We start from the raw sequence: 57,671 nt of genomic DNA on the forward strand, positions 1-57,671 counted from the left end.
TTACCGCTCGACTTGCATGTGTTAGGCCTGCCGCCAGCGTTCAATCTGAGCCATGATCAAACTCTTCAATTAAAAGTTTTTTGAAACCGAAGTTTCGTGCTCATTGAATTCTGATTTTGATTTCCCATCTATAAAAGATGAGATATCGAATTGACTGTGCTGAAACAAGTAAACTTGTTTCTGTTGGTCACTCAGTTCAATTGAGACTCTAAATTTTTGTGCGTCATTCAGTAAACTGAAATCCGCTGTTAGAACTCAACCTGTACGAGTACCCACACAGATGATTGCTTCATATTTTTAAAGAACGGTGCGACTTAATGCCGCCGCGCTGTTAGCGCTGAGGGTTGTGCATTCTAATCACTTCCCATTTTATGTCAACACTTAATTTTGAAAAGTTTCAGAATCAAGTTTTATTTGACTCCCAACTCGTTGGCTCGTTGCTTTTCAGCGTTGTGCCCCGTGTCGGTGGATGCGCATTATAGGGAAATCGAAACTCAGCGCAACCCCTTTTTTGAAGAAAAGTGAGAAAAACAGCGCGTTCGGACATTAATTACACTAAATGCGCATTTTTTGACATTAAACACACAAAATCAGCTCACTTTCAGGTACACATTACGCAAAAAGGCCAGTCAGAGTATTCTGACTGGCCTTTTTTGTATGTTCTATTAGATGCGATATGCTTAGAACTTATATTCGATACCGGCACCCAGGTAATCTTCTTCTACACCATTGTCTTCGTCAACACTTGAGTAGAATGCGTAAAGTTTTGCTGCTTTGCTTAGCTTGTGGTCAATACCAACAGAGATACCATCTACTTTATCGCCTTTATCAAAGTCGATAACCTGATATTGTAGCTTTAGGGTATTCGCACCGAAACCATATGCCGCGTTTACCATGTAACCGTCAGCTTCATCAGACCCATCAACTTTCTCTTGCATCTGATACATTGCGCCCAGTTTGAAATCTGCTACTTTACCTTGTACTGAAAAACGTACTGCGTCGTAGCCTTTTACTTCACTATCTGTTGCAACTGCAGCGTAGAAGTTAGTCTTTTTCAGTTTAGCATCACCATAAGTCAGGGCTGCTGAGAAACCGTTTTCACCCTCAGTGCTATCTTCTGCAATAAAGGTACCTAGCACTTTGAAGCCATTGAAGCTGGCCGACTTATAAGAAATAGAGTCGCCCAGACGGTTTTCACCTTTAAACAGATTCTTAATATCTGCCTCAAGGTCGTTGAACAGGTCCAGCTTGCCTTGTGACTGTTTGAATGCCGTGTCATTGCGACCAATAACAACTTCACCGAAACCGCCTTTCAGGCCCACATACTGGTTACGCGCTGTAATGTTGTCATCATCGCCTTTAGAGTCCGCATCAGATACATCAACCTGAAACTCCAATTTGTAGATAACTTCCAGACCAGAGTCCAGCTTTTCTGACCCCTTGAAACCAAAGCGTGATGCATTGCTCTTCACTTCTGTGAATGAACCTTCACCTTCATCTGAACTTTGCACAGACAAATTCGCTTTACCATATACATCAACATCAGCGTAAGCGCTCGCAGACAAAGCACCGAAAATAGAAACAAACAATGCTGATTTGGATAATTTCATGTGTATTTCCTCAAGTATCGCAACACGTAATTTTTTAGACAGGCGCAGTCTGCCAGCGATACGTGACAGAAATATTACACTTAAAATAAAAGTGACATTTAACTGTCAGTCAATCATCATAAATAATTCAACAATCTGTAACCTAATCAGGTAAAGACGCCAAAAGACTGGCAATTGTCTCAATTTGTTCTATCTGTTCATTATCCTTGTGATAAGCAACATAGATTTCCCGTGCATTTTGCTCCACTGATTCTATATGAAATAGCTGCTTCTTCTCTATCGGCTCAACGGCCAGTGCACGGGGTATAAATGCTGAGCCACCACACTGCATGATCAAATCCAGTGCGATACGACCCGTACTGGTTCTGAAATAAGGCGGTGTACTGCCGTTAAACTGTTTCGCATGCCACAATGAAAAAGCCGTTCCCCAGTCTACGTAAACATATTGCTTATCAAAAAAGTCTTCACTGGTGGTTTGCACCATTGTACTGACCGGGATGATAGCCAGATGCTTAATTTGCTTAACGACCAGTTCATCCACTTTAGGTGGGTCAAATAGCACCGCAATATCGAGCGTTCGCTCCAATAATAAACGAGTACTCTCCTGCTGCGCTTTGACCTCAGCCACCAGCGATACTCCAGGCATCGCCGCCACAATGTGGTTAATCCCAAACTGTAAAAAGGCGTCCCAAATATTTGGCGTGCCGGCCAGTGACACTTGTTTATGCATATTATTGGCAAGTGCGACATCAACCTTGGCACGCTGCATCCCGGTGAGGATCATATTGGCATGAGGTAACAAACGTTCGCCCGGCGCAGTCAGTTGAATATTATTACGCTGACGTATGAACAAATTAACGCCAAGGCTTTGTTCTAACTGGCGGATCCGAAAGCTGACAGCAGATTGAGTAATATATAAATTTTCCGCTGCGCGACCAAAATGACGCGTCTTAACAACTTCGACAAATGTTTTTAATAGATCTAGGTCCACATACCCCCCTTACGATAAAAAAAACTCGTTTAAATATTTGTTCTCTATGGTCCATACTCCTGCCAAACAATGCTGAGGATTTCACCATGAATCAAAATTTAGCGACCTTGAAAGAAGCTTTTGTTACATCTAAACATTTCTATGATGATCTTAACTTTCCTCGAGGGTTTTCTCGCAGCGGACACTTCACTTTGCAGGAGTCTGATGTACTGGAAAACCATGGTGCACTACTAAAGAGCTTATACACCAAAGCTAGCCAGCCACAAAATGAATTTCAACGACAATTTGTCGACGTCATGGAGGGACGACAAACACCAGGCAATGTGATGGAAAAAACCTGGACGAAATACCTGAAACTCACAACCTGCAAAACCAAGTTTCATACTTTGTTTGGCCGCTCTAAGGTAGAGACAAATAAAGAAGAAGTCGAAGCTGTTGCCGTGGAGGCAGACGACGAAATGTAATACATTACAGGGGGACTGACAGGTTCAGTCCCCCCAACATAATTACGCAGCCGCGAGACGGCGCTGCGCTTTACCCGAACGGTAAGAATCAAAACTGAACAGTGCCAGGGCAGACCAGATAAAGGCGAACGTTAACACCCGCTCAGCACTAAATACTTCACCATAGAACACCACAGCCAGAACGAACATCAAACTTGGTCCAATATATTGAAAGAAACCCAAAGTCGAATAGGGAATACGTTTTGCGGCAGCGGTGAAACACAGTAAAGGTAATGTCGTTACAACCCCTGCGCTAATCAATAACACATTAGTGACCCAGTCATTCACCATCATATTGCTGGTTTCACTGGGTGTTAACCACCACCAGTAACCCAGTGCAATGGGCAGCAGAATAACGGCTTCAATCAACAGGCCAGGCAAAGACTCTACCGCCATAGTCTTACGCAATAACCCATAAATCGCAAATGACCCGGCTAAAGAGAAGGCAATCACCGGAAACGAGCCAAAGCTGACCAATTGCAGCACCACCCCGACAACGGCCAGCGCAACCGCAAACTGCTGGCGAGGCCGCAAGCGCTCTTGTAAAAACAACATACCCAACAACACATTAAGTAAAGGGTTAATATAGTAGCCCAAACTTGCATCCAACATATGCCCATTATTCACTGACCAGATGAATAAGCCCCAGTTAAATCCCAGCAATAAGGCCGTAACCGTCAACATGAGCATGAGTTTTGGCTGACGCAGCACGGCAACTACTTTGTCCCAGTTGAGTTTTATGGCGATGATCAAGGCAATAAAGAGTACCGACCAGACCACACGATGGATAAGAATTTCAAGCGCATCCACTTGATCCAGCGATTTAAAATAGATGGGAGCCAATCCCCACATCAAAAATGCTAAAACGGCAAAGATATACCCCTGCTTCGTTTCACTACTCGTTCCCATTCATTTCTCCCAAGCACAACATAATTGGTCTTCTGATTGTTCCCACAGATGCCAAGCGCGCAGTATACCGTAATCTGTACCTGCCCGTATGATTTTCCTGTGATCAAAAACAAAAGACTTCTGCTGCAAAACCCACTAAAATGCGCTCGATGGAAAATCTTGCAACTCACTCAATCGACACACCGCACGGCGTACTGAAAGAAGTTTTTGGCTACAGTGACTTTCGTGACGGGCAACTCGACGTCATTCAGGCCTGCCTGGACGGGCGCGACAGCTTAGTACTGCTACCAACCGGTGGCGGCAAATCTTTATGCTATCAGGTACCCGCGTTACTTTTGCCAGGCACCTGCGTCGTGGTCTCTCCGCTGATCTCTTTGATGCAAGACCAGGTTGCACAGTTACAAGCTCTGGGTATCTCAGCAGAGTTTATCAATAACAGCCTCGACCGGGCTCAGCAGCAAGCCATCTACCAGCGCCTGCATCAGGGTGAAATAAAACTCTTGTATGTGGCGCCGGAAAAAATACTGCAAAGCGAATTTATTGAGCGCCTGAGCCACCTCCAACTAGGCTTATTCGCCATCGATGAAGCGCACTGCGTATCACACTGGGGGCATGATTTCAGACCGCACTACTGTCGACTGCATGAATTAAAGCATCGCTTTGCCTCAATCCCTATGATGGCGCTTACCGCGACAGCCGATTTGGCAACCCGCAGTGACATTGTCACCCAACTCGGTTTACAGGCGCCTTTTATTCATACGGGCAGCTTCGACAGACCGAATATTCGTTACACCATCGAAGAGAAGTTCAAACCATTATCTCAGTTGATGCGCTATCTGCGCACGCAAAAAGGGCAAAGCGGCATTGTTTATTGCTCCAGCCGTAAACGTGTTGATGACATCGCCGAAAAACTGGTTGAAGCCGGCTTTAATGCAGCTGCTTACCATGCGGGGATGAGCAATGAGCAACGCCAGTTTGTACAAAATGCCTTTGCTCGTGATGACATTCAGATTGTGGTTGCAACGGTGGCTTTCGGCATGGGGATCAATAAGTCGAACGTGCGGTATGTACTGCACTATGACATTCCCAAGAGTATCGAAGCGTATTACCAGGAAACAGGCCGTGCCGGCCGCGATGGCCTGGCAGCAGAAGCCATCATGTACTTCGACCCCGCAGACATTGGTCGGGTCAAACGGTTTTTTGAAGACATTGAGGATGAGCACAGGCGCAGAGTCGAAGAGCAACGATTTAGCTCAATGGCCAGTTTTGCCTCGGCACAAACCTGCCGACGCCAGATCCTGCTCAATTATTTCAGCGAATATCAACGCGAACCATGCGGCAACTGTGACATCTGCCTGAACCCGCCAAAACGATTTGACGGCACTTTGGTTGCCCAACAAGCCTTGTCCTGTATCTATCGGGCAGAGCAGCGCTTTGGGCTTGGCTATATTGTGGACGTGTTACGCGGCGCCAATACCGCACGGATCCGGGACAACCAACACCACACCCTGAGCACCTATGGCATTGGCAAAGAGCACAGCAACGAGTACTGGCTGAGTATTCTGCGACAACTCATACATCATGGCCTGGTTGCCCAAGACATTACCCAGGGTGCCGCATTGCGCCTGACCGAAGGGGCTCGCTCAGTACTGCGAGGAGAATATGCCCTACAACTGGCCCAGCCACGGCTTGAAGCGAAGCATGTTTATCAGGATAAACTGGCGCAGTTCAATTATGATAAAAAGCTCTTTGCTAAATTGCGTAGCCTGCGCAAAGAGCTCGCCGATCAGGATGACGTACCACCTTATGTGGTATTCAGTGATAAAACCCTGGCGGAAATGGCACAACTAACGCCGACCAATGATAGCGAATTCTTGAAAGTCTCTGGGGTTGGCTTCACCAAGCTCAGCAAATACGGCGCACCTTTTATGCAGCTGATCCGCAATTACCTCGACACAGATTAACCTAACCGTTTAAGTGGAGTCACAGTGACAACGCGTATCGATCATTTACCAGATCAAAACCACATTCTTGTCATCCCCAGCTCGCTGCCTGATGCAGATGAGTTTGAGCTTTGGGGACACATTTTCTTGCACCTGGATGGCCTTGCCTTGCTGGAATTTCATCAGGGTGCTGACCGCCACCAGTGGCGCTTCAATTATGCAGGGCACCCATACAACCTCAATTTTGAGCACTATAGTGAGAGTATCTGGATCGCGCCGGAAGGCCTTGGTGCTACTGAACATTTGCCGAACCTAGTAACATTATTACGGTTAAATTTACAACAATAATATAGACTTAGTTGAGCAGCTATGGCTAACATAGGCCATAATTAAAAGTACGTTAATTAACGACAGGCTGTTCTATGGGTTGGGTTGTTCGCACGTCAATACTAGCAGTACTCACATCAGTGGTAACCACGTCAGTGCAAGTTGCTGCCAGTACGTCATCAAGTGCTTCTGCGCATTGCAGTAACAACCGCCCTACTACGCCTGAGGATGATAACCTCCACCGCCAGTTAGATAGCACCGACACCTTACCAGCTTTACTCAATGCCTCTGTGGTTAGCATTGAGCTCAAACAACTGAATGTCTTTGACACCTCTTTGCCGGAGGAAGATAACGCCGTGTTTCGTTTTGCAAATCGGGCGCACGTCAAAACGAAACCTGAGGTGATCCGCAATTTATTGCTGTTTAGCCAAGGGGGCAAATATGACCCCAAACTGCTTCGGGAGTCAGAACGACTTTTACGCCAGCAGCCCTATATCTATGATGCCAGGATCTTTGCCGAACAAACCTGTGAGGGTGAAGTGGCTGTTACAGTCATTACACGTGACCTCTGGACCTTGCTACCCGATATCAGTTTCAGCCGCAGTGGCGGCGATAATTCAAGTCGTCTCGGCTTTCGTGAGTCCAACTTGCTGGGCTACGGTAAACGCCTGTCACTGACACATATTTCCGACCCGGATCGCAGTGGCTATTTATTTGTTTACGATGATCCCCAAATTTTGTCGAGCCGTTACCGGGGACGCCTTGAATACGCAGACAACGATGATGGAAAAGTGCATTATGTCGGCGTTGAATACCCATTTTTTTCAATCTCCACGCCTTATAGTTACGGTATCAGTAACTTAAGTAACCGTCGGGTTGAGTCATTCTACAATCTGGGTGAAGAAATCTCGGAGTATCAACAGCTCAGTGAGATATCCAACTTCTACATTGGCCGCGCCTTTGCACTCGACAACGACTGGACGCGTCGGCTGTTACTTGGATATCAGGATGAAAAGCAAGAATTTGCTCGCCTACGCGGTACCACTTTACCCATTGCTGAAAACCGGACACTACGCTACCCCTATATTCAGGCACAGTGGTTCGAAGATGCCTATATTAAAGTCCGTAACTTTGACTCAATCTATCGCACTGAGGATTTAAATTTAGGCTGGAATATCAATGCCCAGCTTGGCTATTCAGACAGTGGGCTCAGTGATGATGACAGCCGTTGGGTGATGGCCTTCAATGCCAATAAAGCTCATTTCACCTCTGCAGATAGCTTGCTCCGCTTCGCCTTAAATTTACATGGTTACTGGAACAAACGTCAGGATCAGGCTGAAAACCTGCTGATCAGCTCACGAGTGCAGTATTACCTTAACACTAGCATACGTCAGTCCTGGTATGCCCAGCTTGAAATTCAGTATGGTAAACACCTCAGTGCCGATAAGCAGATCACGCTTGGCGGAGAAACTGGTTTGCGGGGGTATCCCAGCAATTACCTGCAAGGCAATCGGCGCATCCTGCTTAACCTTGAGAAGCGTTATTACTGGGAATATGATTTGCTGCACCTGTTTAAAGTAGGTGGTGCTGCCTACTTTGATATTGGCCGCGTTGATGGCCGCCCGATACCACCGCCATTGCCAGGCAGCCTCGACGAGCCGAACACGTTAACGGACCTACAACAGCACGCGTTAACACATCAAATTCAGGGCCAGTTTCTAAAAAACATCGGTGTTGGACTGCGGCTTGCTCCCAGTCGGGCCAACTCGGGACTGGTGCTGCATCTGGACGTCGCGGCGCCCCTTGATGGCCCGGACAACATCGACTCAGTACAGTGGTTGTTTACCGTTAAAAACCGCTTTTAAACAGCTAAATTTCCCTGATATCATCGCGCTTTATTGATATTTAAATAGGTCTGCCACGTGCCTGAAGCAATTACGTCATTCCTGCTCACTGAGTACAAACTGATTGTCACACTGCTGTTCGTTTTCCTGTTTCCTTTGTTGCTCAAACTGGCTATCAAAATACTCCATCGTATCACCCGGGGTAAAATCGACCTGCACAGACAACAAAGAGCTGAGTTACTGCTCAAAGGGCTGGTTGGAACGGTGTTGTTATGCCTGTTGCTGGTGTTCTGGGGGATCGAGTTGCGTGGTTTATTAGTGCTGGGCTCCTCCTTATTTGCCATGCTCGGTGTTGCCTTGTTTGCCGCCTGGTCTTTGCTCAGCAACCTGACTGCTTTTTTAATCATGTTTGTGCAAAATGACTTTCGCCTTGGCAACTGGGTCAGGGTTATAGATGGTGCCAACGCCATCGAAGGCTGTATTGTCGAAATGGGGCTGATGAATGTGGTGTTACGTCATGTCGATGGGCATAAAGTGGTCTACCCCAACAACCTGTTCGTTACTCGTCCGGTCTGGGTATTAACCGAAGCGCCGGCCAAACCGAAAAACATCACTGAGCGAAGGGTACTAGGCCCTAAAAAATAACCAAACCTGTCGAGTGTCATACAAAAGTGACATGACACATGATATACGAAGATATCTTAAAGTGAACAAGGAAGGACCGATGAAAACACCCAAATTGTGTGCCGTTATGATTGCGGGCATGCTGCTACTGTCAGGCTGTAAAAGCCTGGTTGAAAAAGGAGATAAATTGTATGAGGCCGGCATGTATGATCAATCTGCCGAGTTCTACGAACAAGCCCTCGCCGAGGATCCTCAGGATGTAGAGGCACGTCAGCGGCTTACTCTGGCGCGCAATAAAATCATCGACCGTGGACTCATTGACGTGCGCATGTTACGCCTGTCTGGCAATCATACCGGCGCGGCACTCAAGCTAGAAGCCTTACTACGTAACCAGGTAAGCTGGCACATAGAGCCTATCGGGCCCATGGCAGAAACCCAAAATGAAGAGCTGCGATATGCCACCAGCTGGCTCAAGCAAGAGGCTTTGTCACTGTCCCGCTCAGCCTTCCCGGATCCATTTCGATACTTCGAAATGCGTTATGCCTTTTTAATTGCCAATGCCAGACTGGGCAACGCCTTTGCTCAGTATCAGGAGCAATTAAAGATCAATGCCAAGCGTCAGTGTGAAAAACTCAGTACATCGCAGAGCAAAGATCGTCTGTTCTTACAGCGCTTTTATCGCAAATATTGTCAAGCCTGGAGTATCGCCAGCCGCCCCACACAACGAGTGACTGCCCGGGCTTTATATTCCGAGATCCGCATCGTGCCAAAACTCACTGTGCAACTGCACGACACGAGCACACAAAAACAACGCCTTCAGACTGTCTTATCTCAGCTAAATGACGCTTTTAGGGACAGTCTATGGTACCACCCGCAAGGTGAGGGGACCTTCACGCTTAACGTCCATGCCACTTTCAAACACAGCCGCAATACCAAGCTGGTGAACAGACAGAAGCACTACACGCTGGAACAAGCACAGCCCAACCCGAGTGAGCCAGGTTCTTTTATTGATGTTGAAGTAGCAAAAACCTACCAGTACCCTGTCACTGAATTCACGGAGCATTATAGTCTGGATATGATGTATCTGGGTCGTCTGGGTAGGCAACAAATTGAGCATAAAGTGGACGATAGCCAGGTGCATCACACGCAAAGCCATTATGCGGACTTCCCCGATTTGGATCTGGAACCACAACAAGCGCAATTTCTGGATGTTAGCACGCATTTAAACAAACAGCTCACGGAGCTACACACTCAGTTTGTCGCAGACCTGGATCGCGTGTGGCTGCAAACCTACTGCGAAGATCAACTCGGTTCAGCCGATGGCGAATATGTACTGCGCTGTGCCAAACTGGCGCCACAACATGATTACGTCAATAACTGGTTTAATCAGCACTTTGGATTAAGTTACCAGGCGATGTCGAGTCTCTACTCGCTTTAGCCTTTATCTGCAGAACACGAATAAAGCTGCTGTGGCGGTGCCAGCGGTGCGCCATTGACAAAAAATACCGAGGGTGAGTTTTTGCCACACAGCTTCCAGGCCAGCAACTTAGTGATCAAACGCAGCACCATCACCTTTTGTGAGCGTGCGCCTTTGAGTTCATCTGGTAAACGGCCCAGCGCGCCACGGCAATAGACACTCCCCGAAGTCGGACCCACTAAAGTCTCGAGCGGCTCGCGCACAAAGCTATGTATGATCCCCACCATGGGCCAGAAGGGGCTAAAACAGTTGCCAACCGGGGTATGACAGCATTGGGTGTACCAACGATAGACGCCTCCCCTGGTCAGCTGTAAGCAGGCCAGCTGATCATGTCCTGTTAAAATACTGACGTGCGCCGGTGGCACCTGATAAATATCCGTTCCGCCAAAGTCGTTGAGAGAGTCGGTCTGTGCCAGGTGATGCAGATACGCGCGACAATCCTGACAATAGCAGGTCAGACGATTCCCTTGCCAATGCGGGTGCGCAGCGATGCGCCCGGTAACCTGACCACAGTGGCAACCCAGTTTAAACCCTTCAACCATCATACCTGCTCTCACCTTTCTCTCCTCATCTAGTTTCCCTGTTCAAGCCAGCTTCACCTGTCGGGCCTGTATTGTAGAATAAACCGATTGGGAACACAGCACTTGGCGAGATCCCGACTTCATGCTAACTTCTCGCTCAGTTTAGACTAACAGGAAGCCTTTTATGCCTAAAGCCAGTGAAATAAAGAAACACGCCGCGATTGATTATAATGGTCGCGTAATGATCGTCCGAGATATTGAGCGCTCTGTACCGCAAGGTCGTGCTGGCGGCAGTTTATACCGTATGCGTATGTACGATGTCGTCAATGGCGGTAAAGTCGATGAAACCTTTAAAGCCGAAGAAATGCTACAACTGGCCGATTTAACGCGTCGCCCGGCAATGCTTTCTTACATTGATGGTGACGAATATGTATTCATGGATGACGAGGACTATACTCCTTATCACATCCACAAAGACTCGATTGCTGAACAGGTCCTGTTCATCAATGAAGAAACCAAAGGCCTGCTGATCGTTGTTGTAGAAGGCACCCCGGTATCATTAGATCTGCCTTCAAGCGTTGAGCTGGTAATCGAAGAAACCGCCCCCTCTATCAAAGGCGCATCGGCCAGTGCCCGTACTAAGCCAGCCACATTAACAACAGGCTTAGTAGTTCAGGTACCTGAGCATATTTCCAGCGGTGATAAAATTAAAATCAACACTGCAGAATCAAAGTTTATGAGCCGCGCAGACAGTTAAGTCTGCGGTGCCCGCCATACCCAGGTGGGCACTCTATTAGCGTGTTCAAAGTTCAACCAATTTATGAGATACCATAGCCGTTTTGCGCAAAAATCGGTAATATAACCCACAATAACACTCTTAATCGGACACGTTTGTGGTCATACTGGGGTGCATCAGCACCAAGTTGATAGATGGAATTATACACGGATGAAAACAAGTAAGCTGAGTATCAGGCTATTATGGTATATCACTCCTTTGGTGATATTGCCGCTGCTACTGCTCGGCGGCTTTACGCTGACCAACGTCACCAGCTCTACCCAAAAGCAGGCAAAACTCATTGTCAGTCGCTTTGTTGAACAACAACAACAAAAAATGTTCAACTACATGGAAATCTATCAATCCACCACTAAATTGTTGTCGACCTCTCCGGTGCTCAGTGATTTTTTAAGCCTGCCAGAAAAAGAAGCTCAGGAAAAAACACAACGTCTGGGTGCACTCATGGATGTGTTCGCCAGTTACAGCGAAGCCTATCCCGATATAATTAGCATCAATCTGGTCAATGAGCACGGCCAGAGTCATGCCTTTTATGCCAGTAACCTGAATCGGGCACCTCAGTCCTATCCCTTTTTTGCCCAGGTCCGGCAAAGTAACTTACGTCAGCAACAATTTATGCAAGCATCGCATAATGGCGGTACACAACTGTATTTTGTGCAGCAGATTTACGGGGTAGATTTCAATCTAAACCGGCCTCAACGCGAAGGCTACATTATTGTTCAGGTCGCGCCGTCAATCATCAGCAGTAGTATTCTGGAAGCCCCCTATGACAATACACTGAACCTGTTGGTGTCAGCTTCAGGCGAAGTCTTATTTAGCTCCGACAGTCATTTTAATCAAAGCTTTCTGAGCGCCGAGGAAATGGCACAGATCAATGGTCTGGCAGATAAAGGTAAACTGGACTCTCTGGTGCTACCATCCATTGATAACCTAAGACGCATGACCTATAGCGCGCAGCTCAGTGGCGGTTACTATTATATCTCAACCATTCCTAAAACAATTTTATATCAGTCAGGCAAAGCGATCAGCCTGACCACCGCCCTGATTGTTATCCTGTCGGTCATTACACTTCCCATTTTGATCTTTATTGTGGTGAGAAACTTGCTCCTGACTCCCATTGAGCTGCTCGGGGAAGCCAGCCATCGCGTCGGGGATGGCGATTTATCGGTTGCGCTACCCGCCCATGACGATGACGAAGTTGGCATTTTGTTTGATGACTTTAACCATATGATCAAACAGATCCGCGATTTCCAGGGGGAGCTGGAAGACTACAAACTGCACCTGGAAGAAAAAGTAGAAAACCGTACCCGGGCACTGGAAGAAATGAACCGACAGTTAGAGGTCGCGATTGCCGAAGCCGAACAGGCCAGCCAGCTAAAAAGCCGTTTCCTGGCCAATATGAGTCACGAGATCCGCACACCGCTGACTGCCATTATGGGCTTTACCGAACAGATACTCCATTATCCAAATGCCACTAACTCAGCGCTACACCTGGATACCATTTTGCGCAATTCCAGGCATTTACTGGAATTAATCAATAACATTCTGGACTTGTCTAAGATTGAGGCCGAGAAATTAGCTGTTGAACAAGACCCCATTGAATTGCTTCATTTACTGAAGGATGTGGAGTCTATTATTGCTCCTATGGCAGAGCAAAAGCAGCTGGAATTCACCGTACACTATGCCTTACCCCTGCCTCAGCAGCTCTTCAGTGATGAAACCCGCCTCAAACAGATCCTGCTTAACATCGCAACGAATGCGGTTAAGTTTACTGAAACAGGCAGTATCCAGATCAGTGCCCGTTATCGTTCAGACACAGCCCGATTTGAATTTGAAGTCAAAGACAGTGGCATCGGGATGTCACAAGGCGAGATGTCCCGTGTATTTAAACCCTTTGAGCAAGCTGATTCCACCACCACCCGACGATTCGGTGGCACAGGCCTGGGGTTGTGTATCTCAAAAAATCTGGCGCAGCTGTTAGGCGGAGATGTCAGTGTAGAAAGTGCTCAGGGGGTCGGCAGTTGCTTTATTATTAGCGTTGCGGCCAATCACCCGACGCAAGATTTTGCCTGGATTGAGGAAGAAGACCAGCTGGCACACGATCATGTGGTATCAGCCCAACAACTGGACCAGACTCAGCTGGAAGCCGAAATTCTGCTTGCCGAGGATAACCCGGATAACCAGGAGCTGCTGACCTTACTCCTCGGTGCCTGGGGGCTTAAACCAGATATTGCCAGCAATGGCGCACAAGCCGTGGAGATGGCACTGGTTAACGATTACGATTTGATCCTGATGGACATGCAGATGCCAGTCATGGGCGGTCTGGAAGCCACTGAAATGCTACGCCATGCCGCGTATGATGGCCCTATCATTGCACTGACAGCCAATGTTATGAAACATGACATTGATACCTACCTGGCAGCCGGGTGTGATGCAACACTCGCCAAACCCATTGACCGTGAAAAGCTCGGTGCTGTCCTGCTTAACTACTTACAGCTGGAAGAGGATAAAAACTCCCAGTGGAATTCACTTTTAAAAAGTGAAAAGTACTTACAGATCAGTCGCAACTACGTCGAAAAACTGCCCGACCAACTCATTCAACTGGAACAGCTATTTGGGGATCAGGAATGGGAATCACTCAGAGCCTTGGCGCACAGTCTCAAAGGCAGCGCCGGGTGCTTTGGCTTTACCAACATCCACAGTGCCGCCGGCGATTTGGAAACCAGCCTGCGCGAAGACAACCCAACCAAGTGGGAATATGCCATGCTGACGCTTACACAGGCTATCAGGTATACGTTGGAACAGGAACACGCCTGACTCTGACGAGTCAGTTTTGCACCCATAGGGTTAATGAACTCAGTGGCCCATGAGCTCAGGATCAAACAGCACTTTCCCCATCAACAACGCATCCTCTTTACCATCCGCGCTAGGATAGTAGTTTTTACGCACGCCCATCTCGGTAAAACCAGCCTTGTGATATAGGCCAATGGCTGCTTCATTGCCGACGCGCACTTCCAAAAAGATATTCTCGGCGCGGTCTTGCTCACAGCGTGCCATGAAATGTGCCAACAACTGACTGGCGAGGCCCTGCCCCTGACAAGCAGGCGTGATACAGATGTCCATCAAGGTGAAGTCCGGACCAGCCCGCTCACCCACATAAAAGCCAACCAGTTGCTCACCCTGATACAAGGCGGCATTGAAGTAACGACCGTTCAAACACGACTGCATGGTCTTGCTGGTCCAAGGGTGTGTATGACAGGCCTGCTCAATATCCATAACCTGTTGCAATGGCAGGGCAGCGAGATGATCAGGCCTGATAGAAATGGTCATGATTGCCCACTCCAGATCTGCTGCCACAATGCCCGCTTTTGCGTCGCACTCAGCTGCATCTCCGGTATAACCAAGTGAGCCTGCTGTGCGTGACACGTCCAGCTGATGGCATCGCCTGCAACGACAGTGAGTTCGCTGGCATTGGCCGCTGCACAGATATCCTGTTGCAACTGCGCACTTAGCGTCACGGCAACATCAGCTTGTTCCGCTGGCTGAGACACAGGCGCACCAGGCTGTGGGTTAGGATCAAAAGCAGATTTGAGTTGAAGTGGCATAACACCAAGTAACTGAGCCTGAGTTGCATGCATGCAAAAACACCGGAAAAATTAAATGCTGAGGATTCTAGAATATGCGTGCAACGACTGCAATCTGAATTGTGTTAAATAAGGGAATTACTAAGAAATAAAGAAGGAAGTGGCAGGGGCGGCAGGACTCGAACCCGCAACCATCGGTTTTGGAGACCGCTGTTCTACCAATTGGAACTACGCCCCTGCAATGTCGACGCATTATAATGAGCTAATTGAAAAGGTAAAGAAAAAAAATCAACTTTCTGATTGTTTGCTGTTTTTATCAGCAAAAAGGGCAGATGGTTACCCGATCCGCCCTTTTATTAACCTAATTCAGCTGATATAACTGATGCTTATTCCCACTCAATCGTCGCAGGTGGTTTACCTGAGATGTCATATACTACGCGAGAAATACCATCGATCTCGTTGATGATACGGTTTGACACCTGGCCCAGGAACTCATACGGCAGGTGTGACCAACGCGCTGTCATAAAGTCGATGGTTTCTACACAACGCAGTGAGACAACCCAGTCGTACTTACGCGCATCACCCATTACGCCCACTGAGCGCACCGGAAGGAACACAGTGAAAGCCTGAGATACTTTGTGGTACAGGTCAGCTTTATGCAACTCTTCAATGAAGATAGCATCAGCACGACGTAGCAGGTCGCAGTACTCTTTCTTGATCTCACCCAGTACACGTACACCCAGACCTGGACCCGGGAACGGGTGGCGATATAGCATGTCATACGGTAAGCCTAGCTCCAGGCCAATCTTACGTACTTCATCTTTAAACAGCTCACGTAGCGGCTCCACCAGACCCAGCTCCATGTCTTCCGGCAAGCCACCTACATTGTGGTGAGACTTAATCACATGTGCTTTACCCGTGGCTGATGCCGCAGATTCGATCACGTCCGGGTAGATGGTGCCCTGTGCCAGCCATTTTGCGTTAACACGTTTGCCCGCTTCTTCATCAAATACTTCAATGAAGGTGTGACCAATCGCTTTGCGCTTAGCTTCCGGGTCATCAATGCCTTTCAGTGCATCCAGGAAACGATCTTCAGCATCCACCTTAACGATGTTCAGACCAAATTTATCACCGAACATGTCCATGACCTGCTGGCCTTCATTCAAACGAAGCAGACCATTGTCAACGAATACACACGTCAGCTTATCGCCAATCGCACGGTTGATCAGCATCGCCACCACAGATGAATCAACACCACCAGACAGACCCAGGATCACTTCATCGTCACCCACTTGCTCTTTAATACGAGCAACCGCGTCTTCAATAATCTGGCTCGGCGTCCAGAGCTTTTCACAGCCACAGATATCCGTCGCAAAACGCTCAAGCAGGCGCAGACCCTGTTGCGTGTGTGTTACTTCCGGGTGGAACTGCACACCGTAGAAACGCTTTTCTTCCCAAGACATAGCAGCGTGCGGGCATGTATCTGTTTTTGCAGAAGTAATGAACTGCTCAGGGATCTCGATGACTTTGTCACCATGGCTCATCCATACGTCCAGTTTACCAATACCGTCTTCGATGTGGTCTTCAATCGCTTCGAACAAGGCACAGTTACCGACTTTTTCAACTTCGCGTAACCAAACTCTTTCTTATCTGAGCTGTGTACTTTACCACCCAGCTGTGACGCCATAGTTTGCATGCCGTAACAGATCCCAAGCACAGGCACACCTGCGTTGAACACATATTCTGGAGCGCGTGGGCTACCTTCTAAAGTCGTTGACTCCGGACCACCTGACAGAATAATCCCCTGCGGATTAAATTCGCGGATCTGCTCCTCGGTTACATCCCAGGCCCATAGCTCACAGTAAACGCCGATCTCACGGATGCGGCGGGCGATCAATTGAGTGTATTGAGAACCAAAATCTAAGATCAAAATACGGGAATCATGGATGTCTTTGCTCATTGATAATCTCGTTTGTTAGGAAGCGATAAAACTAGTAAAGCATAAGAAAAATACTTTACCTAAATGGCCGGGCAAGTTTGCCTGCCCAACGCATTGTATTTGATTATTTGTATCCGCCAGATAAAGGTAGACACTAAAATTAAGAAGGGCCGGCAACCGCCAGCCCACTTTTAGTCCGCCGGGATTAGCCCATGCGGTAGTTTGGAGCCTCTTTGGTGATCTGTACGTCGTGGACGTGCGACTCACCCATACCCGCCGAAGTCACGCGGACAAACTGCGGTTTAGTGTTCAGTTCCAAAATAGTGGCACATCCTGTCAGGCCCATGGCACTGCGGATCCCGCCCACTTGCTGATGAATAATGGTGGCGATTGGGCCTTTGTAAGCCACACGGCCTTCAATGCCTTCTGGCACCAGTTTTTCAGCTGAGTTGCTCTTCTGGAAGTAACGGTCTGATGAGCCTTCTTTTTGGTTCATCGCGCCCAGTGACCCCATACCACGGTATGACTTGTAGTAACGGCCCTGATACAGTTCAACTTCACCCGGTGCTTCTTCAGTACCGGCCAGCATTGATCCCACCATGACACACGATGCACCAGCAACCAGTGCTTTAACAATGTCACCTGAGAAGCGAATACCACCATCAGCGATAACCGGAATGTCACGCCCTTTCAGACCATCAACAGCATCTGAAATTGCTGTGATTTGAGGAACACCACACCCAGTTACAATACGTGTAGTACAGATTGAACCTGGACCAATGCCCACTTTAACGGCATCTACACCAGCGTCAGCCAATGCGATTGCGCCGTCAGCTGTTGCTACGTTACCCGCTACAATTTGCAGATCCGGATACGCTTCACGGGTTGCCTTAACACGATCGATAACCCCCTGAGAATGGCCATGTGAAGTATCGATAAGTAGTACATCCACACCCGCAGCAACCAAAGCTTCAATACGCTCGTCGGTACCTGCGCCTACGCCCACAGCAGCACCTACGCGAAGGCGGCCTTGCTCGTCTTTACAGGCATTTGGCTTTTCTTGCGCTTTTTGGTAATCCTTAACCGTGATCATGCCTTTCAGTTTGAAAGCATCATCAACGACTAAGATTTTTTCGATGCGGTGCTCGTGCATCAGGCCCAGGATCTCTTCACGTGAGGCGCCTTCTTTTACCGTTACCAGATCCGCTTTTTGTGTCATCACAGATGAAACAGGTTGATCTAATTTGGTCTCAAAACGCATGTCACGGCTGGTGATAATGCCTTCCAGCAGGTTGTTCTCACCTACCACAGGGAAACCTGAAAAACCGTTTTCTTCAGCCAGTGCCAGTGTATCAGCAATGGTTTTGTCTGCGGTCACAGTCACAGGGAAAGAAACAATCCCCGCTTCGTACGCTTTTACTTTACGTACATTGCGCGCTTGTTCTTCAATGGTCATGTTCTTATGGATGAATCCGATACCACCTTCCTGTGCAAGAGCAATTGCAAGGCGTGCTTCAGTTACTGTGTCCATAGAGGCAGAAACTAATGGCAAATTAAGTTCAATACCACGAGTCAGGCGTGTTTTTAAGTTCGCAGTGTGTGGTAGAACAGTCGAATGAGCTGGTACTAAAAGTACGTCGTCAAAGGTAAGGGCTTCTTTTGCAATTCTTAGCATGTGTGCGGCATCTCTCAAGTGAAACTGAGTATAAGGAATTGCGTGCGCATTTTATCAGCGTTCCTTATGCGAGTAAATAAAATTTAGCAAAAATATGTTAGAGTGTGCGTGAATTTTTTATGGAGCTGAGTATGTCATTGCCACAACAAGAAAAAGTTTATTCGGTCTCACGCCTGAATCGTGAGATCCGCAGTTTGCTGGAGCAGGGGTTCGCTTCTTTACAGCTGACTGGCGAGATCTCTAACTTTGTTGCGCCAGCATCCGGGCACTGGTATTTCTCTTTAAAAGATGACAAAGCGCAGGTAAAAGCCGCCATGTGGCGCGGCAACAACCGCTACTGCCGCTACCGACCACAAAACGGTGAGCAGGTATTGGTTCAGGCTCGCGTCTCCGTGTATGAACCCCGCGGTGACTATCAGCTCATCGTTGAACACATGGCACCTGCAGGCGAAGGCTTGTTAAAGCAACAGTTCGATGCCCTCAAACTACGCCTGGCGGGTGAAGGCTTGTTCAGCAGCCAGCATAAGCAACCATTGCCTGCACGCATAAACCGGGTGGGCGTTGTGACCTCTCCAACCGGGGCCGCAGTCAGAGACATTTTGTCAGTTCTGAAACGTCGTGCCCCTCAGCTGGAAGTGGTGCTCTATCCGACTCAAGTGCAGGGTCAGGAGGCCCACCTGCAAATTGCCGCACAAATCGCCCTCGCCAATCGCCGCAATGAAGTGGATGTATTGATCGTCGGCCGTGGTGGTGGTTCGCTCGAAGATCTCTGGTGCTTTAATGAAGAAACGGTTGCCAGAGCAGTATTTACCAGCGAGCTGCCGGTGATCAGTGCCGTCGGTCATGAAATCGACACCACCATCAGTGATTATGTGGCCGATCTGCGTGCCCCCACCCCTTCCGCTGCCGCAGAACTGGTCAGCCCTGATGGGGCAGAAATTCTGGCTCAAGTACGTCAACAAAAACAGCGCCTTGAAGGTGCGATGCAGCGTTACCTGGCTCAGCAAGCGCAGCAATTGCACAATACACATCAGCGCCTGTTGCTACAACACCCGCAAACTCAGCTGATGCAACAGGCACAAAAAGTAGATGAATTGAGTGGTCGTCTGCACCGAGCAATTAGCCACCAGCAGCACCGTGCTCAAAGCCGGGTTTCACTGGCACAACACCGCTTACAACAATTCCACCCACAACAAAAGCTGCGTTATGCCAGCCAACACCTTGATGGATTGAAAGACAAGCTCACACGTGCGATGCAAACATCGCAACAGCAACATCAGCAGCAACTCGCTTTGCTGGCAGCCAGACTCGACAGCGTCAGCCCATTGGCTGTATTGTCACGTGGTTACAGCATTACCAAATCAGGTGAGCAAGTCGTCAAGTCAACCCAGGATGTGGCCGTTGGTGACGTGCTGATGACGGAGTTGCATGATGGTCGCGTACAAACACAAGTGCTAAAGCTTCATCCCCACAATGACAACAAAGAAAACGATTAATACTCTGTGTTCAATTGACGGATGCTCTTTGTGCTCAAATGCACTTGCATCCCTTGCGCCGTTTGCTGCGCCGAACTGACCTTAAAGTGTGTTATCCACGGACTGTTAAAGAGGCTGTCGTTAAGGCGCTGCCATTGCATGGCATCTACGTCCTGGCTGCGCGGTACAAAACTCAATTGACACACATGGCGCTTACAACCATAGCTGGCGTATGCGAAGTACGTACTTAAGTCACTGGTATAGAGAAAATCACCGAGCTGTAACTCAAGCTCATCGGCCCACACCGGGTCACGTAATTCCGTGCGAAAAATATCCGCCAGTTGACGATTGATGTTGCCAGACGACGCGGCTTGCTGATGCTGTGTCGATGACTCAGACGCCGAGTCGACGTGTGCCTTAACCTGTGCCAGCTCCCCTTGTAACTGCTGAACCTGTTGCTTCAATGCGGTGAGTTCAGCCTTTTCTTGGGCAGTGTCGGGGAGTTCTCTAGAAGACAGCGTATCAGGCAAAGAGGAGGATATCTGTTGAGCCCGGGATGAGTCGGGCTCTGCGTATTCTGTCAGTGAAGCAGAGATAGGGGTTGCAGCCCACCAGGTCAGTGGTGCAGCAATCGCTGCACCGAGTAGCATCCAGCACATTTTTTGGCCCAGGTTGTCCATCTGCCACGCCCTGAAGTCAATCAGATGCTAGAGCATCGCGCTGGTGTGAGATTCGTTACGGGCAATCAAATCCTCATCAAGAAAGTTCTGATCCATGGATTCGGCCGGACACGCACAAGGCGGATTACCCACAACCTTAGCAGGCACACCCACCACTGTTGTATGTGGATCGACAGCCTTTAGGACCACGGAACCTGCCCCTATGCGTGCGCCCTCGCCCACTTCGATGTTGCCCAGCACTTTTGCCCCTGCGCCGATCAATACGCCTGCGCGTATTTTAGGGTGACGATCTCCTTGCTCGTTACCGGTTCCCCCTAAGGTGACCGACTGCAAGATTGAGACGTTGTTTTCTATGACGGCTGTTTCACCTATGACTATACCAGTCGCATGGTCAAACATAATGCCATGGCCGACTTTACAAGCAGGATGGATATCAACACCAAATACTTCGGATGAACGACTTTGGACAAAACGGGCGAGCTCTTTTCTGTCTTGTCGCCATAAGCAATGTGCGAGTCGGTGTGCTTGTATTGCATGGAAGCCCTTAAGGTTTGAAATAACGTTAAGGTAACTATCGGCAGCCGGGTCACGATCTTTAACGGCTTTTATATCATGCGCCACATGAGTCAACATACGGTCACAATCCACAAAGGCCTGATCAAACAATTCACGAATAGTAAATGCCGATACCACGGCGTCTGCCAGCTTGTTAGCAACAATAAAGCTCAATGCCGCGCCCAGACAATCATGATTTAAAATACTTGAGTAAACATGGCTGGCGAGCAGCGGCTCGCGGTCTACTAATTCGGTTGCTTCCTGACGAAGCTTTTGCCAGATCTCGTGTCTCATAAACTGCACTATTTCAATTATTCCAAGGCCTTTTTCTATCTTACCCTGCAAATGCGTAAATTAGCAGTGATAGTCAAATGCTTCTTGCATCAATTTGTTATTAATTATAACCCGAAACAGCGAATTGGGGATGGATGAAAGACAGGCGGATCGCAGATCCGCCTGAGCAAGCGAGGAGTCCCGATGGGACTCCACTCTGGTGTTACTTAAATACCGCTTCTGCGTTCATCACGTCGATGTTCGCAGCTGGGATAGCCAGCTTGTAGTTGGCGATGTGTTTATCTTCATCGATAAGCGTTTGCGGTTTTTCTGCGTTATAGTGCATTGGCGACTCTGTCTGGTTAGCCAAACGCGCTTTCATATCAGCCGCATCGCCTGTGACAAACACATAGTGAATATTGTCACTTTGCAGGTTTTCACGGATCACCCGATTCACATCTTCAACTGTCAAAGATGCCAGCTGGCCGCGAACATAACTGACAAACTCATCAGTGTTATAGAACTGGCTGTCCAGCGCATAACCCAGCTGACGGTCCTGACTGGCGACCATCTGAGGCACAAAGTTGCTCAGGAAGTTGCGCGTTGCCTGGAAGTCACCCTCAGTCATACCGTCATTGATCAGTTTATCCAGCTCATATTGCGCAACACGCGTGGCAAAGTGTGCATCGTTATTTGAGCGCAACGGTCGCAGCCATACCTGGAAAATTTGCTCAGAGCGACCCAAGTTCGCATCCGGCTTAGTCTGGAACATGCCACGCGGGAAATACTCAATGTAGGCATAATCACCATAGTTCATACCTCGCACCTGTCGAATACGCTGGAACAGGTAGGCATTCGAGTTACGGTGCTCACCAAAATAAGAGCGTACTAACCACAGTGCAGTCCAGTCTTTGCTGCTGCGGATGGTATCAATCGGGAAGCCAAAGGAGACCGCTGTTGATTTAGCGCTCTTTTCAATGATGGTCGCGTGACGGCCAGTCAGTGCCGGTGCATCCGGAATAGTCAGGCGAGCTTCCTCACCTTTAGGCAGTTGAGCCAGGTCACTCAGCATACGTGCTTTAAGCTTGTCATCGAGCGCACCTGTGATGCCGACATTCAGTTTGGCCTGTGTAAACTCGCTGCGATAGAAAGCTTTTACATCATCCAGTGTCAGTGCTTCCAGATCCGATAAATCGCCCAGGTTGTAGCTCTCATACGGGTGACCCTGATATAGCTTGTGGTAAAGCACTTCTTTGCCCAGTTCTTCATCGTTAGATGCCTTGAGGCCCGCCTTGATGTTGTCAATCATCTCTTTTTTCAGACGTTTGAAATCATCTTCACGGAAACCCGGATTGAGTAACTGCTCACTGACTAACGCATACCACTGTGCCGCATTGTCTTTGTGCACCCGACCACGTAAAGAAAGCATTTCTTTGTCGATCTGATAGTCGAAACTTCCCGCAATCGGATAGAGTGCTTTTTGAATTTCTTTATACGACTTGCTCTGCGAACCGCCATTAGCAATCATGGCTGCGGTCAGTGCTGCGACGCCTTTTTTCCCTTTCGGATCAGCCGCTGCACCGGTGTAGAACAACAAGTTTACATCCACAAGCGGTGACGCATTGGTGTTGTCCAGTACAGAGAAGTGCTGCTGTTTTGGCTGGCTGAGTTGGGCAACCAGGTTATCAAGCTCAACTTCTTTATCGAATCCTGTCACTTCAGTCAGATCAGACATGGTCACTGTGGTACGACCGCTGTCGACAAAATAACGGTTGGCCACATCGCGAATATCTTCGGCGCTCACTGAATCACTGGTCGCATACAGCGTGTTGATCACTTCCGGATCGCGCTCAAAATGCATGTACTCGGCCAGCATACTGGCAATCGCCTGTGATGAGTCCAGCCCGTTCGCAAAGTTGTATTTAAGGTTAGATTTAAGTGCTGCCAGTTTGTCGCTGTCGACCAGCTCAGTGCGAGCAGTCGCATAAGTACGGTTGATGGCATCACGCACCACGGCCAGGTCACTTTCTTCATTTACCTTCACAAAGACATGCAGCAGACCCGGATCTTTGGTCTCAGCATTGTAAGTAAACATCTGACTGGCAATTTGCTTGTCGACTACCAGCTCTTGATACAGCTCGGAGTTTTCAGAGAAATACAGTTGCGAGATCAGATCCAGTGCCGCGCGATCTTTTTTCTGAGGCTCCCACGCTGTGCCTTTGTATGAGACCAATAGCCAATGGCCCGGCAAACCTTCATAGTGCTCATGCACGTATCTGGCTTGCTGCTGTTTTGGCTCAACCGGAATATCAGCAACGTAATTACCGCGCTGCCAGCCACCCCAGTGTTTTTTAACCATTTTCATGGTTTCCTGCGGATCCACGTCGCCGACAATCACAATCGAGACATATTCCGGCTTATAAAATCGCTCAAAGAAAACTTGTCCGTACGCCATTTGATCGGGCATCGCTTCAATATCTTCGAAGAAGCCCATCGTGGTGTGTTTATAGGTATGCTTATCAAAGGCCTCTTTACGCACAGCACTTAACAGCTTACGAATTGGGCTGGCGTTGTTCTTCAGGTATTCGCCCTTTACCGTTAAGGCTTCGGTGCGGAACTGAGACTCGCTGTAGCTCAGGTTCTGGAAGATATCTGCTTTAATCTCTAAAACCTTATCCAGGTGCTCTTTAGAGAAATTCAGATGGTAGTTAGTATAATCATTGGTAGTGTAAGCGCGGTTATCTACGCCTGAGTTTTTCAGAATGTCAGCGTAAACATCTTGAGGGAACTTCTCCGAGCCCTTAAACATCATATGCTCAAAAAAGTGTGCAAATCCGGTACGGCCCGGTTCAACTTCGTTGCGCGAACCAACAGATACCGGGATCTGTAACGAGACAACATCTGGATAATCAGTTTTCACCACCATGACGCGCAGGCCATTATCCAGCTCTTCCAGAACATAATCCTGCGCAAACACCTTGTTACTTGCCTGGGCCTGAACTTGGCCTGACGTCTGCTCAGTCGATTGCTGAGAGGTTACGCACCCGGTCAGTGCCAGTGACACCGCGAGGCTGGTCGCCAGTAGTTTAAATTTCATATGCTTCCCTTAAATCTGTAGTGATTATTATTTTTGGCCTCGCTCGAGTGAGGCACATCGTTCCCAATTATGCCGCAATCCCGTTTGAATTCATCTTTACGTGCTCATTTTATGTAAAAAAATATGAACTGCATTGGCCCATTCAAAGCTATCGGCAAAACAATGGCTTGCTCCAAAGTCGCAAAATCATATGAAAGAAATTCATGGGCATTGAATTTGTTTCAAGAAAAAAATCTATCTAGACGTCTAAATGGCTGCTATATTAGATCCCAGAAACTGAATTTTTGCCGGAGCCAAAATCATGGCGTTATCACTACAAGAGAAAATCTTAGACCCGAACCAAGGGGTATATTTGATTGGTACGACTCCGCCCAAATCCGGTACGGAGCAAGACAAAGTTGAACGTATTGCCACTAAGCTGCTCGACCGTCTGCACGAAATTGAATACGACGGCGTCATCATTTACGACATTCAGGACGAAAGCAGTCGCACCAATGTGCCCCGCCCTTTTCCGTTTAAAGAAACGGTTGATCCCTGTGAATACAGCCGCCTGGTCAAGTCTTTGTCAAAACTGGACGTGATCACCTATAAAAGTGTCGCACAACGTGACAGCGCTGAATTTAACCAGTGGCTCAGCACCACCAAACAAGAGTTTGGCCTGAATAATTTAGTGCTGGTTGGCTCTCCGTCTTCGCAAGGTAAAATCAATCTACCACTGCCAGAGGCGTATCAGGCGCTGGCCCAGCACGAAGAAAACTTTTTCCTCGGTGGCGTAACTATTGCGGAGCGCCATGCATCAAAACGCAATGAGCACGAGCGACTGATTGAAAAAACCACCCAGGGCTGCGAGTTCTTTATTTCTCAGGCCGTCTATGATGCACAAGCCACCATAGACTTGATCACCAGCTATGCCCGCACCTGTAAACAGCAAGGCATTGCGCCTAAGCGGCTGATCCTGACTTTCACCCCGTGCGGCGGTGAGAAAACCTTGCAATTTATGGAATGGCTGGGCATTTCAGTGCCTGAAGCAACCAAATGGCGCATGCTGGATGCAGACAACACCCTGAGTGAGTCGATCCGCATTTGTCGTGAGAATTTGGATTCAATTCTGCGTAGTTGTGCTCATCTGGATGTTCCGCTGGGACTGAACATAGAAAGCCTGACTAACCGCAAAGAAGAGATCGATGCGTCTATCAACCTCTATCGTCTGCTCAAGGCCACCATGGAGCTGACACTGGCGGAAAAGCAGATCGCTTAATAATACCAATTTCACTTAATATCTGTTCTATTTGAAGGAGCAAATAAGACGCTAACGGCGTTAAAAATTTCTCATTTAGAACAACTAAACAACGAAATTTTTGCCTAGTTATCGACCCTATTTTCTCGCCTCAAAATAGAACACTTAATTAAGCAAATTGGTATAATTTGGAACCAATAAAAAACCGAGCACACTGGCTCGGTTTTTTTATTTTCAGACATCAGGTTATTCGGACTTTTGCTCTCTGCCAAGCAATGCCATGGCCGCTTCTTTGACGTCTTTTTGTTGATACAGCACCTGATAGATTTGCTCCGTGATAGGCATTTCAATGCCAGTACGCTTTGCCAGCAAGTACACTTCTTTGGTGTTACGATACCCTTCAACCACCTGGCCAATACTCTGCATGGCCTCTTCAACGTTTTTACCCTGGCCCAGCGCCAGACCAAAACGTCGGTTACGGGATTGGTTGTCAGTACAAGTCAGGATCAAATCGCCCAGTCCCGCCATCCCCATAAAGGTTTCAGAACGTGCCCCCAGCGACAACCCTAGCCGGCAGAGCTCTGCCAGACCACGGGTGATCAAGGCTGTTCTGGCATTGGCACCAAAGCCAAAACCATCTGACATACCCGCACCAATGGCGATGACGTTTTTCACTGCGCCACCTAACTGGATACCGATAAAGTCGTCATTGCTGTACACCCGGAACGAACGACCACAATGCAGCAGCTTAGCCAGTTCACCTCTGAATGCTTCGCAACGAGATGACACTGAAATTGCGGTAGGTAAGCCGGCGGCCATTTCTTTTGCAAAGGTCGGCCCGGACAAAACCGCCAGCGGAACCTGCTCACCGAGGACGTCCAGTGCTACATCCTGCAGCAACCGGCCAGTATCTGGCTCCAGCCCTTTGGTTGCCCAGGCAACTTTGGTTCCAGGTAACAAGTGTGGCTTAATTGCCTCCAGGGTTTGCGCGAACGCATGGCTGGGCACCACCACCAGGACCAACTGACTAGCCTGGACGGCCTTAGTCAGTGAGGCTTCCAGCTGCAATGAAGCCGGAAAATCAATGTCTGGCAGATAACGGGCATTCTGACGCGAGCTGGCTAACTGCGCGATGGCAGTGCTGTCACGTCCCCAAAGAGTAACCTGGTGACCGTTGCGGGCAAAACAAATAGCAAGGGCGGTGCCATACGACCCCGCCCCTAATACGGTCACAGCTGAATGTGCTGTATTCATCACTTATGCGTCAGCAGCTTGCTCTTGCGCGGCACGTTGCTGCATGTACTGAGCAAATAGCGCGTCAAAGTTAACTGGTGCCAGGTTCAATTGTGGGAAAGTACCACGGTTAACTAGGCCAGATACCGCTTCACGTGCATATGGGAACAGGATGTTCGGGCAGAATGCGCCAAGCATGTGTGCCATTTGTAGCTCTTCCAGTTCACCGATAGAGAAAATACCCGCTTGCTGGATTTCACATAGGAATGCGGTTTCTTCGCCCAATGACGCAGTCACAGTCAGTGCCAGAACAACTTCATATACACCTTCGTCCAGCTTGGCAGAACGCGTGTCCATGTCCAGTTTTACCTCAGGTGTCCACTCTTTCTGGAAGATAGCCGGAGAGTTAGGTGTTTCGAAAGACACGTCTTTGGTATAGATGCGCTGAATGTTAAATTGTGGACCTTGTTGTTCTTCTGCAGCAGCTGCGTTGTTTTGCTCTGTCATTGTTCTTCCTAATTATTCGTCTTTATTTAATGTGGGGCAGCACCACGGGTCGTACCCGGGATGCCAAAAATTACTTCAGTAATGCGTCCAGCTTACCTTGTGCTTCGAGTGCCATCATGTCGTCACAACCACCAATGTGCTGCGCTTTGATGAAAATCTGTGGCACAGTATGACCGCCATTTGCTTTACTGATCATCTCTTCACGCAGCTCGGGTTGCGCGCCGATATCGTACTCGGTATATGTGACACCTTTACTATCCAGCAACGCCTTAGCGCGATGACAGTAAGGACAGTAATCCTTTGTATAAATAACAACTTGGCTCATATTTACTCCTATTTACCCGAGGCGGTTGGCAGGCCGGCTGTTTGCCAGGCACCAAAACCACCCGACAAAACGTATACTTGCTCAAAGCCCGCTTTGTACATATTGCTGGCAATGCCAGAGGCGGTCATGCCGGTGTTACACACCAGTATAATGGGCTTAGTTTTGAACTTTTCAAGTCCTGCGAAATCATTTTGTTTGGCTTTTTCCACATTCATGTGCTCACTGCCCGCGATACGCGAACCGTTAAACTCCTTCACTGCACGCATGTCAAACACCTGACCTTCCTGACGGTTCACCAGGATAGTGAGCTGTTGTGGATTGATCTGACGGATTTTAGAAAACATGCCTTTCAACCAGCTAGAGACCAACATAGCTGCTAAAACCAGCCAGATGATGCTGAGAATGGGGTTTCTGCCTAAAAACTCGATGTATTGTTCCATATTGTTCTTACCAACCGGGGAAAATGAAATTGCTCGCGAGTATACTTTCTTACGGGCGCTGGTACAAACATCTGTGACGTAATCGATAAGCACACTGGCACAGCCCAACCCCCCACAGCACTTGGCAAAGCGGAGTGCCCCCATAGGTAATGGCTCATGTGAATTTTAAAGTGGTTGAGGATAAATCACGCCCAGAGGGCTGAAAATTCATATAAAACAGGGTATCCTATGGCCAGATTTCGTGCACGTTTCAGGAGCCCAAATGACTGTGAAGAAAAAACCTCTGGTATTAATGATCCTAGATGGCTGGGGATACCGCGAAGATGCTGAGAGCAATGCTATTTTGGCAGCTAACACGCCGGTATTAGATGAACTATGGCAAACACGTCCGCGTACGCTGATCTCTGGTTCAGGCCTGGATGTGGGGTTACCAGACGGTCAGATGGGCAACTCAGAAGTCGGCCACGTTAACCTCGGTGCCGGTCGTATCGTCTATCAGGACTTTACCCGCATTACCAAAGCCATTGATGATGGTGAGTTTGAGCATAACCCCGCACTGGTCGACAACATCGACAAAGCCGTTGCAGCCGGCAAAGCGGTTCACCTGATGGGACTACTGAGCCCGGGCGGTGTACACAGTCACGAAGATCACATTGTTGCTGCCATCGAGCTGGCAGCCAAGCGCGGTGCCAAAGCGGTTTACTTCCACGCCTTTTTAGACGGCCGTGATACCCCTCCTCGCAGTGCACAGGCTTCAATTGAACGTATTGAAACACTCTTCACCAAGCTGGGCTGTGGTCGTCTGGCCTCAATTGTCGGTCGTTACTATGCCATGGACCGCGATAACCGCTGGGAGCGTGTTGAAGCCGCTTATAACCTGATGGTCTGTGGCCAGGCTGAACACCGTTTTGCCGATGGTGTCAGTGCTCTGAACGCCGCTTATGAGCGCGATGAAAACGACGAATTCGTTAACGCCACTGTGATTGCCGCTGAAGACCAGGAAGCAGCCACCATCAACGATGGCGATACGCTGATCTTCCTCAACTTCCGTGCTGACCGTGCCCGTCAAATGAGCCGTGCTTTTGTGGATGCCGACTTTGATGGCTTCAACAAACAAAAAGCACCGGTACTGAGTGGTTTTGTGATGATGACAGAGTACGCTGCCGACATTCATGCCCCTATCGCCTTTGCGCCGGAGAAGCTTACCAATGTATTGGGCGAATGGTTAGCAAAACACAATAAGACCCAGCTACGCATTTCTGAAACTGAAAAATATGCCCACGTGACTTTCTTCTTCAGTGGCGGTCGTGAAGACCTCTTTGAAGGCGAAAAGCGCGAGCTGATCCCATCACCACAAGTTGCTACGTATGACTTACAACCTGAGATGAACTCGGCCTTACTGACCGACACACTCATTAACGCCATTCACAGTGGCGAGCACGACGTGATCATCTGTAACTACCCGAATGGCGACATGGTCGGTCACTCCGGCGTATTCGACGCTGCCGTGAAAGCTTGTGAAGCCGTCGATGCCTGTATTGGCCGCGTTGTTGCTGCACTGGAAGAAGTTGGTGGTGAAGCACTGATCACAGCCGATCACGGGAATGCCGAGCAAATGGTCAACAGCAAAACGGGCCAGGCCCACACGGCGCACACCAGCGAGCCTGTTCCATTCATCTATATTGGCCGTGACGCACAACCACAAACCGGCAAAACCCTCAGCGATGTGGCACCGACCATGTTACATCTGCTGGGTATGGCGCAACCAGAGGAAATGACAGGGTCTCCCGTCATGCTGCTGAAGTAATTTATGCGCCATACGCTTGCTGTACTCTCGGTCTGTTTGCTGCCCATACTCGGGCAGGCAAATGAAACCCGCACCAAAGCCGATCTGGCTGCGGTGCAGGCTGAGCTCAAAAAGAGTCAGGCCGCCTATCAACAGCAACAAGCCAGCTTTAGTGCACTCAAAAGCACCCTGCAATCCTTTGAACTGGAGATCGCCAAAAGTGCCAAAGCACTGGCATTCACCGAGCAGGGGATCAGCGAAAACAAACAACAGCAATACACGCTACAACGCGAAGCTGAGCAGCTTGAGCTGCAAAAAAAGCGCTTACAACGGCTGCTCGCCGCACAGCTCAAAAGTGCCTATGTCACAGGCAGTCACGATTACTCAAAAATGCTGCTAAACCAGCAACATGCCGCGGCGTTAGAACGCACCATCAGCTACTACGATTACTTTAACCAGGCGCGTATCGCGCAGCTCGAAGCCCTCAAATCGGTGTTTGCCAAACTGGCAGAAAACCGTGCCCAACTAGAGCGTAAAAAGAAACAGCTGCTTGCATTACAGGATCAGCAAACCGCCCGTCGGGACGAATTAATGTTGGCGCAAAACGCCCGCAAAACCCACCTGAATAAACTTAACGACAAGCTTAGTCAGGCAAAAGCGGCTATTGCCTACCTTGAAGAAAACGAGCAAACCTTAATTTCCACCCTCGAAACCTTAGCCTCAGAGCAGGCCAGTAGCCCCGAACAATATGTGGCGCAACTGCAAGGGTTACAAAGGTTAAAGGGCAAACTTGCCTGGCCTCTCGATGGCCGTCTGAAACACAGGTTTGGTCAGCGTAAACATGTGGGTATGAACTGGAAAGGCGTCGTGATCCGAGGCAGCAATGGCACACCGGTTAATAGTGTTGCACCGGGTCAGGTGGTCTATGCCGATTGGTTGAACGGTTTTGGCTGGGTCATCGTATTGGATCATGGGGAAGGCTTTATGAGCCTGTACGGTCATGCCCAAACCCTGCTTAAAGACGTTGGCGATCAGGTCATGCCAGGCGAGCCCATCGCCCTGGTGGGGCAAAGCGGCGGACAAACCGATCCTGGTCTATACTTCGAAATACGGCATAAGGGAAGCGCTGTTGATCCAGTAAAATGGTGCAGATCCAGTTAACTGACTAACCGATGCTGCCCCCCAGTGAGGAGCAGCATATGATGACTCCATGTGTTCAACCTGATAACAATCGCCTCTGGCATTGGCTATTTGCATTCAGCCTGATGCTCAGTTTGCTATGTTTGCCACTCAGTGCCAAACAACTATCCAGCGAACAAATCGACGAAATTCTCTATCATATACACACCTATTATGTGGAAGATCTGCCACTCAGCCATGTCAAAAAAGACAACTTTAGTGAATTACTCACCCAACTTGACGATTATTCTAAGTTCCTTGACGAACACGAACTCGAAGCCTTATTCAGCGCAGCCAATGGCCGTTACACCGGACTGGGTATTGAGGTAGAAGAAGTCGAAGATGGCGTGGTTATTGTCGATACGCTGCCAGGCTCTCCGGCAGAGGCCGCAGGTATTGAGGGCGGTGACAAGTTGTTAGCCATCAACACCCACGATGTGAAGCGCAAATCCATTGCCGAAGTTTCGAAGCTACTGCGAGAAGCCCAATTTTCAACTATACAACTCACTGTAGAGCGCGCCAACACTGAAGTTACATTGGCACTCAGACGCCAGGAGATCACCCTGCGTAGTGTCTCCAGCCAGCTTTTACCCGGCGGTATCGGTTATGTGTTGCTGAGCAGCTTCAATAATCACAGTTACCACGACATTGCCCGCCATATCAGTATGCTCAATAGCCACCTGGGGGAACCACTCAAGGGCCTGATCATCGACTTGAGAGATAATCCCGGCGGCACACTCAATAGTGCTGTGGCCATCTCAGATTTGTTTTTGCAAAGCGGCACCATCGTGAGTACTCGAGGACGCTTTTATGATGCCAATCAACGTTTTTTTGCCGCTCAGGGCGATATACTCAATGGTGCCCCGATGTTAGTGCTGATCAATGAGCAATCCGCTTCAGCAGCCGAAATACTGGCTGGCGCATTGCAAGATAATAGCCGGGCATTGATCCTGGGCAACCGCTCGTACGGCAAAGGGTCAGTTCAGTCTTTGATCCCCATAGGTAATGGTACTACGGCACTGAAACTAACCACAGCCCGTTATTTCACTCCCTCAGGCCAATCTATCGAAGGAACCGGGATCCAACCGGACGTAATTTTTAGTAAACAAGTACTTTTAGAACTGGACAAAGACGCTATAATGGCTGGTGAAAAAAAGGTCAGACTGACCTTTGTTGCCAACCTAGATAAACATTGGCAAGAAGCGGAACAGCTATTACAAAACCATAATTTACAACAATAATTCAGGATAGTGCGCTTACTTATAACAGGCTTTTTGGTGCTTTTTCTCTGCGCGGCACCAAGCTATGGCAACCAGATTGCCATCGTCATCGACGACATTGGATATCACGAACGTGACTTAGAACTGCTGGATCTGCCCGGCCAATTGAGCTACGCCATTTTACCACACACCCCGTTTTCACAGCGCTTTGCCTATCAGGCCAGTCATAAGCGCCGCGAGTTGCTGTTGCACATTCCGATGCAGGCGCTGGAAGACAAAGCCCTTGGGCCAGGTGGCCTGACACTGGACATGCGCAAATGGCAGCTGCAAACCACGCTTGGCCATGCGCTGGCAACCTTGCCTCAGGTCAAAGGCGTCAATAATCATATGGGCTCAGCGCTCACCCAATCTGTCGAGCCAATGAAGTGGACCATGGAGCTACTCAAAAAGCGCGGGCTGTACTTTCTTGACAGCCGCACCACAGAACTGAGTCAGGCCCAGAATGTGGCCAATTTGTATGGTGTTGCCAATGTCGCCCGCCATGTCTTTTTAGATAACCAGACACAGCCAGATGCGCTGCGTCGCCAATTTGAAGAACTAAAATCACTCGCCCGCCAGCAAGGCTATGCCATCGGCATTGCACACCCCTACCCACAAACCCGACTCTTTCTTGCCGAAGCACTGAGCGAATTGGCAAACGAGGGCATCGAACTGGTTCCTTTGTCACACCTGGTTGAACAAAAGTACATCCAGCTGGCTGCGGTAAAACGTAGTCCACTCACCTCAGACTAAGGCTAAGGCTAAGGCTAAGGCTAAGGCTAAGGCTAAGGCTAAGGCTAAGGCTAAGGCTAAGGCTCATCAGCATAAATACACCACCCACCTCCGTGATCAAAGCGGCCATTCATAGGGGTTTCAAGCACCCTATTTTGAGATTCGGCCTGGAGACAAATTGGTAAATTCTTGTGACATCTGTACAAATCTAAGCGTCTTGACGAAAACCGAAGCCGGGCTTTCCTCAGCGGGATAAATGCGCCTTAATTGAGTGCATTGGCAGAAAAATTTGATCTGGGACCATTCACTGATGCTTGGTGTCGGCTAGACTTAACTCAAACAGCATGCTCGCTTAAGGAAGTACTATGTTAACCACAGTTGCCGATTTAATGACGCCAGATCCACTGGCGGTTAGTGAAACTAATACCCTCAACGATGCCCATAACCTAATGCGTGAAAAGAACATTCGTCATATCCCAGTCATAGATGACCATGGCATGCTGGTCGGTATGCTGACACAGAAGATCATGATTGCCAAAGTGATGGGGATCATTGCCACCTACGGCACCAATGCATTGGAGCGCAAAGAAAAACAACAGCAAGTTGCTGAAGTGATGGCCACCGACTTTGCCAGTGTCCAGCCACAGCAGAGCTTACAGGAAGTGGTGCGGTTTTTTGTTGATAACCGTCATGGCTGCATGCCAGTCACAGACGACAATGGCAAATTGTTAGGTATTCTAACCTCATCGGACTTTGTCCGTCTGGCCGCCGCCTTATTGTCATAAAAAAAGCCCCTGCTGGGGCTTTTTCTTTGCATTTCAGACCTATCAGGCTTTAGCTTGCAGGGTACGTGCTACCGTGCGCATGCCTAACGTTGTTGCGCCCGATGCCCATTGCGATCCCGCAGTGTTCTGGAACGATGCAGCCAGGTCGATATGCACCCAGCCCTGGCCTTCATTGGGCACAAAGCGAGACAAGAAGCCCGCTGCATTAGATGCACCACCGAAGCCACCGCCTTTTTGTGCACGGCTGTTCGCTGTGTCAGCGTACGCCGACGGGCAGTTGTTCTGGTGCCATTTTTCCAGTGGCAACGGCCAGGCCGCCTCAAACTCTTCGTGAGCAAACTGTTGTACTTCGCTCACTAATTCTTTGTCCAGGCCAAACAGAGCATTGTATTCCTGACCAACCGCAACCAGGGCTGCGCCCGTCAGGGTGGCTGCGTCAATAATCAATGGCGCACCGGTTTCGCCTGCGGCCATCAGACCGTCAGCCAGTACCAGACGACCTTCCGCATCCGTGTTCACAATTTCAACTGTAGTGCCGTTTTTATACGTCAGGATGTCTCCCAGCTTATAAGCATGACCTGAAATTAAGTTTTCCGCACAGCATAAAAACAGCTTGATGCGTTTGTCTATGCCACGCTGAATAGCAATGGCCAGGCCTGCCGTCACCGTCGCCGCGCCGCCCATGTCACATTTCATGGTTAGCATGCCTTCGCTTGGTTTAATGGAATAACCGCCTGAATCAAAGGTGATACCTTTGCCCACCAACGCTGCCGCAACCGGGGCGTCTTCATCGCCTGTTGGGTTAAAGTCCAGCTCCAGTAATACCGGAGGACGCTCACTGCCCCGGCCCACTTCATGGATCCCGATCCACTGATGTTCAAGCAGGGCGTTCCCTTTAATGATTTGATAGCTGACATGCTCGGGGGCCAGTGACTGAATAAATTCAGCCGCTTTACCTGCCAGGCTTTCCGGATAAATGTCTTCAGCCGTGCCATTGATCATCTGACGGGTCCAGGTTGCAGCCGTTTTCAGTGCCTGTAATTCAGTGAGGTCAGACTGTGCGTTATCACAGAAGGTAACACCATCCAGTTGCTTCGGGCTTACAAACCCCTGATAAAATGCCCACTGAGATTCAGTGCACCAGGCATCCCCCTGTAACTCAACTGCCAGGATCCCTTGTTGTGCCACGCTGCGACCCGCTTTTTGAATGGTCTTCAGTGTCTCGTGTTCGCTCAGGTGCACCAGTGCGCCCTCCTGATCGTACGATAAAGTCGCATTGCCACCCCAGTGTGCAGCCGGGGCCTGATCCGTCAGTCGAACAATAAATTTGTCAGCCATATATGATTTCACTCTTGCGCTTATTAGTTACTTGCAGTGTACACTAGCGGGCAAAATGCCCCAAATGAATGCGATTAATCTATGAAGTTTCACGTCCCACTGGCAAAAGCCACCTTACTAAAACGCTATAAGCGCTTTTTGGTTGACTTGCGCAACGATACACAAGAAGAGTTCACCGTTCATTGCGCTAATACAGGCAAAATGACAGGATGTGCTGACCCCGGCTTTGGTGCCTACTACTCAACCAGTGACAACCCGAAACGCAAATATCCACACTCGTTAGAACTGACCGAAAATCAAGATGGTGACCTGATCTGCGTGAATACAGCAGTGGCCAACAAGGTTGCCATAGAAGCGCTTGAACAGGACCGCATTCCCGAACTAAGAGGCTACCAGACACGACGCAGCGAAGTGAAATACGGCACAGAGAATAGCCGCATCGACATCTTACTTCAGGATCAGGACAAGCCTGACTGTTACATAGAAGTGAAATCTGTCACTCTACTCGAACAGGAGCAAGGCTATTTTCCGGATGCCCAGACCACCCGAGGCCAAAAACATCTGCGCGAACTGATCCAGACTCGCCAGCAAGGCATGCGCGCCGTGCTGCTGTTTGTTGTCATGCACAACGGTATCAATCAGGTCAAACCAGCTGCCCATATCGACAGCAAGTACGCCGCACTGATTGAGGAAGCGCTGACACATGGGGTGGAGATCTATGCCTACCGGGCCGAAGTCTCAACCCAGGAAATCATACTCACCAAGGCACTTCCCTTTGCTGAGCGCTAAACTAGCATGATATACAACAGTGATCTTACGGCATAAAAAGTGCAGTATAATGAGTATTAAGCTTGAAAGTAGAAAATTTGCCTCCATATAGCTGCAAATGTCAGTGTGACCCCCGTCCGTCGCGACTTTGTGATTCCGATCATACCTTCAAACCGGGAGTGGTCTAACAAGCAAAAAGTGTTTGCCAAGGGGTAAAGATTTTGCTATCTATAGCCGCCGGCGTTAGCTGGGGTTGTTTATTAAGGATTTAGGAGAATGCTATGCCAGACCAGAAAAAACTAGGGTTGTTGGCTCAAGCCGGTTTAGAACCTTATCAGGAAAAGCCGGGTGAAGAATATATGAATGACGCACAGCGTGCGCATTTCAAAAAATTACTGGAAGCGTGGCGTAGCGATCTTCGTAACGAAGTTGACCGCACTAAGAGCCACATGCAAGATGAAGCGGCAAACTTCCCTGATCCAGTCGATCGTGCAGCACAGGAAGAAGAGTTTTCTTTGGAACTGCGTACCCGCGACCGTGAGCGTAAGCTAATCAAGAAAATTGAAAAAACACTACAACTTATCGAAGACGACGATTTCGGTTATTGTGACTCATGTGGCATTGAAATTGGTATTCGCCGCCTTGAGGCCCGTCCAACAGCGGACCTATGTGTAGACTGTAAATCAATCGCTGAAATAAAAGAAAAACAACAAGGCCGGGGCTAACACACGTTCGTCTTAGCTATGCTACCCCAGTTTAATAGCGATTATCTGTCCGGGAGCTATCGAGGTCGATTTGCTCCCTCTCCCTCCGGTGCACTCCATTTCGGCTCTTTGATAGCCGCACTTGCCAGTTATCTCGATGCCAAAATCAATCACGGTCAGTGGTTGGTTCGCATGGAAGACATAGACACTCCCAGAGTGGTTGCAGGTGCCGCCGATGAGATTCTCAGAACTTTGGATGCCTATGGTCTGCATTGGGATGGCGAAGTGGTTTATCAAAGCCAGCGCCACGACTTATATCAGGATGTACTGGCGCAGCTAAGTGCCGCAGATCTGATCTACCCTTGCAGCTGCACCCGCAAAGCGCTCAAGCAACGCGGTGGCATTTATGATAACCATTGCCGGGCTCGACAGCTTTCGCCTGAAGGTAACGCGCTGCGACTTACTCAAACTCAACCCGTTTATTCATTCACCGATCTGCTTCAGGGTGAGGTGCAACTGAGCAACGCTCTGGCTGAAGAAGACTATATCGTAAAACGCCGTGACGACCTGTTTGCTTACCAGTTAGTCGTGGTCGTTGATGACATTGACCAGCAAATTACCCGCATTGTGCGCGGTGCCGATCTGTTGGAGCCCACCGCACGCCAGATCAGCTTGTTCACACAGCTTGTTGGCGACGCACCAGACTATGCCCATGTCTCGCTTGCAGTGGCACAGCCCGGCTTTAAATTGTCCAAGCAAAACCATGCACCCGCTATCGACAATACCAGGCCGCAGCCTGCTTTGTGTGCCGCACTGCGCTTTCTGGGCTTACCTGTTCCAGACGAATTGCAACACGACTCAGTACCTACCATTCTGCGCTGGGCCGAACAGCAATTTACCTTGCAAGCTTTACCGCGTCATCGTGAGATCCAGGTTTCCTTGTTAAACGATGGACACTATGACTTTACCCGGTTGACCGCCTGAGTCCACAGCCACCTATCCCCCAGGTCCTGGCACTCAATCTCATGTTGGATTTTTAATCATGAATCCACGTCCGCTCCTTCAATTTGACCCCATTTGAGTATATGATAGCGGGCCTCGTTAATTCGCCTACACTATACAAACTAAAACAAGTTCTATGGCCGTATGGTGAGTGTGTATGCATTATTGCACGCAATATTGATTGTTCAGGGTCGTTAGGAGAGTCGTTATTATTTCCAAAATTATTAAGCTTTGCCGCCAGATAGTTAAAGGCAAAGATCCGGTAGGAACCGTGACATGCAGCGCTACACCTGTGTTGATACCACGCAGTGAGCATGCAATCTCGCGCAAACAATTTAGCCCCAATGCAATCAAAGTGCTGTATCGACTTAAAGATGGCGGCTATGACGCCTATCTGGTCGGTGGTTGTATTCGTGATATTTTGTTAGGGATTGAGCCGAAAGATTTCGACGTAGTTACCAACGCCACACCTGAACAAGTCAAAAAGCTATTTCGTAACTGTCGTTTAATCGGCCGCCGCTTTCGCCTTGCGCACATCGTTTTCGGTCGGGAAATTATTGAAGTGGCCACCATGCGCGGCCACCATCAGGCACAGGACAATCCGGACCCGACCAGTCAGTCGAGCGACCAGGGTCAGCTGCTGCGCGATAATGTGTATGGCACCATTGAGGAAGATGCACAGCGCCGCGACTTTTCAATTAATGCACTTTATTATTCTATTAACGACTTTAGCATCCGAGATTTTGCCGGTGGTATTGCGGCCATTGAGCACCGTAAAATAGAGCTCATCGGCGACCCTGAAACCCGTTATCGCGAAGATCCGGTTCGTATGTTACGCGCGGTGCGTTTTGCCACAAAGCTGGATATGAGCATTGCCGGGCCAACTGAAGCGCCGATTGCTGAACTGGCCCCGTTGCTTGGTAACATTCCACCAGCCCGCTTGTTTGAAGAAACTCTGAAACTCTTTTTAGGTGGCAAGGCCGAAGCTAACTTCCTGATGCTCAGAAAATACGGTCTGTTTAAACAGCTATTTCCGGCCGTGGACGCCATTTTGGATAACGCGGACAGTGAATTTGAAATTACCTTTATCCAGAAAATGTTTGCCAATACGGACGATCGCATCAACGCAGATAAAAAGGTCACTCCGGCCTTTATCTATGCAGCCCTGTTATGGTTCCCACTGCGCGATCGTTGCAACACGCTGATAGCAGAAGGCATGAACGAGTATGATGCCTTTATGCAGGCAATCAGTCAGGTTCTGGCCGAGAATGCGCGTCATATTGCCGTGCCCAAGCGCTTTACACTGGGTGCACGAGACATCTGGCACATTCAGCAGCGCCTGGATAAACGCGGTGGCCAACGCGCTATCGTCTCAGCCTGCAACCCAGATTCAAAGCAGGATATGATTTCCTGCTGCTACGAGTTGAAAGTGGCGAAACAGAGCAGCAAGAGCTGGCACAGTGGTGGACTGACTATTTACAACAAGACGTGTCTGGACAAAAAGAGATGGTAAAAGCCCTGGGTCAACGCTCAGGTGGCTCAGAAAGACGCAGACGCCGTCCTAGAAACAAACCGCGCAGAAAGCCTAATCCCGAATCATGAACACCGTTTATATTGGACTGGGGGCGAACCTTAACGCCCCTGAGGCACAGCTACGTAATGCGCTGGATGCCCTGAACACATCGCCTGTACTGACGCTCGCGCAGGTCTCCAGCTTTTATGCCTCAAAACCTATGGGTCCGCAGGACAACCCGACTATGTGAACGCCGTTGCCAAACTTATCACGGATCTACCCGCCATTGAGGTACTCGATTTGCTGCAGCAGATTGAGCAGCAACATGGCCGGGTACGCAAGGCCGAACGTTGGGGTCCACGTACCTTAGACTTAGATATTCTGCTATACAACGATGCACAGATAGCAACGCAAAGACTGATCGTGCCACATTATGGCTTATGTGAACGTGAATTTGTGGTCTTTCCATTATTGGAGATAGCACCCGAACTCATTTTACCTACAGGCCAGGCACTGGCGGACATCGCCACAAGGTTACCACGTAACGGGCTGACACCCATTAGTCAGTATCCTGTTGCAGCGTCGCTTGCATAGCACGACTTGAGGGCCACAGTGCGCTCAGCATCGAATTGATCACAAAGGGGGAAATATGGCTAAAGTAACCGTTTCAACATTGGCCAAGAAAAAACGTGAAGGAACAAAAATCACCGCACTGACGGCATACGATGCCAGCTTTGCTAAGCTGTTTTACGACAACGGCGTTGACATTATTCTGGTCGGCGATTCATTAGGTATGGTACTGCAAGGCGGCGAAGATACGCTGGCTGTGACCACTGCTGATATCGCCTATCATACGCGCTGTGTCCGAGCTGGTAGCAAAGAGCTATTTGTGATCGCAGATATGCCCTTTATGAGCTACGCTAACCCGGCACAAGCGTGCGAAAACGCGGCGACGTTAATGCGTTCAGGCGCAAATATGGTCAAACTGGAAGGCGGTGAATGGCTGCTGGACTCTATTCGTTTACTCACCCAGCAAGGCATCCCTGTGTGTGGGCATTTAGGTCTAACGCCACAGTCCGTGAATGTCTTTGGCGGCTTTAAAATTCAGGGCCGGGAAGACGCGCAGGCGGAGAAAATGGTTGCTGATGCCATTGCATTAGAAAATGCTGGTGCACAACTACTCGTTGTTGAATGCATCCCTTCTGCACTGGCAAAACGCATCAGTGAAGCGCTGAGTATTCCGGTCATTGGTATCGGAGCGGGCAAAGACACCGACGGCCAAATCCTGGTTATGCACGACCTGGTCGGTATCTCTGCAGGCTATATTCCTAAGTTTTCAAAAAACTTCCTCGCCGAGACGGGCAACATGCCTGAGGCGGTCGAAAAGTTTTGCGCCGATGTGAAGAGCGGAGCATTCCCCTCTCAGGAACACGAGTTTAACTAATGCAATCAATTACAGAAATAAAATCTCTGCGTAGCCAAATCAAAGCCTGGCGACAGCAGGGGCAAAGCATCGCCTTTGTACCCACCATGGGCAATCTGCATCAAGGACACTTTTCACTGGTTGAGAAGGCTAAAACCCTGGCAGACAAAGTGGTAGTCAGTATTTTTGTCAATCCAATGCAATTTGGTGCCAACGAAGATCTGGACAAGTATCCACGGACACTCACTCAGGACAAACAAGGCTTAGCAGAACTAGACACTGACATTGTCTTCACCCCCAGCGTTGATGCCATCTATCCAAATGGGCTCGACACACAGAGCTATGTCGATGTCCCAGGTGTATCAGAGGGCTATTGCGGCGCAGTCGCAGCGGCCACTTCAGAGGCGTTGCAACAGTCGTCACTAAGTTATTCAACCTGGTACAACCTGACTTCGCCTGTTTTGGTGAAAAAGACTATCAGCAACTTCAGGTTATCAAGACCATGGTACGCGACTTGTCGATGCCTATTGAAATTATTGGCGTGCCGACTCAGCGGGAAATTTCCGGGCTGGCAATGAGTTCACGCAATGGCTATTTGTCTGAACAAGAAAAAGATACCGCGAAGCAACTGTATCAGGTACTGAGTGAGACAGCACTGCAACTTCAACAAGGCGTGCGCGATTATGCAACGCTGGAGCAAACAGCAAAGTCTGTACTTGAAGCTGCCGGACTTCAACCTGATTACTTCTCTATAGCACAAAGACAGAGCCTAAAACCTGCTACACTGGAAGACGGTGAGTTTGTCATTTTGGCTGCGGCTTACCTCGGCCAGGTGAGACTAATCGACAATATCCAGGTCCTCACCGACGCATAACAATGTATAGGATCCCTGAGTTCTCGGCGCACAGCGCTGTGGGATCCTAATTTAAATTACTCTCTTGCAGGACTGTCTCATGAAATCACAGATATCGATTATCGCCTTGCTATTGGCAGGCTGTAGCAATACCAATTCCCCCGAACTGAACCAGTGCGCACAACAAAACTATCAATGTGAACAAAGCTGCGAGCAACGTGCCAACCCTCAATCAATGGCCATGCAGGTGTGTAGCGATGGATGTATTGAGTCGTTTAACCAATGTAAGGCACAGGCTGAGCAGCTCACTCAGCAGCAGCGTAATAGCACCTTGTATTAAAAACTATTGCAGGCAAAAATTGGACATAATACCAATTTCACTTAATACCTGGTCTATTTGAAGGAGCAACTAGGACGCTAACAGCGTTAAAAATTTCTCATTTAGAACCTTATACCTTAGACATAGGTTCACAAATTTTTGCCTCGCCTATAGGGATGTAGGTGCCTCAGCGATAGCAGGACGCGGGAGCGGTGCTATCGACCCTATTTTTTCGCCTCAAAATAGCTCACTTAATTAAGCAAATTGGTATAAAAAAACCGCTCTTAGAGCGGTTTTTTCTTTCCGTGCAAAGCTTATAGCAGGCCTAGCTTCTTAAGCTCTTTGCTTGCAAGCTGGCTTGAAAGTGGTACATAACCATCTTTCTCTACAATCTTCTGACCTTCTTTTGACAGCACCATTTTCAGGAACTCAGCTTCAATTGGAGAAAGCGGCTTGTTCGGGTGCTTATTCACGTAAAGGTATAGGAAACGAGACAGCGGGTACTTACCCTTAGCAACATTGTCTAGCGTCGCATCAACAAAGTTGTCGCCTTTTTTCGACAGCGGTACAGTACGTACACCAGATGTCTTATAACCAATGCCTGAGTAGCCAATTGCATTCACTGATGAAGAGATTGACTGAACCACTGAGGCTGAACCTGGCTGTTCGTTTACGTTGTTACGGAAGTCACCTTTACACAGGGCTTTTTTCTTAAAGTAACCGTAAGTACCTGATACTGAGTTACGACCATACAACTGAATGTCTTTGCTACCCCAGTCACCAGACAGACCTAAGTCGCTCCAGCGCTCAACTTGCTCAGAAGCACCACACTTACGCGTTGATGAGAAAATAGCATCAACCTGGTCGATACGCAGGCCCTGAATTGGGTTATCTTTGTGTACAAATACTGCCAATGCATCGATAGCAACACGAACTTCAGTCGGCTTATAACCATAACGCTTTTCAAACGCTTCGATTTCTTTCGACTTCATCTTACGGCTCATTGGACCAAAGTTGGCTGTCGCTTCTGTCAAAGCCGGTGGCGCAGTAGAAGAACCTGCAGCCTGAATTTGAATGTTCACGTTAGGGTAAATACGTTTGTACTCTTCAGCCCAAAAGGTCATCATGTTAGCCAGTGTGTCGGAACCCACAGATGAAAAGTTACCTGAGATACCGCTGGTTTTGTTGTACTCAGGTAGATTCTTATCAAGTGCAGAGGCTTGAGCAGATACCAGTGTTGTTACAGCCACACCCATTGCGGCAACTAAGCTTTTAAATTTCATTGGGGTCACTCCAAATGTTCTTCCCATTTAATTTCTGAGCACATTGTGCAGAAAACAAATGACAATAAAATTACTCTCAAATGACACTTTTATGACTTTCGGTATTTGTCATAAAAATGCGTTTTTCTTTTTCAAAGGCAAATGAGAATCGCGATCCTTTGCCCAGTGTACTGTCAATTTCCAGGTGTGAGTCATGACGTGACAAAACGTGTTTAGTGATAGCCAGACCCAGCCCTGAGCCACCAGTTTTGCGGCTACGCGCCTTGTCCACACGGTAGAAACGCTCAGTGAGCCGGTTTATGTGCTCAGGCGCAATCCCATCACCATTATCAATGACAGAAAAGCGGGCACGATCTGATTCCAGGAACCAGTTCACAGTGATTTTTCCACCCGGCTTAGTGTAATGAATGGCATTGAATACCAGATTAGAAAAGGCGCTACGCAGCTCATCAACACACCCTTTAATATCCAGCGACTGATCAACGTTAAACTCAATCTCATGATGTTTGTCCTGATTCAACGAATTGGCTTCAGTCTGGATCAGAGCCAGCATAGCAGGTACATTCACCGCTTTATCATTGTCCTGGTTACGTTGCCCTTCAATGCGGGATAAAGAGAGCAATTGATTCACCAAACTGTCCATCCGTTTGCACTGCTCTATCATAGTGTGGTGCGCTTTGTTCCACATTGCAGGCGGCGGCATGTTATCGCCTTCCATCATCTCCAGATAACCCGTCACCACCGTTAGTGGTGTACGCAGTTCATGAGAAACATTAGCGACAAAGTCTTTACGCATCTGCTCCAGCTGTTTTAGCCTGGAGATGTCACGTACCACCATCATTAACTGCTCTGCGTAGGGCATAACCCGAAATTCTAATACGCGCTCTCCACCATGCCCCGATTCCATCTCCAGAGGATCATGAAAATCATGAGCCTGCATATATTTGACGAATTTAGGATCGCGGATCAGATTATCCAGGCGTTGCCCATGATCAGTCGGCCATTGCAGACCCAGCACTTTAAGAGCAAGCTGGTTACACCAGACAATACTGAGATCCTGTTGCATTACAATCACGGCATCAGGTACCGCTTCGGCACCTTCGCGAAAGCGTCGGATCAATTCAGCCAGCTCATTGCGTTTTTTGCGGTTGCGGTGCTGTAGTTGGTAAATCCCTTCAAAGATCTGCTCCCAGGCGCCCGATCCTTCTGGTGGATTAAAACTGCGCTGATTGATCAGCCAGTCACTCAGTCGATACAATTGTTGATAATGCCAGATCAATAGCACCATGGCACCGATAAAGAGTAAAACAAACGGTGCGCCTAATAAGATCCCAATCAGGGTTAATGGCAGGAAATACAAAAACAGGCGTTTCAATAACGCCTGTTTATCAATCACCCTATACATACAAAATGATCCTAAAGAAAATGCGCCACGGTTAGCCTACCATAGCGCCAGGTGCTTTACAGCTTACTTGAGAAGCGATAACCAGCACCGCGTACGGTTTGTACCAGGCGATCATGGCCCAATGGTGCAATCGCTTTGCGTAAGCGACGGATATGAACATCCACTGTACGATCTTCAACATACACATTAGTGCCCCAAACGTGATCCAGCAACTGTTCACGGCTATAAACACGCTCCGGGTGCGTCATAAAGAAATGCAGTAATCTGAATTCAGTAGGCCCCATTTCCAGCTCATTACCAGCAGAGGTTACTCGGTGTGATATTGGATCCAGACGTAACCCGTGCACTTCAATGGCCTCTTCCAGTGAAGTGGGAGAAACCCGGCGCATCACTGCCTTGATACGTGCCATTAATTCTTTTGGAGAGAAAGGTTTAGTAACGTAGTCGTCTGCACCCACTTCCAATCCTTTGACCTTATCTTCTTCTTCCCCACGTGCTGTTAGCATGATAATCGGGATTTGTCTGGTGTATTCGCTTTGTTTAAACTTTTTGGCAATCTGAATACCGCTGCCTCCTGGCAACATCCAGTCCAATAACACCATATCAGGATAAGGCTCAACCATAGCTGCAATTGCAGAATCATAGTCTTCAGCTTCAATGGCTTGAAAACCATTTTGTTCCAACACAAACACCAACATTTCTCTGATCGGTGCTTCGTCATCAACTACCAGTACTTTACGTGACATTCCCATTTATCTCTTACGTTACCGAAGTGGGTTTCATTATTATGACTAAGTATGACAGTTTTATGAAATACCAAGTGATAAAAGATGACAATTGGGAAAAAAATAGGGCCAAACAAATACAAAGCTATAATACTGAAAAAACGTAAGTTTCACCTGGCTACCAGCTTGCTTTAACCAACAAGTGGGTTAAATCTTTGTTTAGTCAGGTTTGTTTTGTCGCTTGACGCGCACACAAAGTAAAGCAAACCCTGTAAACGTCACGTAACGCTAGACATACGGGCCATTTAAGTTCATTTACAAAGCCATTCTTTGACATGATGCTCAGCCCTTAAACAGAGTACTCAGACCGAGTTATAACGGTACCTTAATATAGCTGTATTTGGGTTACAGGGTTTATTTCGCCCTATGGACTGTGCAATGTTACACCGCCATTAAGTGTAACACTGCCTAATGCAAGCCCAATCAAATATCACGCTATTGAGCAAGGGCGCGGCTTGTGGACTAAAAGTCATACCTCAAGGTCAGTGCCATATGATCTTGATCCGCCTCATTATCGAGATCGATTTTAGTGTACCAAAGATACATTCTCGTTTGCTTTGACAGGCTTTTCTCAACCCCAATGGAAACTGCATCACCAGAGTCTTTCAGCTTGCCGGAGGCGCCATCTGAGTTCTGATATTGCGCTAGTAGCTTGTAGCCACTGTCTAACTTCAATGATGCGCTGGCCACATAGCTGTCTACCGTATCATTGCTGTCCACCGCTTCACTTTGCTGATAGCTGGCACCCAAGGTCACTTTGGCCACTTTACCCTGAACAGTAACACGAGTGATGTCCTGGCCAGCGACTTCTTCATCACGTGCTACACTGGCATAAATCGCGGTTTTCTTCAGCTTACTGTCACCATAAGAGGCCGCCATAGACAGCCCACTTTCGCCGTTTTGTTTACTGTTGTCCTCACTGATATAGCTAACCGTAAATTTGAGATGATTCAATGAAGGAGTTGTATATTGCAATGTGTCGCCAAGGCGGTTTTCACCCACAAAAAAACTTTTGATGTCGGCGTTGAAGTCATTCATGAGATCCACTTTTCCCTGAGACTTCTTCATAGGCGTGTCAGCCCGCCCCACTAAAACCTGGCCAAACCGGCCCTTAATACCCACATACTGTGAGCGGGCCGTAATATTCTCTTCGGACTTACCGTCATTGTCGTTTTCGGACATTTCAACCTGAAATTCCAACTTATAAAACGCAGAGATCCCTGTGTCTATGTCTGCTCCGCCTTTGATCCCCATTCTGGAGGCATAGCTCTCAACTGAAGTGTCTGAACCACTTCCCGTATCACTGTTTGCCACACCCAAATGGGCGCGACCGTAAACCTTGAGCTCTTCAGCCTGTACTTCCATGCAAGCCAGCGCAGAACACCCAATAAGGGCAGCCATAAAGCATTTCTTCATACTTTGACCCCAATAAAAATCAATGTGAGCAGAATAGAGTATTATTTAAAGCTAGACGCTCTGTATCAGAGATCAAGTGATGTACCGCTGGATCAAAGTTTTTCTAAGTTAAAATGTCAGAGATCAAATTTATACCAACAAGATCCGATCGGGATCATACTTTTACTAACCACAATGATCTATTTTGCCAGGTCCGGCACTGCGAACAAGCTAACTTATTGATTTTAGATCGGATCCAATAAGGTGATACACTCAGATCCTTGCCTGACTTAGTAAGATCATGATCCCGGAACGTTTGTGCTCTCGTTACTTAGTCAAGATCTGATCCCTGTTAACCTAGGTAGGTAAAATTCTGATCCCAACAGGATCGACATGTCTGCAAAGAGACAAACAACGCAAACAAAAATGCCGCAGTATATGAGCTGCGGCATTTAACACTAACCAGATTGTGTCGTGTTAGTATTTATTTGATCTGGGGATCCAGCTCACCTGACAGATATTTCAGGTGCATATCATCCAAAGAGATTGGCTTAATGCGGCTTGCATGGCCTGCAGTACCAAACGCTTCGTAACGCGCAACACAAATCTCTGTCATCGCTTTCGTTGCTTCAGCAAGGTACTTACGAGGATCAAAGTTAGCCGGGTTATGTGCCAGGTGACGGCGAATGGCGCCAGTCGCAGCTAAACGTAAATCGGTGTCAATGTTCACCTTACGTACACCGTGCTTGATGCCTTCAACGATCTGCTCAACCGGTACACCATACGTCTCAGGGATCTCACCGCCAAACTCATTGATAACAGCCAGCCACTCCTGAGGCACCGATGAAGAACCGTGCATAACCAAATGGGTATTCGGGATACGTGCGTGGATCTCTTTGATGCGATTGATTGCAAGGATGTCACCCGTTGGTGGACGCGTAAACTTGTATGCACCATGAGACGTACCACAGGCAATAGCCAGTGCGTCAACACCTGTTTTCTTGACGAAGTCAGCCGCTTCTTCAGGATCGGTCAGCAGTTGATCATGAGACAATTTACCTACTGCACCAATGCCATCCTCTTCACCAGCTTCACCCGTTTCTAATGAACCCAGTACACCCAGCTCACCCTCAACAGATACACCACCAGCGTGTGCCATTTCTACAGTGCGTCGCGTTACATCAACATTGTACTCATAGCTTGATGGTGTTTTACCATCTTCCATCAAAGAACCATCCATCATGACCGATGAAAAGCCAAGCTGAATTGAACGCTGACAGACGCCCGGAGAGGTACCGTGGTCCTGGTGCATAACAACCGGAATGTGCGGCCATTCTTCTACTGCGGCCAAAATCATATGGCGAATAAACGGTGCCCCTGCGTACTTACGTGCGCCTGCCGAGCCCTGAACAATAACCGGACTATTGGTTTTATCTGCCGCTTCCATAATAGCGCGCATTTGCTCTTGGTTGTTTACGTTAAAGGCAGGAACGCCGTAACCATGCTCTGCGGCATGATCCAGCAATTGACGCATACTGATTAAAGCCATTGTGCTTTCTCCAATTGTTGATGAGTGAAGCTGATATTTCCAGATCAGCGCTCGAACTCATCGATTTGAACGGGATAGATAGTAAGTGCTACACACTCAGTTTGTTTTGAGAATAAATGTGAGAGAGTCTCAAAACCGGACCAATCTGTCGGCCCAAAAATCTGATGCTGCAACGTATTGCGCAGCATCGTGCTTGAATTACGCTTTCGCTCTTTGTTCAAGCATAGCGACTGCTGGCAGTTTTTTCCCCTCAAGGAACTCTAAAAACGCACCACCACCTGTCGAGATGTATGAGATTTCATCTGCAACGCCGTATTTATCGATCGCGGCAAGGGTATCACCACCGCCAGCAATTGAGAAAGCGTTAGACTTCGCAATCGCATTGGCAATCGCTTCAGTACCATTACCGAATTGATCGAATTCAAATACACCAACAGGACCATTCCAAACCACAGTACCAGCGTTGGCAATGATTTTACCCAAGGTATTGGCTGTATCTGGACCAATATCGAAGATCATGTCAGTGTCACGTACTTCCGCAACATCTTTGATCTGTGCAACCGCAGACTCAGAGAATTCATCACCAACCACCACGTCAGTTGGTACAGGGATATCTCCGTCATTGGCGCGTGCTGCGTCACTCAATTTGTTCGCTTCATCAATCAGGTCCGGTTCATACAGAGATTTACCTACCGGGTTACCCGCTGCGGCGATAAAGGTATTTGCAATCCCGCCACCGGTAACCAGTTGATCAACCACTTTAGATAATGAATCAAGTACCGTCAGCTTAGTCGACACTTTAGATCCACCAACAATAGCAACCAAAGGACGTGCGGGATTATCAAGGGCTTTGCCCAGTGCATCCAGCTCAGCCGCCAGTAATGGACCTGCACACGCAACATCAGCAAACAAGCCAACGCCATGTGTTGACGCCTGAGCACGGTGTGCCGTGCCAAATGCATCCATCACATACACGTCACAGAGTGCCGCCAGCTTCTTAGACAGCGCTTCATCGTTCTTCTTTTCACCAACATTGAAGCGAACGTTTTCGAATACCACAACTTCATTGTCTGCGATATCAACGCCATCCAGATAGTTGTCTACGAGACGCACATTTTGCTCTAATGCGTCGTTTAGATAATCAACAACTGGTTGTAGTGAATACTGCGCATCGTATTCCCCTTCCGTTGGGCGACCCAGGTGAGACATAACCATAACCTTGGCACCTTTTTCCAGGGCAAGTTTGATGGTGGGTAAAGACGCTCTGATACGGGCATCTGATGTAACCTTACCTTCTTTCACCGGTACGTTAAGATCTTCACGGATCAGAACGCGTTTGCCGTTTAAATCTAAATCCGCCATCTTAATGACTGACATTGACATCTCCTTCAAGAACGATACTGAGTTTTTAATTAACTTGTGTCATTGCTGTGGCTGTATCGAGCATGCGATTTGCAAATCCCCACTCGTTGTCGCACCACACCAGCAACTTCGCCAACCGTTTCTGGCTGACGCGTGTTTGGGTACCATCTATGATACTGGAATGTGGATCATGATTAAAATCCACCGAGACCAAAGGCTCTTCAGTGTAGTCCAGTATCCCTTTCAACGGGCCACATGCGGCCTGTTGTAATGCATTATTCACTTGTTCGAGCGTCACATCACTGTTGAGGGTAACGCTCAAATCCATTGCCGTCACATTAATGGTGGGTACCCGCACTGCAATGGCTTCAAAACAACCATGAAACTTAGGCAAGATCCGCTCGATCCCACGGGCTAACTTTGTATCCACCGGGATAATAGACTGACTTGCCGCTCGGGTACGCCGCAGATCAGGGTGATATGCATCAATCACCTGTTGATCATGCATAGACGCATGGATCGTTGTAATGGTGCCCGAGCCAATCCCAAAAGCATCATCCAATACATTTATGACAGGGACAATACAATTAGTAGTGCATGAGCCATTTGATACGATGGCATGTTCAGGACGCAGTTCTTTGTCATTAATACCATACACTATGGTGGCATCGACATCCGCGTCAGCCGGATGAGAAAACAGCACTTTCTTGGCACCTGCACGCAAATGTGCCTGGGCATGAAAGCGGGAATGAAATACACCAGTACACTCTAACACAACATCAACATCGAGGGCATGCCAGGGTAAATGGCTGGGATCGGCTTCGCTAAACAGTTGGATTTTATCTTCTCCAACCGTCAGATAGGGGGCATCAAGGTGCACAGGAAAAGAAAAACGCCCATGTGAGGTATCGTATTTCAGCAGATGAGCAATGCCCTGCGGATCGGCAAGTTCATTTATAGCGACGATTTGAATGTCATACTGGCGACCAGATTCATACAAAGCCCGCACTATATTGCGACCAATACGACCAAAACCATTTATAGCCAGTTTGATAGTCATTAAGTTGAAGATCCACCACGTTGTGAAAAATTGGGCTCAATCCTGCTGCATACACGGTGTAGCGTCCGCACGCGAATAAAATTCCCAAGCTTTCCGTATTAAGATGGCGCTATTGTAATCGACCGGGCACAAATGTGTAAGAGATATGCAAAAATAATTACGTCAGCTGTCTGAGTAACGCCCCATGTGTCCCACCAAACTGGCTGTTTTGTGCGAGCAAGAGCTCAGCCGTACTCAGCGCATCACTGAGTGCATGATGCTCACAAGCTGACGGCAATCCATAACGCTGACGACAGGCAGACAATGTAAGACAGTCCGCTGCCAGCGTTTGTCCTTGTCTGAGCAAACGATTTCTCTCAATCTGCATCGTATCCAGGATCAATTCAGGACGCACAGAGATACCATGAGACACAAATGCCCGCTTGAGAAACCCCCAGTCCAGTATGGCGTTGTGGCATACCAATACACCTTGTTCGAACAACTCGGCCAGTTGTTGTAGTAATGCACGCAAACTGGTTCCCTGTGCTAATGCCTGCTCATCCACACCATGGATCACCGGACTTTGTCCCAACTGACGTACTTCCTTATTCAACATGTGCCGGGCTGTGCTAAGCGTGATCCGACCCTGTCGGATCTCAACCCAGGCGGCGGAGACAATTTCGTCCCGCTTTGGGTCTAATCCAGTCAACTCCAGATCCAAGACGATTAGGTTAGCATCTTCCAATCTCAAATGACGATAAGTATGCCAGTTACGTAATCGGGTTAACCAACTCACAGGCTACCTCTGGCAAATTTGAAGGCACATGCTTGTTGTGCCTGCTTGATCAACTGAAATGCTTCTTTGAGCTGATGACGCTCCAGTGAGCTTAAATACTCTGGATTAATGCAATTTTCCGGCAAGCCTTCTTTGTCAATCTGAGTACGCAAACGCAGCTGAGTTAAATAGCGCCAGCAATCTTGTAAGTTAGCAATGTCTTCAGCACTGAGCACTCTGTGCCCTTTCAGCGCATGTAAGCGTTGCAGAGTATTAGCTTTACGGATCCCAGCTTGCAACGCATAAAGACGAACAACATCGTTGATGATCACCACACCGCGCTTTTTTAGGTCCAGATATTTGTGCTTGTGCTTATCTTGCTGAAGCTTAAACTGCTGAAACAAACCAATCGGCACCGTGTTGGCATTAATATCAGCAGCCATCGCAGCATAAAACAACGCATTTTTCGGGATCTCATTTAAATGATGCAGAAATTGGCCGAACAAAACATCCGATCCGGTAATAAAGCGCAGATCAAAATAGATCTTACAGTTAAGCATTGCATGGGGTGTCGGAGTATGGATCCAGCTCGTAAACCTGTCGCACCATTCACTGAGCGTGCCGCGACATTGCGGATTACTTGCCATAATATTGCCCGGGCAAGTCCGGATCCCACATTCATCCAGTTGCTGGCAGACAAATGCACCAAGCTGAGCAAAATAATGCCTTTGTTCATCTGTCACACCTTCGGGCAACAGCAGACCATTGTCCTGATCTGAATGCAGGGTTTGCTCTTCACGCGCCTAGGAGCCAAAACAGATCCAGGCAAACGGAGTGGGTGCGTTGCCATGCTGCTGCTGATATAGGTCTATCAAACGTCCAGTCAGTGCATCACTAAGCCCACTGAGCAGCTGGCCGATCAGTGAAATATCCTCGATCTTATTGGCAAAATCACTCAATAGATCTGGGATCTCTTTCGCTAACTGCTTCACCTGGGCATAACTGCATGCTTTATAGATCCGACCGATCAATTGCACCGGATCGCTTTTTTGCTGACGTAAAAGATCTGTGCTGGTGATCATACCTATCGGCATACGATCTTCATTGAGTACAGGCAGATGATGAATATTGTGCTTGAGCATCAAATGCAATGCCGAAAAGATCCGATTGTTTTCGAAGATGTGTTTCGGTTTGGCCGTCATGATCTCACGGATAGCCCGGGCAGGATCAAGGCCCTCAGCCAGCACCCGATTACGCAAGTCACGATCCGTCACAACTCCTGCTAACTGGTCGTGCTCGATCACCATGATTGAAGACACCCGATGCAGCTTCATGACTTTGGCCGCGTCCTGAATACTGGCATCAGGCGCCAGAGTCACCGCAGCCCGGCTCATTAACTCGCTGACCGGACGTTCAGACCAACTGTTTCCCGAATCTTTATAATGGCTGGACAGCAGGCGTTTGGCATGGGCACGCACAAAATACTGCTCAAAAGGTTTATATTCATGACGGAGAAAATCAAACGCCGATTGTGGCAACACATATACCAACCCTGGCTGCACCACTTCCAGTTGATTACTGATTGGTTCACCGGTTAGCAACGAGGGATAACCAAAGTAATCGCCTTCAGCGAGCCGGGTAACCAATTCGCCCCGCTCCGAACGTAAATCAAAGTGACCGGAACGCACCAGATAAAGCTGGGGCTGATCACTTTTGAACCACTGGGCCTGATTTTGTGCGCTGACGTAAATGATTTCCAGATGCTCAACAAAGTAATCTACCGCGCTGTCGGTCAGCTGAGCAAATGGCGCCTGTTGCTGCACAAAGGTCAGCACATCCTGTACCTGAGCCGTCATAACCCCTCCCAAAAATAACAACTACTCCACAGCTTTCGCCATGAAGTAGTTGGTTTCTTTGCTATCAGAAAGTCCCCCTACCTGATAGGCTGCGCTTTAGTGCGCATGTGCAGCAGACGATCCTTTCGGGTTACGGATCCCATCTACCATTTGCTTCACCTCAATTGGCGTTTCAGCGGTCAGCTTCATAACAATGGCAGCAATACCAAAGTTCACTAACATACCAATAATACCAATCCCTTCCGGTGAGATACCAAATAACCAATTCGCAGGCGTGTTCAGTTCCGGACTGACAAATTTAAAGTAGATAATGTAGGCGGCCGTGAACCCAATACCGCATACCATACCGCTGATGGCGCCTTCTTTGTTCATACGTTTAGAGAAAATACCCATAATGATCGCCGGGAAGAAGCTTGCTGCTGCCAGACCAAAGGCAAAGGCCACCACCGACGCCACGAATCCGGGCGGGTTAATACCGAAATAAGCAGAGATTGCGATGGCCACCATTGCCGACAAACGTGCAGCCAGGAGCTCTTGTTTATCACTGATATCCGGTTTAAGCGTGCGTTTGAGGAGATCATGTGAGACCGAGGTGGAGATCACCAGTAACAGGCCCGCTGTAGTCGACAGTGCAGCAGCTATACCACCTGCAGCGACCAGTGCAATCACCCAGGCTGGTAAGTCTGCAATTTCCGGGTTCGCCAGTACCATGATGTCTCGGTCGATTTTCACTTCATTACGGCTCGCCGGGTCGTCAATCTTACCGGCAGAGTAGAACATTTTGCCGTCACCATTTTTATCATTGAACGTGATAAGACCCGTTCTTTCCCAGTTTTTCACCCACTCTGGCGCTTCAGCATACGCTGTACCACTGCCATCTTTACCATTGATAGTGTCAATCATATTCACACGGGCAAATGACGCAACCGCTGGTGCGGTGGTGTATACAATGGCAATGAAAACTAAAGTCCAGGCAGCTGAAATACGGGTGTCTTTTACTTTTGGTACAGTAAAGAAGCGCACAATAACGTGTGGCAAACCAGCAGTACCGACCATCAGAGCAGCTGTAATAGCGAAGACATCAATCATGCTCTTGGACCCTTCGGTGTATTGTGCAAAGCCGAGTTCGGTACTGAGTCCATCGAGTTTATCCAACAAATAGGTTCCGGAGCCGTCCGCCAGCGTGCCACCAAAACCTGTTTGCGGCAGTAAGTGGCCAGTCATCATCAAAGAGATAAAAATAGCAGGTACCAAATAAGCAAACACCAGTACACAATATTGCGCAACCTGCGTATAAGTAATGCCTTTCATGCCACCCAGGACGGCATAGAAGAATACGATCACCATCCCGATATAAACGCCAGTTTCAATGTCGACTTCCAGAAAACGAGAGAACACCACACCCACACCACGCATCTGACCGGCGATATAAGTGAAGCAAATAAAAATCGCACACAAAATGGCGACAACACGGGCTACCTGAGAGTAATAACGGTCGCCGATAAAGTCCGGCACAGTGAATTTACCAAATTTACGCAGATAAGGTGCCAGGCACAGTGCCAGTAGTACATAACCACCGGTCCAGCCCATCAGATACACGCCACCGTCGTAACCTGCAAATGAGATAATCCCTGCCATGGAAATAAATGACGCTGCACTCATCCAGTCTGCAGCCGTTGCCATGCCGTTCGCCAGCGGCGGCACACCGCCACCAGCAACATAGAATTCATTGGTTGAACCGGCACGCGCCCAGATAGCAATGCCGATGTAGAGGGCAAAGCTAAGCCCAACAATTAAAAAGGTGAGAGTTTGAACATCCATCATAGCGCTCCTTATTCATCCACGCCGTATTTTTTGTCCAGCGCATCCATTTTGAATACATAGACAAAAATCAAAGCAACGAAGGTATAAATTGCGCCCTGCTGCGAAAACCAAAAACCCAACTTAAATCCGAAGAAGCGAACCTCGTTGAGTACATCAACCAGTAGAATGCCGCATCCAAAAGACACCACAAACCACACTACTAATAGCTTAAACATTAAGGCTAGATTCTCTGACCAATATGCTTTTGCTTGTTCTTCACTTTTAAAAGCCATGATAAGTCCCCTTTCACACACCTGTTGCCGATGTGCTGGTGTTAATGACCTTTTGACTGTAGCAATGGGGCGTCAAGAAGAAATTGAGACCTTAGTCGTAACAACAAGGTTACGTTTACGTAAACTGCAAAACAAAGATATATCCAAGCTGAACAAAATATATAAAATCAATAAGTTAAACAATTTACTGAGGGGAAACTGCGATTAGAGGAAGGTGTATCTCAGGGATAAGACATTAGTCTAATTAATTCAATAAAAATCGAATAATTATGTAAAATCAGGTGATTATGTCACTTTGGATTATTTGCAAGTGATGCTACTTTAAAGGCACAGAGACAATAACAAAAATTATCACAAGGGCTCATCATGACGGCTGCACTGATCCTCGTTGCCATCGCCTATATCGGCTTACTCTTCTGGCTCGCCAACTGGGGGGACAAAACAACGCCGGCTGCAACCCGGATAAGCCATCACCCTTTTGTTTATGCCCTCGCACTGGGTATTTATTGTACCTCATGGACCTATTACGGATCAGTAGGCACTGCAGCGACCAGTAGCTGGCACTATTTGCCCATTTTACTGGGCCCAGCCTTGCTGTTTATGTTTGGTCAGGGCTTTTTACGCAAACTGATCCTGGTCAGTAAAAAACAAAACATCACCACCATCGCCGACTTTATTTCAGCACGTTATGGTAAGCGCCAGACCACCGCGGTGATGGTCACTATGATAGCCTTGCTGGCCACCATTCCCTATATTGCGTTGCAGCTCAAGGCGCTGAGCAGCAGCTTTTTGCTGTTACAACAGGGCACCCCAATTTCCGGGGGCATGCTGGCCATGACCGGCACTTTATTAATGGCCCTGTTTGCGATCTTTTTTGGTACCCGCAAAGTTGATGTCACCGAATATCGCTCCGGACTGATGCTGGCTGTCGCATTTGAGTCGCTCATCAAGTTACTGGCACTGGTCGCAGTGGCTGTGATAGCCATAAAAGCGCTGCTAACTCAGAGTGGCTCAACCACCTTGTTATTTGCTCACTGGCAGGGATTTGATTTTACCAATTTCAACTTTGTCGGCCAGACACTGATGGCCGCAGCAGCCATCATCTGCTTACCTCGTCAGTTTCACGTTACTGTGGTCGACAATCAGGATAGTCGACATCTGCGCACTGCCCGCTGGGCGTTTCCGGTTTACCTTATCCTGATTGCCGCAATGATTTTGCCGATTGCCACGGCAGCCATTCACCCCAATATCGGCCAAACCGTTGCTGCAGACAGCTTTGTGCTGGCTCTGCCGATGATGCAGGGTCACCCGTTGATCACCACCTTTGTATTCATCGGCGGGTTATCAGCAGCCACCGCTATGATAGTGGTCGCCACACTGACGCTCAGTACAATGCTTTCCAATGATGTGGTGCTCCCTTTGCTGATCAAGCGCAAGTTTAAGAAAAACCGCCTCACTAGTAATTATAAAACCCGAATTTTGCTGATCCGACGCTTTATCATTGCCGCTATCCTGGTGCTGGCTTTTCTTTATCAGCAATGGTTTGGCCATGGCGAAGCGCTTGCCAACATGGGCCTGGTGGCGTTTTCTTTGGTCACTCAGTTATTGCCAGCCATTGTCGGCGGGCTCTACTGGCGAAAAGGCCATGCTTATGGCGTCTATGCCGGGTTACTGGCCGGCTTTCTGTGCTGGATGTTGTTTCTGATGTTTCCAGTCATTGAAGCCGGCAGTGCGCTGGATTTTGAAACCCGCCAGACCATCATCACCCGGGGCACCTTATTGGCATTACTGGCCAATATCAGTTGTTATATCAGCTTCTCACTGGGTGCATATGAGCGTCTCATTGATAAAATCCAGGCGGCCGCGTTTGTCAGCCCCTGGGAGCAAGCCAGCGCAGCCAAAC

Annotated in this window: 48 protein-coding genes, 1 tRNA gene, 1 rRNA gene and 4 pseudogenes (1 of these 54 running past the window's edge); 24 read left to right on the forward strand and 30 right to left on the reverse strand. The window is 48.5% G+C overall.

The window, feature by feature from the left end; all coding sequences use genetic code 11:
* From IY568_RS19740 to IY568_RS19750, 3 genes are all read right to left on the reverse strand, one after another.
* Positions 1 to 72, reverse strand: a 16S ribosomal RNA gene (locus IY568_RS19740); the annotation flags it as partial.
* Between the two features lie 608 nt (positions 73 to 680).
* Positions 681 to 1,610 (reverse strand): porin, encoded by a 930-nt coding sequence (locus IY568_RS19745; protein WP_125559167.1) that lies wholly within the window; start codon positions 1,608 to 1,610, stop codon positions 681 to 683.
* A 142-nt stretch (positions 1,611 to 1,752) separates the two neighbouring features.
* Entirely contained in the window at positions 1,753 to 2,601 is an 849-nt protein-coding gene (locus IY568_RS19750) for a LysR family transcriptional regulator (protein ID WP_125559165.1), read from the reverse strand.
* A gap of 86 nt (positions 2,602 to 2,687) precedes the next feature.
* Here IY568_RS19750 and IY568_RS19755 point away from each other — a divergent pair, with 86 nt between their 5' ends.
* Positions 2,688 to 3,065, forward strand: coding sequence for a DUF413 domain-containing protein (locus IY568_RS19755; protein ID WP_058796367.1), 378 nt, complete (start codon positions 2,688 to 2,690; stop codon positions 3,063 to 3,065).
* Positions 3,066 to 3,107: 42 nt separating this feature from the next.
* Here IY568_RS19755 and rarD read toward each other — a convergent pair whose 3' ends face one another.
* Positions 3,108 to 4,013 carry an EamA family transporter RarD gene (gene rarD / locus IY568_RS19760; protein WP_125559161.1) on the reverse strand — a complete coding sequence of 302 codons (906 nt, stop codon included), beginning with the start codon at positions 4,011 to 4,013 and terminating at the stop codon, positions 3,108 to 3,110.
* 149 nt (positions 4,014 to 4,162) lie between these two features.
* Here rarD and recQ point away from each other — a divergent pair, with 149 nt between their 5' ends.
* The 5 genes from recQ to IY568_RS19785 all read left to right on the forward strand — a co-directional run bounded on the left by recQ (position 4,163) and on the right by IY568_RS19785 (position 10,189).
* Positions 4,163 to 5,977 carry a DNA helicase RecQ gene (gene recQ / locus IY568_RS19765; protein WP_138538496.1) on the forward strand — a complete coding sequence of 605 codons (1,815 nt, stop codon included), beginning with the start codon at positions 4,163 to 4,165 and terminating at the stop codon, positions 5,975 to 5,977.
* A gap of 24 nt (positions 5,978 to 6,001) precedes the next feature.
* Complete coding sequence (locus IY568_RS19770) at positions 6,002 to 6,304, forward strand: DUF3630 family protein (protein WP_125559157.1); 303 nt, start codon at positions 6,002 to 6,004, stop codon at positions 6,302 to 6,304.
* A gap of 74 nt (positions 6,305 to 6,378) precedes the next feature.
* A complete protein-coding gene (locus IY568_RS19775; RefSeq protein WP_228553470.1) occupies positions 6,379 to 8,148 on the forward strand; it encodes a hypothetical protein in 1,770 nt (589 codons plus the stop codon).
* A 57-nt stretch (positions 8,149 to 8,205) separates the two neighbouring features.
* Positions 8,206 to 8,772: a mechanosensitive ion channel domain-containing protein gene (locus IY568_RS19780; protein ID WP_125559155.1), complete on the forward strand. Its 567-nt coding sequence runs from the start codon at positions 8,206 to 8,208 to the stop codon at positions 8,770 to 8,772.
* A gap of 79 nt (positions 8,773 to 8,851) precedes the next feature.
* Positions 8,852 to 10,189 (forward strand): tetratricopeptide repeat protein, encoded by a 1,338-nt coding sequence (locus IY568_RS19785; RefSeq protein ID WP_194868483.1) that lies wholly within the window; start codon positions 8,852 to 8,854, stop codon positions 10,187 to 10,189.
* Here the strand turns inward: IY568_RS19785 and IY568_RS19790 are convergent.
* The gene (locus IY568_RS19790) at positions 10,186 to 10,785 is read right to left on the reverse strand and encodes a DUF6151 family protein (RefSeq protein WP_194868484.1); all 600 of its coding nucleotides are present in this window, start codon (positions 10,783 to 10,785) and stop codon (positions 10,186 to 10,188) included. The two genes, IY568_RS19785 and IY568_RS19790, sit on opposite strands and share 4 nt — an antisense overlap.
* 148 nt (positions 10,786 to 10,933) lie before the next feature.
* Here IY568_RS19790 and yeiP point away from each other — a divergent pair, with 148 nt between their 5' ends.
* The gene (gene yeiP, locus IY568_RS19795; RefSeq protein WP_125559149.1) at positions 10,934 to 11,506 is read left to right on the forward strand and encodes an elongation factor P-like protein YeiP; all 573 of its coding nucleotides are present in this window, start codon (positions 10,934 to 10,936) and stop codon (positions 11,504 to 11,506) included.
* A 189-nt stretch (positions 11,507 to 11,695) separates the two neighbouring features.
* On the forward strand, positions 11,696 to 14,359 hold the full coding sequence (locus IY568_RS19800) for an ATP-binding protein (protein ID WP_194868485.1): 2,664 nt from the start codon (positions 11,696 to 11,698) through the stop codon (positions 14,357 to 14,359).
* Between the two features lie 39 nt (positions 14,360 to 14,398).
* On the opposite strand, the gene rimI is transcribed toward IY568_RS19800, so the two are convergent.
* The 6 genes from rimI to guaB form a co-directional block, all read right to left on the reverse strand.
* On the reverse strand, positions 14,399 to 14,872 hold the full coding sequence (rimI, locus tag IY568_RS19805) for a ribosomal protein S18-alanine N-acetyltransferase (protein WP_125559203.1): 474 nt from the start codon (positions 14,870 to 14,872) through the stop codon (positions 14,399 to 14,401).
* Positions 14,869 to 15,180 (reverse strand): hypothetical protein, encoded by a 312-nt coding sequence (locus IY568_RS19810; protein ID WP_194868486.1) that lies wholly within the window; start codon positions 15,178 to 15,180, stop codon positions 14,869 to 14,871. The genes rimI and IY568_RS19810 overlap by 4 nt, the downstream gene beginning before the upstream one ends.
* A gap of 107 nt (positions 15,181 to 15,287) precedes the next feature.
* Positions 15,288 to 15,364: transfer RNA gene (locus tag IY568_RS19815), tRNA-Trp, on the reverse strand.
* Positions 15,365 to 15,512: 148 nt separating this feature from the next.
* A complete protein-coding gene (guaA, locus tag IY568_RS19820; RefSeq protein ID WP_267252371.1) occupies positions 15,513 to 16,727 on the reverse strand; it encodes a glutamine-hydrolyzing GMP synthase in 1,215 nt (404 codons plus the stop codon).
* Entirely contained in the window at positions 16,667 to 17,086 is a 420-nt protein-coding gene (locus tag IY568_RS25170) for a glutamine amidotransferase-related protein (protein ID WP_267252373.1), read from the reverse strand. Before IY568_RS25170 ends, guaA begins: the two co-directional genes overlap by 61 nt.
* Before the next feature lie 184 nt (positions 17,087 to 17,270).
* Positions 17,271 to 18,740, reverse strand: a complete 1,470-nt coding sequence (gene guaB, locus IY568_RS19825; protein ID WP_010383433.1) for an IMP dehydrogenase — start codon at positions 18,738 to 18,740, stop codon at positions 17,271 to 17,273.
* A 131-nt stretch (positions 18,741 to 18,871) separates the two neighbouring features.
* Here guaB and xseA point away from each other — a divergent pair, with 131 nt between their 5' ends.
* Positions 18,872 to 20,236, forward strand: coding sequence for an exodeoxyribonuclease VII large subunit (gene xseA, locus IY568_RS19830; protein ID WP_194868487.1), 1,365 nt, complete (start codon positions 18,872 to 18,874; stop codon positions 20,234 to 20,236).
* Here the strand turns inward: xseA and IY568_RS19835 are convergent.
* The 3 genes from IY568_RS19835 to IY568_RS19845 all read right to left on the reverse strand — a co-directional run bounded on the left by IY568_RS19835 (position 20,233) and on the right by IY568_RS19845 (position 24,820).
* The gene (locus IY568_RS19835; protein ID WP_194868488.1) at positions 20,233 to 20,895 is read right to left on the reverse strand and encodes a hypothetical protein; all 663 of its coding nucleotides are present in this window, start codon (positions 20,893 to 20,895) and stop codon (positions 20,233 to 20,235) included. The two genes, xseA and IY568_RS19835, sit on opposite strands and share 4 nt — an antisense overlap.
* Before the next feature lie 27 nt (positions 20,896 to 20,922).
* Complete coding sequence (cysE, locus tag IY568_RS19840; RefSeq protein WP_021032726.1) at positions 20,923 to 21,744, reverse strand: serine O-acetyltransferase; 822 nt, start codon at positions 21,742 to 21,744, stop codon at positions 20,923 to 20,925.
* Positions 21,745 to 21,946: 202 nt separating this feature from the next.
* Complete coding sequence (locus tag IY568_RS19845; RefSeq protein WP_194868489.1) at positions 21,947 to 24,820, reverse strand: M16 family metallopeptidase; 2,874 nt, start codon at positions 24,818 to 24,820, stop codon at positions 21,947 to 21,949.
* 301 nt (positions 24,821 to 25,121) lie between these two features.
* Here IY568_RS19845 and IY568_RS19850 point away from each other — a divergent pair, with 301 nt between their 5' ends.
* Positions 25,122 to 26,078 carry a methylenetetrahydrofolate reductase gene (locus IY568_RS19850; RefSeq protein WP_125559138.1) on the forward strand — a complete coding sequence of 319 codons (957 nt, stop codon included), beginning with the start codon at positions 25,122 to 25,124 and terminating at the stop codon, positions 26,076 to 26,078.
* A gap of 225 nt (positions 26,079 to 26,303) precedes the next feature.
* Here the strand turns inward: IY568_RS19850 and gpsA are convergent, their stop codons facing one another.
* The 4 genes from gpsA to IY568_RS19870 all read right to left on the reverse strand — a co-directional run bounded on the left by gpsA (position 26,304) and on the right by IY568_RS19870 (position 28,562).
* Positions 26,304 to 27,311 (reverse strand): NAD(P)H-dependent glycerol-3-phosphate dehydrogenase, encoded by a 1,008-nt coding sequence (gene gpsA / locus IY568_RS19855; protein ID WP_010383439.1) that lies wholly within the window; start codon positions 27,309 to 27,311, stop codon positions 26,304 to 26,306.
* Positions 27,312 to 27,314: 3 nt separating this feature from the next.
* Positions 27,315 to 27,797, reverse strand: coding sequence for a protein-export chaperone SecB (secB, locus tag IY568_RS19860; RefSeq protein ID WP_010383440.1), 483 nt, complete (start codon positions 27,795 to 27,797; stop codon positions 27,315 to 27,317).
* A gap of 70 nt (positions 27,798 to 27,867) precedes the next feature.
* Positions 27,868 to 28,122, reverse strand: a complete 255-nt coding sequence (grxC, locus tag IY568_RS19865) for a glutaredoxin 3 (protein WP_125559136.1) — start codon at positions 28,120 to 28,122, stop codon at positions 27,868 to 27,870.
* Between the two features lie 8 nt (positions 28,123 to 28,130).
* Positions 28,131 to 28,562 (reverse strand): rhodanese-like domain-containing protein, encoded by a 432-nt coding sequence (locus IY568_RS19870; protein ID WP_010383442.1) that lies wholly within the window; start codon positions 28,560 to 28,562, stop codon positions 28,131 to 28,133.
* A 262-nt stretch (positions 28,563 to 28,824) separates the two neighbouring features.
* Between IY568_RS19870 and gpmM the strand changes: the two genes are divergently transcribed.
* The 5 genes from gpmM to IY568_RS19895 all read left to right on the forward strand — a co-directional run bounded on the left by gpmM (position 28,825) and on the right by IY568_RS19895 (position 34,303).
* Entirely contained in the window at positions 28,825 to 30,369 is a 1,545-nt protein-coding gene (gene gpmM, locus IY568_RS19875; RefSeq protein WP_125559134.1) for a 2,3-bisphosphoglycerate-independent phosphoglycerate mutase, read from the forward strand.
* Positions 30,370 to 30,372: 3 nt separating this feature from the next.
* Positions 30,373 to 31,509 carry a murein hydrolase activator EnvC family protein gene (locus IY568_RS19880; RefSeq protein ID WP_125559132.1) on the forward strand — a complete coding sequence of 379 codons (1,137 nt, stop codon included), beginning with the start codon at positions 30,373 to 30,375 and terminating at the stop codon, positions 31,507 to 31,509.
* Between the two features lie 38 nt (positions 31,510 to 31,547).
* Positions 31,548 to 32,768, forward strand: a complete 1,221-nt coding sequence (locus IY568_RS19885; RefSeq protein ID WP_125559130.1) for a S41 family peptidase — start codon at positions 31,548 to 31,550, stop codon at positions 32,766 to 32,768.
* 36 nt (positions 32,769 to 32,804) lie between these two features.
* A complete protein-coding gene (locus IY568_RS19890) occupies positions 32,805 to 33,539 on the forward strand; it encodes a divergent polysaccharide deacetylase family protein (RefSeq protein WP_230090586.1) in 735 nt (244 codons plus the stop codon).
* Between the two features lie 344 nt (positions 33,540 to 33,883).
* Positions 33,884 to 34,303 carry an HPP family protein gene (locus IY568_RS19895; RefSeq protein ID WP_194868490.1) on the forward strand — a complete coding sequence of 140 codons (420 nt, stop codon included), beginning with the start codon at positions 33,884 to 33,886 and terminating at the stop codon, positions 34,301 to 34,303.
* A 42-nt stretch (positions 34,304 to 34,345) separates the two neighbouring features.
* On the opposite strand, the gene pepB is transcribed toward IY568_RS19895, so the two are convergent.
* Positions 34,346 to 35,641, reverse strand: a complete 1,296-nt coding sequence (gene pepB, locus IY568_RS19900; protein ID WP_194868491.1) for an aminopeptidase PepB — start codon at positions 35,639 to 35,641, stop codon at positions 34,346 to 34,348.
* An 81-nt stretch (positions 35,642 to 35,722) separates the two neighbouring features.
* Between pepB and sfsA the strand changes: the two genes are divergently transcribed.
* From sfsA to IY568_RS19940, 8 genes and pseudogenes are all read left to right on the forward strand, one after another.
* On the forward strand, positions 35,723 to 36,430 hold the full coding sequence (gene sfsA, locus IY568_RS19905) for a DNA/RNA nuclease SfsA (RefSeq protein ID WP_194868492.1): 708 nt from the start codon (positions 35,723 to 35,725) through the stop codon (positions 36,428 to 36,430).
* Positions 36,431 to 36,690: 260 nt separating this feature from the next.
* The gene (dksA, locus tag IY568_RS19910) at positions 36,691 to 37,134 is read left to right on the forward strand and encodes an RNA polymerase-binding protein DksA (RefSeq protein WP_010383453.1); all 444 of its coding nucleotides are present in this window, start codon (positions 36,691 to 36,693) and stop codon (positions 37,132 to 37,134) included.
* An 18-nt stretch (positions 37,135 to 37,152) separates the two neighbouring features.
* Positions 37,153 to 38,097 (forward strand): tRNA glutamyl-Q(34) synthetase GluQRS, encoded by a 945-nt coding sequence (gluQRS, locus tag IY568_RS19915; RefSeq protein ID WP_194868493.1) that lies wholly within the window; start codon positions 37,153 to 37,155, stop codon positions 38,095 to 38,097.
* Between the two features lie 259 nt (positions 38,098 to 38,356).
* Positions 38,357 to 39,717, forward strand: a pseudogene (pcnB, locus tag IY568_RS19920) (polynucleotide adenylyltransferase PcnB).
* Positions 39,714 to 40,222: pseudogene (gene folK / locus IY568_RS19925) on the forward strand (2-amino-4-hydroxy-6-hydroxymethyldihydropteridine diphosphokinase). The pseudogenes pcnB and folK overlap by 4 nt, the downstream one beginning before the upstream one ends.
* A 55-nt stretch (positions 40,223 to 40,277) precedes the next feature.
* Positions 40,278 to 41,072, forward strand: a complete 795-nt coding sequence (panB, locus tag IY568_RS19930; RefSeq protein ID WP_125559119.1) for a 3-methyl-2-oxobutanoate hydroxymethyltransferase — start codon at positions 40,278 to 40,280, stop codon at positions 41,070 to 41,072.
* Positions 41,072 to 41,925: pseudogene (gene panC, locus IY568_RS19935) on the forward strand (pantoate--beta-alanine ligase). Before panB ends, panC begins: the two are co-directional and overlap by 1 nt.
* Positions 41,926 to 42,004: 79 nt before the next feature.
* Positions 42,005 to 42,244 (forward strand): hypothetical protein, encoded by a 240-nt coding sequence (locus IY568_RS19940; RefSeq protein WP_125559116.1) that lies wholly within the window; start codon positions 42,005 to 42,007, stop codon positions 42,242 to 42,244.
* A 293-nt stretch (positions 42,245 to 42,537) separates the two neighbouring features.
* Here the strand turns inward: IY568_RS19940 and IY568_RS19945 are convergent, their stop codons facing one another.
* From IY568_RS19945 to IY568_RS19995, 11 genes and pseudogenes are all read right to left on the reverse strand, one after another.
* Positions 42,538 to 43,506, reverse strand: a complete 969-nt coding sequence (locus IY568_RS19945; protein WP_010383461.1) for a PstS family phosphate ABC transporter substrate-binding protein — start codon at positions 43,504 to 43,506, stop codon at positions 42,538 to 42,540.
* Positions 43,507 to 43,582: 76 nt separating this feature from the next.
* Positions 43,583 to 44,911 (reverse strand): phosphate regulon sensor histidine kinase PhoR, encoded by a 1,329-nt coding sequence (gene phoR / locus IY568_RS19950; RefSeq protein ID WP_125559114.1) that lies wholly within the window; start codon positions 44,909 to 44,911, stop codon positions 43,583 to 43,585.
* A 56-nt stretch (positions 44,912 to 44,967) separates the two neighbouring features.
* Positions 44,968 to 45,657, reverse strand: coding sequence for a phosphate regulon transcriptional regulator PhoB (phoB, locus tag IY568_RS19955; protein WP_010383464.1), 690 nt, complete (start codon positions 45,655 to 45,657; stop codon positions 44,968 to 44,970).
* A gap of 501 nt (positions 45,658 to 46,158) precedes the next feature.
* Positions 46,159 to 47,097 (reverse strand): porin, encoded by a 939-nt coding sequence (locus IY568_RS19960; RefSeq protein WP_125559110.1) that lies wholly within the window; start codon positions 47,095 to 47,097, stop codon positions 46,159 to 46,161.
* A gap of 478 nt (positions 47,098 to 47,575) precedes the next feature.
* Positions 47,576 to 48,640 (reverse strand): class II fructose-bisphosphate aldolase, encoded by a 1,065-nt coding sequence (gene fba / locus IY568_RS19965; RefSeq protein WP_010383466.1) that lies wholly within the window; start codon positions 48,638 to 48,640, stop codon positions 47,576 to 47,578.
* Between the two features lie 198 nt (positions 48,641 to 48,838).
* Positions 48,839 to 50,017: a phosphoglycerate kinase gene (locus IY568_RS19970; protein ID WP_125559108.1), complete on the reverse strand. Its 1,179-nt coding sequence runs from the start codon at positions 50,015 to 50,017 to the stop codon at positions 48,839 to 48,841.
* A gap of 31 nt (positions 50,018 to 50,048) precedes the next feature.
* Positions 50,049 to 51,062, reverse strand: coding sequence for an erythrose-4-phosphate dehydrogenase (gene epd, locus IY568_RS19975; RefSeq protein WP_194868494.1), 1,014 nt, complete (start codon positions 51,060 to 51,062; stop codon positions 50,049 to 50,051).
* A 157-nt stretch (positions 51,063 to 51,219) separates the two neighbouring features.
* A complete protein-coding gene (locus IY568_RS19980) occupies positions 51,220 to 51,837 on the reverse strand; it encodes a 3'-5' exonuclease (protein ID WP_125559104.1) in 618 nt (205 codons plus the stop codon).
* Positions 51,834 to 53,672: pseudogene (locus IY568_RS19985) on the reverse strand (DUF294 nucleotidyltransferase-like domain-containing protein). The gene IY568_RS19980 and the pseudogene IY568_RS19985 overlap by 4 nt, the downstream one beginning before the upstream one ends.
* A gap of 96 nt (positions 53,673 to 53,768) precedes the next feature.
* Complete coding sequence (locus IY568_RS19990; RefSeq protein ID WP_125559199.1) at positions 53,769 to 55,493, reverse strand: sodium:solute symporter family protein; 1,725 nt, start codon at positions 55,491 to 55,493, stop codon at positions 53,769 to 53,771.
* Positions 55,494 to 55,504: 11 nt separating this feature from the next.
* Positions 55,505 to 55,768 carry a DUF4212 domain-containing protein gene (locus tag IY568_RS19995; RefSeq protein WP_010383473.1) on the reverse strand — a complete coding sequence of 88 codons (264 nt, stop codon included), beginning with the start codon at positions 55,766 to 55,768 and terminating at the stop codon, positions 55,505 to 55,507.
* A gap of 366 nt (positions 55,769 to 56,134) precedes the next feature.
* Between IY568_RS19995 and IY568_RS20000 the strand changes: the two genes are divergently transcribed.
* Positions 56,135 to 57,671 carry the 5' end (the start) of a PAS-domain containing protein gene (locus IY568_RS20000; RefSeq protein WP_194868495.1) on the forward strand. Its footprint extends 1,892 nt past the window's final position, so only the first 1,537 of its 3,429 coding nucleotides appear in the window; its start codon is at positions 56,135 to 56,137; its stop codon lies beyond the right edge, outside the window.

It is taken from the genome of Pseudoalteromonas sp. PPB1 (assembly GCF_015356275.1).
Classification (GTDB): Bacteria; Pseudomonadota; Gammaproteobacteria; order Enterobacterales; family Alteromonadaceae; genus Pseudoalteromonas; species Pseudoalteromonas rubra_D.

Coding starts and splice junctions, on each gene's coding strand:
- IY568_RS19745 (WP_125559167.1), bottom strand. CDS start 1,610: ATGAAATTATCCAAATCAGCATTGTTTGTTTCTATTTTCGGTGCTTTG.
- IY568_RS19755 (WP_058796367.1), top strand. CDS start 2,688: ATGAATCAAAATTTAGCGACCTTGAAAGAAGCTTTTGTTACATCTAAA.
- rarD (WP_125559161.1), bottom strand. CDS start 4,013: ATGGGAACGAGTAGTGAAACGAAGCAGGGGTATATCTTTGCCGTTTTA.
- recQ (WP_138538496.1), top strand. CDS start 4,163: ATGGAAAATCTTGCAACTCACTCAATCGACACACCGCACGGCGTACTG.
- IY568_RS19775 (WP_228553470.1), top strand. CDS start 6,379: ATGGGTTGGGTTGTTCGCACGTCAATACTAGCAGTACTCACATCAGTG.
- IY568_RS19785 (WP_194868483.1), top strand. CDS start 8,852: ATGAAAACACCCAAATTGTGTGCCGTTATGATTGCGGGCATGCTGCTA.
- yeiP (WP_125559149.1), top strand. CDS start 10,934: ATGCCTAAAGCCAGTGAAATAAAGAAACACGCCGCGATTGATTATAAT.
- IY568_RS19800 (WP_194868485.1), top strand. CDS start 11,696: ATGAAAACAAGTAAGCTGAGTATCAGGCTATTATGGTATATCACTCCT.
- rimI (WP_125559203.1), bottom strand. CDS start 14,872: ATGACCATTTCTATCAGGCCTGATCATCTCGCTGCCCTGCCATTGCAA.
- IY568_RS19810 (WP_194868486.1), bottom strand. CDS start 15,180: ATGCATGCAACTCAGGCTCAGTTACTTGGTGTTATGCCACTTCAACTC.
- IY568_RS25170 (WP_267252373.1), bottom strand. CDS start 17,086: ATGAGCAAAGACATCCATGATTCCCGTATTTTGATCTTAGATTTTGGT.
- guaB (WP_010383433.1), bottom strand. CDS start 18,740: ATGCTAAGAATTGCAAAAGAAGCCCTTACCTTTGACGACGTACTTTTA.
- xseA (WP_194868487.1), top strand. CDS start 18,872: ATGTCATTGCCACAACAAGAAAAAGTTTATTCGGTCTCACGCCTGAAT.
- IY568_RS19835 (WP_194868488.1), bottom strand. CDS start 20,895: ATGGACAACCTGGGCCAAAAAATGTGCTGGATGCTACTCGGTGCAGCG.
- cysE (WP_021032726.1), bottom strand. CDS start 21,744: ATGAGACACGAGATCTGGCAAAAGCTTCGTCAGGAAGCAACCGAATTA.
- IY568_RS19845 (WP_194868489.1), bottom strand. CDS start 24,820: ATGAAATTTAAACTACTGGCGACCAGCCTCGCGGTGTCACTGGCACTG.
- IY568_RS19850 (WP_125559138.1), top strand. CDS start 25,122: ATGGCGTTATCACTACAAGAGAAAATCTTAGACCCGAACCAAGGGGTA.
- gpsA (WP_010383439.1), bottom strand. CDS start 27,311: ATGAATACAGCACATTCAGCTGTGACCGTATTAGGGGCGGGGTCGTAT.
- secB (WP_010383440.1), bottom strand. CDS start 27,797: ATGACAGAGCAAAACAACGCAGCTGCTGCAGAAGAACAACAAGGTCCA.
- grxC (WP_125559136.1), bottom strand. CDS start 28,122: ATGAGCCAAGTTGTTATTTATACAAAGGATTACTGTCCTTACTGTCAT.
- IY568_RS19870 (WP_010383442.1), bottom strand. CDS start 28,562: ATGGAACAATACATCGAGTTTTTAGGCAGAAACCCCATTCTCAGCATC.
- gpmM (WP_125559134.1), top strand. CDS start 28,825: ATGACTGTGAAGAAAAAACCTCTGGTATTAATGATCCTAGATGGCTGG.
- IY568_RS19880 (WP_125559132.1), top strand. CDS start 30,373: ATGCGCCATACGCTTGCTGTACTCTCGGTCTGTTTGCTGCCCATACTC.
- IY568_RS19885 (WP_125559130.1), top strand. CDS start 31,548: ATGATGACTCCATGTGTTCAACCTGATAACAATCGCCTCTGGCATTGG.
- IY568_RS19895 (WP_194868490.1), top strand. CDS start 33,884: ATGTTAACCACAGTTGCCGATTTAATGACGCCAGATCCACTGGCGGTT.
- pepB (WP_194868491.1), bottom strand. CDS start 35,641: ATGGCTGACAAATTTATTGTTCGACTGACGGATCAGGCCCCGGCTGCA.
- sfsA (WP_194868492.1), top strand. CDS start 35,723: ATGAAGTTTCACGTCCCACTGGCAAAAGCCACCTTACTAAAACGCTAT.
- dksA (WP_010383453.1), top strand. CDS start 36,691: ATGCCAGACCAGAAAAAACTAGGGTTGTTGGCTCAAGCCGGTTTAGAA.
- gluQRS (WP_194868493.1), top strand. CDS start 37,153: ATGCTACCCCAGTTTAATAGCGATTATCTGTCCGGGAGCTATCGAGGT.
- panB (WP_125559119.1), top strand. CDS start 40,278: ATGGCTAAAGTAACCGTTTCAACATTGGCCAAGAAAAAACGTGAAGGA.
- IY568_RS19940 (WP_125559116.1), top strand. CDS start 42,005: ATGAAATCACAGATATCGATTATCGCCTTGCTATTGGCAGGCTGTAGC.
- IY568_RS19945 (WP_010383461.1), bottom strand. CDS start 43,506: ATGAAATTTAAAAGCTTAGTTGCCGCAATGGGTGTGGCTGTAACAACA.
- phoR (WP_125559114.1), bottom strand. CDS start 44,911: ATGTATAGGGTGATTGATAAACAGGCGTTATTGAAACGCCTGTTTTTG.
- phoB (WP_010383464.1), bottom strand. CDS start 45,657: ATGTCACGTAAAGTACTGGTAGTTGATGACGAAGCACCGATCAGAGAA.
- IY568_RS19960 (WP_125559110.1), bottom strand. CDS start 47,097: ATGGCTGCCCTTATTGGGTGTTCTGCGCTGGCTTGCATGGAAGTACAG.
- fba (WP_010383466.1), bottom strand. CDS start 48,640: ATGGCTTTAATCAGTATGCGTCAATTGCTGGATCATGCCGCAGAGCAT.
- IY568_RS19970 (WP_125559108.1), bottom strand. CDS start 50,017: ATGTCAGTCATTAAGATGGCGGATTTAGATTTAAACGGCAAACGCGTT.
- epd (WP_194868494.1), bottom strand. CDS start 51,062: ATGACTATCAAACTGGCTATAAATGGTTTTGGTCGTATTGGTCGCAAT.
- IY568_RS19990 (WP_125559199.1), bottom strand. CDS start 55,493: ATGGATGTTCAAACTCTCACCTTTTTAATTGTTGGGCTTAGCTTTGCC.
- IY568_RS19995 (WP_010383473.1), bottom strand. CDS start 55,768: ATGGCTTTTAAAAGTGAAGAACAAGCAAAAGCATATTGGTCAGAGAAT.